Consider the following 57671-nt stretch of genomic DNA (forward strand, 5'->3'; position numbering starts at 1 on the left):
CTCCCAAGCAATCACACTTACCAACGCACAACCCTTGAAAGTTACCCTAGGAGAAGATACGCAAGTATTGGATGAAGTAGTTGTTACTGCATTGGGTATCAAGCGGTCAGAGAAAGCATTGACGTATAATGTACAACAGGTGAAAGGGGATGAACTTACAACTGTAAAGAGTACTAACTTTATGGGAGCACTGGCTGGTAAAGCAGCAGGGGTACAGATTAATTCTAGTGCTTCAGGTCCAGGCGGTGGTGTAAAGGTTGTAATGCGAGGTGCTAAATCTATTACGCAGAATAATAACGCTCTCTATGTGATTGATGGTATTCCAATGTATAATCGTGCTTCTTCCGGGGGTGATGGAGCTATGGCTACACAACCGAGCAGTGAATCAATAGCTGACATTAATCCGGATGATATTGAGAGCATGTCGTTGTTGACAGGACCTTCTGCAGCTGCATTGTATGGATATGAAGGAGCTAATGGAGTAGTATTAATTACTACCAAGAAGGGACGTGCTGATAAGACAACCGTGACTTATAGTAATAATACCACATTCAGTGATCCTATGATGATGCCTAAGTTTCAAAACACTTATGGTAATATGACAGGTGAAATGATGAGCTGGGGATTAGAAACTGATAAGAGATACGATCCTGCAAATTTTTTTAATACAGGAAGCAATGTATCCAATGCACTTTCTCTCTCTACAGGTAATGATAAGAGTCAAAGCTATATCTCTGTAGCCACAACTAATGCAACAGGCATTATGCCCAATAATGACTATGATAGATATAATTTCTCATTCCGTAATACTACCAACTTCTTGAATAATAAGTTTATTTTGGATACAAGTGCTAACTATATTATTCAAAACGATAAGAATATGGTATCGCAAGGGCAGTATTTTAACCCGCTTACTTCTTTGTACTTGTTCCCACGTGGCGAAGATTTTTCTGATGTAGCTGTATACGAACGTTATGATGATTTGTCGGGTGTAAATACTCAGTATTGGCCATATGGTGATTTAGGCGGTGTTTCGTCTCAAAATCCTTATTGGATTATGAATCGTATGAATCGTGAGAACGATAGAAGACGTTATAAATTGGCTGCTAGTCTACAATATAATATCATTGAAGGGCTAAATGTACAAGGACGTGTGAGCATCGATAACACCGAAAGTAAATACACCGAAAAATTCCACGCAGGTACGGTCGGTAATTTTGCTGGTCCAAAAGGGCGATATAAAGAAGAAAACCGTCTAGACAGACAAGTGTATGCTGATGTATTGGCGAACTTCAATAAAACGTTCAATGAATTTAATGTAACGGCCAATTTGGGTGCTTCTATTAAGGATCTTCGTATGGAGTTGACTTCTTTACATGGAGACTTGAACAATGTAACTAATCATTTTACTATCGAAAACCTTACACGCAGTGGTTATTATAAAGTAAATGCTGATGGTTTAAAGCGTCAGACACAATCAGTTTTTGCCAATGCGGAAATAGGCTGGAGAAGTTTTCTCTACTTAAGTCTCACCGGACGTGCTGACTGGGATTCTTCTCTGGCTCTTTCAGAAAGAGGAAATAAACCGTTTTTCTATCCTTCTATTGGTCTTTCAAGCATTTTGAGTGAAGTTATTGATTTGCCTGAATGGTTCTCATTCTTAAAAGCACGTTTTTCTTTCACTTCGGTGGGTAATGCCTATGATCCATATTTGACAAAGGTACGTTATGTTTATGATGATCAGCTTGACCAATATAAAGCAGAATCCTTGTATCCAAACTCTGATTTGAAACCAGAAATTACTAAATCTTATGAGGCGGGATTGAATATGCGTTTCTTCAAGAATACATTGAATTTTGATATTACTTATTACAACTCTGATACACGTAACCAAACATTCGCTGCGCCTCTTCCGGCAAGTTCTGGGTATACGGCTGTTAACATCCAAGCAGGTAGTGTACAGAACCAAGGTATAGAGATGGCCTTAGGATATAAAAATGAGTGGCGTGATTTCGGTTGGTCCAGTAATTTTACTTTTACTTATAATAAGAATAAAATTAAAAGATTGGCTGATGGTGTTACAAACAGAATTACGGGGGAACCGATTGAAATGCCTTATGTAGACAAAGCAAGATTAGGAGGCTCTACTTCACCGGTAGTACGCCTGACAGAAGGTGGTTCTATGGGAGACCTGTATATCAACCGTGACTTTAAACGCGATAATAATGGTTATATCTATTTGGATGCCAAGACAGGTTTGCCAAGTATGGTGGAAACCGAATATAAGAAAATCGGTTCATTGCTTCCAAAGGTTAATTTAGGATGGAGAAACTCATTTACTTATAAAGGTTTACGTCTGAATATATTGTTAAGCGGACGTTTTGGTGGTTTGGTTGTATCTAATACACAAGCTTTCCTTGATCGTTGTGGTGTTTCCGAATATAGCGCACAACTTCGTCAGGCTGGAGGAGTAACCATCAATAACAGAAATGTATCCGCTAAGGATTATCTCAGCATAGTAGCGGCTGGTACTGGTGAAGGTGACCACTATGTATATGAAGCAACCAATATTCGTTTGCAGGAGGTTAGTCTTGAATATACACTCCCTAAAAAGTGGTTGTATAACATTGCTGATGTAACATTAGGTTTAATCGGAAATAATCTGGGCATGATATATTGCAAGGCACCGTTCGATCCTGAATTGGTTGCGTCATCTACCAGTACATTCTATACTGGTGTGGATTATTTCATGCAACCTAGCTTGAGAAACATGGGATTTAGTATAAAAGTACAATTCTAATAAAGCAACGAATGATGAAAAGATTCAATATAATTAAGACTGTAAGCGTGGCAGCTTTCACTACTACTCTGCTATTCGCTTCATGTACGGGAAACTTTGACGAATTAAACACACATCCAACAGACGTGTATCCCGAAGATATGACTCCGACGGAACGGGTCGGTACGTTGTTTGTGGCTATGACTCGCTTATTGAATGCCTGTCAGGAAAATAACAGTCAACACACTGAACAAATGGTAGGGCAGTATGGCGGGGATTTTGCAACAACTGCTCCTTGGAATGGTACTAATTTTGGAACATTCAATCCTAGTGCTGACTGGGTAGATGTTCCTTATAAAGATATGTTTACAGAGTTTTATCCGAATTTCCAGACAATAAAAGAATCTACAGGAGGTACCGGATATATTTATGCGTGGGCATCTATTCTGCGGGTCGGTGTTATGCTTCGTGTAGCTGATATTTATGGTCCTATCCCTTACTCTGAAATGGGAAAAGGAGAATTCCAAGTGGCATATGACGATGTGAAAACACTCTATCATAATATGTTTGATGATTTGACACGTAGTATCAATGTACTTTCGGCATTTGTTCAGGAAAATGAAGGAAAAGAAGTACCTGTTGCCGAATATGATATCATATATAATGGTGATTTTAGCAAATGGATCAAATACGCTAACTCATTAAAACTTCGTATGGCCGTACGTATCGCTTCTAATACTGAAGATACAGAATATGCCAAACAAATGATGGCGGAAGCGATTGATGGCGGAGTAATAGAATCTAATGATGATAATGCCTTTTTTCCATCTATGCCATATAACCCATTTTGGATTGCTTCAGATTGGGGTGATTTAGCTATCAATGCAACACTTTCTGCATACATGAATGGATATAATGATCCACGTATCAGCAAATATATGAATACCTCGACTTCGTATAGAGAGTATCGTGGTGTACGTATGGGTATTAAAGATACAAGTAAAAGCGTTGAAGGTAGTGCTGCAAGGTACTCTAAACCAGCTGTAACAGATGCTTCTCCTATGCCAGTTTTTTATGCGGCAGAGACTTATTTCTTAAAAGCTGAAGCGGCTTTACAAGGATGGATTGCAGGTGGAACAGCGGCAGCTAAGAGTTACTATGAACAAGGTATTCAAATTTCAATGAATCAATATGGCGTAGAGATTGGTGATTATCTTTCAAGTACAGTTGTTCCTCAAGGGTATACAGATCGATGGAACTCTCAAAATAATATTTCATTTACTGATGTTCCTACTGTTGCATGGGAAAACGGAAGTAATAAACTTCAGAAGATTATTACTCAAAAATGGATTGCCAACTATCCATTGGGAATCGAAGCGTGGTGTGATTATCGCCGAACTGGTTATCCTGAATTGTTTACGGCGCGAGATAATCTAAGCTCTGTTGGTTATATCGGTGATATTGATAGTAAACGTATGGTACGTCGTTTACCATATCCTACAACGGAAAAATCTAGTAACTCAGCCAATGTAGAAGCAGCTATTGCAACTATGTTAGGTGGTCCGGACACCGGAGCTACAGATTTGTGGTGGGCGAAAAAGAATTAAATTTTAACCTGATAAAATATAGAATATGAATATAAAGCATATAAAAAATGCATTCGGATTTGCATTTGCCGCTATATTCTTCGTTGGATGTACGGATGTGGAATCTATTAATGATGTTGATTTGAATCAAACAATTAAAACTGATGAATATTATGCTGCTTTGCGCAAGTGGAAAGAAACACCGGGACTTCCACAAGTGTTCGTTTGGTTCGACAATTGGACAGGAACTTCTCCTACTGGTGAAAATAGCTTGAGAGGTCTGCCTGATTCTGTAACCATTGCTTCCAACTGGGGTGGGCATCCGAAATTTGAATTAACTTCGGAGCGAAAGGCTGATATGGAATATGTACAAAAAGTGAAAGGCACAAAGGTTGTTGTTACCTTATTTTCTCAAAATGTAGGCGACGACCTTCCGGATAAAGAAATTTATCACGAAGCTGGAACCAGTAGTGATCCGGAAAAGGTGAGGCCTGCAATTAAAGCCTATGCAGAGGATATTTATAAAGCTTGTCTTGAATGTGGATATGATGGTTATGACTGGGATTATGAGCCTGGTGGTGGAATGGGAGTTGGTCCGCTTTGGTCAAATAAAGTACAGAGAACTATTTTTGTCGAGGAACTTTCCTACTGGTTTGGACATGGTGCTATGGATCCTAACCGCGATCGTGGAGATCGCCCTATGCCAGAGAAACGCCTTCTTTTCTTGATTGACGGTGAGGTTGGAATCCGAACAGGTATGGATAAAGAATGGCTTTCATACTATGTAGACTATTTTGTATTGCAAGCTTATGGTGGAATGGCAGATTATAGAATGACAGGCGTGTTGCGTGATATGGATGATTGGATACAACAGGGGATTATTACTCCGGATGAAATTGTCCGTAGAACCATAGCTACCGAGAATTTTGAATCGTATGCTAATACTGGAGGAGGATTCCTAGGTATGTCAAACTACGTATATAAAAATACTTATACTGTTAATGGAAAACCTTATGAAATAGACCAGTTAATTGGTGGATGTGGTCTTTATCGTGTAGGCTTTGACTATGCACAAGGTAAGGGCGATTATGATGGTTCACCGGAATATTATTTCTTGCGTCAGGGAATTACAAACATATATAGGAATTTCTATGATCGCATGAATGCTGCCAACGAAGAATAATGATTAAACGAATTTTATAAGAATGAAAATTATGAAATATATCTATTTATCAAGTCTTATGATTGCATTGTCAGCATTCTTTTTTATAGGATGTGAGAATGCAGAATACAAGGCACAGTCAAACAGCCTTTACATAACAGATGCGGCTGGTACAAACAATGCTACTACTGTTACCATGGATGATGGTGCAGACATTAACGTTGTTGTGCGTTTAGCTCAAAAAGTTATGGAAGATGTGGAAGTGGAAATCCAGTTCTCTCCTGAATTACTGGCTGAATACAATGCAACTAGCGGTACGGAATATGAAGTCTTGCCAGCCGATATGCTTCCAAAGAATGCGACAGTGATAATTCCGGCAGGTGAAATTAGTGCTAATTATCGACTTCATGTGGATGATTTTGTGACTAATGGTATTACTTATGCCATTCCTCTTACATTAGGAAATGTTATAAAAGGTAATATTGTAAAATCAAAAGCTCAAAGTAAATTTATTTATGTATTAGCTAAGCCTTTGAATGTTTCTGTTCCTGTATTACGTGGTAATGCCGGAAATGTAACAACACTTCCTGAAACGGATTGGGGAATTACAGTAGATGCATGGACATTGGAAGCATGGGTACGTATGGATGGTTATAGTATAAATAATCAGGCTATTTTCACTTCCGGAAGTAATGATCATGAAATCTATATCCGTTTTGGAGATGCCAATAGGCCTTACAATTATCTACAGATAAAGTCTTTGGGAGGTCAAAAACAAACAGCCAGTGATTTGGAAGCAAACACTTGGTATCATTGGGCTTTCGTTTATAATGGAACAACACTTACCATTTATAGGAATGGAAAACAAGATACCTTCTTTGATCCTCCTGCACCGAAAGGTGGAAGCGTACGCTTTGATTTTATGAAAATAGTGGATAGTGGTAGCTATTTCCGTAATAATTGTGCTATGAGTCAGGTTCGCCTATGGAAAGTAGCTCGTACAGAATCGGAGATCGCAAACAATATGTATTTTGAAGTTAATCCTAAGAATCCTAATTTGATTGCCCTTTGGCCAATGGATGAAGGAGATGGCACTTCCTTTAGAGATGCTACAGGAAACGGACACAATGCAACATCTAATGGTGCACTTCAAAGGTGGGAACATAATATCCGATTTGATAAATAAAATGTTTTAGGCTAATAATTCATTGAAAGAGGAGGATATGTCGCAGAGGCATATCCTCTTTTTTATATGTTAAAGTATCCATAATTTATTAGAACTTTATTCTCCTGAATTGTACTTCTAGTAAATGCTCATATAAACTTAAATTCTAACAAACATGAAACATTGGTTATTATCTGTTTTGCTGGTGGTATGTGGTACTGTTTCAGCACAAATAACACTCGTAAAAGATGGCAAAAGTAGTGCTCGCATCATTGTGCAGGACAAGATGCCAAATAGTAAGACGTCAGCGCAATTCTTACAACGTTTTCTTACTGAAATTTCGGGAGTTGCACTTCCTATTGAAAATGATAAAACTCCTCGGAAAGGAGATATTCTCATTGGTGGTCAATCTTCGGCGGAAGTAACAGAGGATGGATTCTCTATTTCTACTCAAGATGGTATTCTAAAAATATCTGGTAAAGAAAACGGTGTTGTATATGGGGTTGTTACTTTATTGGAGCAATATTTGGGTATCAATTATTGGGGAGAGAATGAATATTCTCTTACCCCTTCAAAAACGGTGAACTTACCCTTCATTAATAAAGTCGAGAATCCGGGCTTTCGTTACCGTCAGACACAATGTTATGCTATCCATACAGACTCTATTTATAAGTGGTGGAATCGTTTAGAGGAACCGAATGAAGTGTTTGCTGCCGGTTATTGGGTGCATACTTTTGATAAGCTTCTGCCTTCATCCATTTATGGGAAAGAACATCCGGAATATTATTCTTACTTCAAAGGAAAACGCCACCCGGGAAAGGCCAGTCAGTGGTGTTTGAGTAATCCGGAGGTTTTTGAGATTGTAGCTCAACGTGTTGATTCTATTTTCAAAGCAAATCCAGATAAGCATATCATGTCTGTAAGTCAGAATGATGGTAATTATACAAATTGTACGTGTGATGCTTGTAAGGCAATTGATGATTATGAAGGAGCATTATCAGGAAGCATAATCACTTTTCTGAATAAGTTGGCTGCCCGTTTCCCGGATAAAGAATTTTCCACATTGGCTTATCTATATACTATGAATCCTCCGAAACATGTGAAACCTTTGCCGAATGTGAATATTATGCTATGTGATATTGACTGTGACCGTGAAGTAACTTTGACGGAGAATGCTTCGGGAAAAGAGTTTGTGAAAGCCATGGAAGGATGGTCTAAGATTACCAATAATATTTTCGTGTGGGATTACGGTATTAACTTTGATAATTATCTGGCTCCATTTCCTAATTTCCATATTTTACAGGACAATATCCGTCTTTTCGAAAAGAATCATGCCACCATGCATTTCTCTCAAATAGCAGGGAGCAGGGGAGGAGATTTTGCAGAACTTCGCGCTTATTTAGTGTCAAAGTTAATGTGGAATCCAGAAGTTAATGTAGACTCATTGATGCAACATTTTCTGCATGGATATTATGGGGAAGCAGCGCCATATCTTTATCAGTACATAAAGATAATGGAAGGCGCATTAATCGGTAGTGGACAGAGGTTGTGGATATATGATTCACCCGTATCACATAAATATGGCATGCTAAAGCCTGCTTTGATGCGTCGTTATAATCATTTATTTGATTTGGCTGAAAAGGCTGTTGCAGCAGAACCAGATTTCTTAAAACGAGTTCAACGGGCACGCCTGCCAATTCAGTATTCAGAACTGGAAATAGCACGAACGGAGACAGAAAAAGATTTGGTAGATATCAATAAAAAGTTAGACCTTTTTGAGGAACGCGTGAAAGAGTTTCAAGTTCCTACATTGAATGAACGTTCCAATTCACCGGTAGACTATTGCAAATTGTATAGGGAACGTTACATGCCGCAAAAAGAAAAAAGTTTGGCTTTGGGCGCAAAAGTTACTTATCTAATTCCTCCTACGGGAAAATATGCGGCATTAGGAAAAAACGCATTGGTTGACGGTTTGTTTGGTGGAGCAACCTTTGTTGATAGCTGGATTGGTTGGGAAGGAACCGATGGTGCATTCGTTATAGATTTGGGCGAAGCGAAAGAGATACATAGTGTGGAAACAGATTTTCTTCATCAAATAGGGGCCTGGATTCTTTTTCCTCTAAAGGTGGTTTATTCATACGCTGAAGACGGTGAACATTATACGCATTGGAGAACGATTGATTTACCGGAAGAACGTACGGGTGAGGTAAAATTCCGTGGAGTCAAGGCTGAATCAGCCGAACCGATAAAAACTCGTTATGTGAAAGTAGAAGTCACCGGAACGAAAGAATGTCCGACCTGGCATTATGGTGTAGGCCATCCTTCGTGGTTTTTTATAGACGAAGTGATAATAAAATAAAAAAAGTAGGGGGGAGACGTTAGTAGTTTCCCCCTTTTAGTTGTATTATATATAGATGGGTCAGAAAAATGAATTTTTTCATCTATATACTATGATTTATGCAACAGAATAAAACTGCTTCTCAACGAAAAACTATTAACCCGGCTTGCTGGGTACCTACTGCTTATTTTGCAATGGGACTTCCCTTTATTGCTATTAATCTGGTTTCTGTTTTCATGTTTAAGGATCTTGGAATTTCGGATACGCAAATTGCATTCTGGACTTCTCTGATTATGATGCCTTGGACACTGAAATTTTTGTGGAGTCCTTTTCTTGAAATGTATCGGACGAAAAAATTTTTCGTATTGATTACAGAATTATTGAGTGGTGTATTGTTTGGAGTAGTAGCCTTTTCTTTGTTTTTCGATTACTTTTTCGCCATAAGTATCTCTACGATGGCAGTGATTGCCTTTAGTGGAGCAACGCACGATATTGCTTGTGATGGTGTATATATGGCTGAATTGAACAAGGAAGATCAGGCAAAATATATCGGAGTTCAAGGTGCTTTTTATAATGTAGCCAAATTGGTTGCTAATGGAGGATTAGTTGCTATGGCAGGAGCATTGGCAGAGCATTTCGGAGCAATAGAAGGTGCTTCGATAGATGCTAACAAAGGAGCGTATTCATCTGCATGGATGATTATTTTCGGCGTAATTGCGGCAATAATGGTACTGATCGGTATTTATCATATAAAAATGTTACCTTCTACACAGGTTCCGTCAACAACGAAGAAAACAGCATCAGAAGTTGGGCACGAACTGGTAGCAGTCATTGCTAACTTCTTTACTAAAAAGCATATTCTCTACTATATCTGTTTTATTATTTTATATCGTTTGGCAGAAGGCTTTATCATGAAAATAGCTCCGCTGTTTTTACGTGCTTCAAGGGATGTAGGCGGCTTAGGACTGTCGTTGACAGAGATCGGCACGCTAAATGGTATCTTTGGTTCCGCTGCTTTCGTTTTAGGCTCATTGTTAGCAGGTATTTATGTCTCTAAGTTCGGATTGAAAAAGACACTATTTACTCTCTGCTGTATTTTTAATCTTCCGTTTGTAGCCTATACCTTTTTGGCAGTTGCACAGCCTACTAATGTATATCTGATCGGAACTTGTATAACAATGGAATATTTTGGTTATGGCTTTGGTTTTGTCGGACTGACGTTGTTTATGATGCAACAGATTGCTCCAGGCAAACATCAAATGTCACATTACGCATTTGCTTCAGGAATCATGAATCTGGGAGTGATGCTTCCGGGAATGGTTAGTGGTTATCTTAGTGACTTATTAGGATATCGTAATTTCTTTATCTATGTGTTAATCGCAACTATTCCAGCTTTTCTGATTACTTATTTCATACCTTTCACGTATGATGACTCAAAAAATAAATAATATAAAATCAACGATTATGAATAAAATTCAAATTCCTTGGGAAGATCGTCCTGTCGGATGTACGGACGTTATGTGGCGTTACTCACAAAATCCAGTTATCGGACGTTATCATATTCCTTCATCTAATAGTATTTTCAATAGTGCTGTTGTTCCTTTTGAGGATGGTTTTGCAGGCGTATTCCGTTGTGATAACAAAGCTGTACAGATGAATATCTTTGCAGGTTTTAGTAAGGACGGAATTCATTGGGATATCAATCATGAACCTATTCAGTTTAAAGCAGGTAACACGGAAATGATTGAGTCGGAATATAAATACGACCCTCGTGTTACATGGATTGAAGACCGTTATTGGGTGACTTGGTGTAATGGTTATCATGGCCCTACGATTGGTATTGCCTATACTTTTGACTTTAAGGAGTTTTTCCAGTGCGAAAATGCTTTCTTGCCTTTCAATCGTAATGGTGTACTTTTCCCGCAGAAGATCGATGGCAAGTATGCGATGTTGAGTCGTCCCAGTGATAATGGACATACTCCGTTTGGCGATATATACATCAGCTATAGCCCGGATATGAAATATTGGGGTGAACACCGTTGTGTAATGAAAGTGACTCCTTTCCCGGAAAGCGCTTGGCAGTGTACAAAGATTGGTGCAGGTTCAGTTCCTTTCCTTACAGATGAAGGCTGGTTGCTGTTCTATCATGGTGTAATCACTACTTGTAATGGTTTCCGTTACGCTATGGGAGCTGCCATATTGGATAAAGATCATCCGGAAAAAGTTCTTTACCGTACACGTGAATATCTGATAGGTCCGGCTGCTCCTTACGAACTTCAGGGTGACGTTCCTAATGTAGTATTCCCCTGTGCTGCTTTGCAAGATGGTGAACGTGTTGCTGTTTATTATGGTGCGGCAGATACTGTGGTAGGTATGGCCTTCGGATATATAAAAGAGATTATCGATTTTACGAAACGAACGAGTATCATTTAATAAAGATATGAAACGTATTATATTAACTTACACACTTGCTTTTTCCCTTCTTTCCGCATCTGCGGGGGAAGGGGGAAGCCCTCCCCTAAAAAATACGGATAAAGGTCTTTTGATAGATTATGTAGATCCTTTTATCGGAACTACTAATTTCGGGACTACCAATCCCGGAGCGATTTGTCCAAATGGTATGATGTCTGTGGTTCCTTTCAATGTGATGGGATCTTCTGAAAATACCTATGATAAAGACGCACGGTGGTGGTCTACGCCTTATGAATATACAAACTGTTTCTTTACCGGATATGCTCATGTAAATTTGAGTGGAGTCGGTTGTCCGGAATTAGGTTCTTTATTGCTGATGCCTACTACCGGAGAACTGAATGTGGATTATAAGGAATATGGTAGTAAGTATAAGGATGAACAGGCTTCACCGGGTTATTATTCTAATTATCTGACTAAATACAACGTAAAAACAGAAGTCTCGGCTACTCCTCGTACCGGTATTGCCCGTTTTACTTTTCCAAAAGGAAAAAGTCATATATTGTTGAATTTAGGTGAAGGATTAACGAATGAGAGCGGTGCCATGCTTCGTCGTGTAAGCGATTGTGAGGTGGAAGGAGTCAAATTGCTTGGTACATTCTGTTATAACCCTCAAGCTGTGTTTCCTATTTACTTTGTATTACGGGTTAAAAAGAACCCTTCTGCAACAGGGTATTGGAAGAAACAACGTGCGATGACGGGTGTTGAGGCTGAATGGGATCCGGACCAGGGAAAGTATAAACTTTATACTCGCTACGGAAAAGAAATAGCAGGAGATGACATCGGTACTTATTTCTCCTTCGACACAGAAGAAGGTGAGCAGGTAGAAGTACAAATGGGAGTTTCTTTTGTAAGTATAGAAAATGCCCGGTTGAATCTGGATCGTGAACAGGCTAGAAAGAATTTCGAGCAGATTCATGCTGAAGCACGCTCCAAATGGAATGATGACTTATCACGTATAACTGTAGAAGGTGGTACGGATGCTCAAAAAACTGTATTTTACACAGCACTTTACCATTTGCTGATTCATCCTAATATTTTGCAGGATGTAAACGGAGAATATCCGGCAATGGAAAGTGATAAGATTTTGACAACAAAAGGAGATCGCTATACTGTCTTTTCTCTTTGGGATACTTACCGCAATGTTCATCAATTGTTGACTTTGGTTTATCCGGAACGTCAGATGGAAATGGTACGTACAATGCTCGATATGTATCGCGAACATGGATGGTTGCCTAAATGGGAATTATATGGCAGGGAAACATTGACAATGGAAGGTGATCCGAGTATTCCGGTAATTGTAGATACCTGGATGAAAGGTTTGCGTGATTTTGATGTTGATTTGGCTTATGAAGCAATGTATAAATCTGCTACATTACCCGGAGCGGAAAACTTGATGCGTCCTGATAATGATGATTATATGTCCAAGGGATATGTGCCTCTTCGCGAACAGTATGACAATTCCGTATCTCATGCATTGGAATATTATATTGCTGATTTTGCGTTATCTCGCTTTGCAGAGGCTTTGGGTAAAAAGAAAGATGCAGAGATATTCTACAAGCGTTCTCTGGGATACAAACATTATTATAGCAAAGAATTTGGTACTTTCCGTCCGATTCTTCCGGATGGAACTTTTTACAGTCCGTTTAATCCGAGACAAGGAGAAAACTTTGAACCGAATCCCGGTTTCCATGAAGGTAATTCCTGGAATTATACATTCTATGTGCCACATGATGTATATGGCTTGGCAAAACTAATGGGTGGGAAGAAACCTTTTATTGATAAGCTACAAATGGTTTTTGACGAAGGGCTTTATGACCCGGCAAATGAACCGGATATTGCTTATGCCCATTTATTCTCATATTTTAAAGGTGAAGAATGGCGCACACAGAAAGAGACGCAACGTTTAATAGACAAGTACTTTACTTCCAAACCTGATGGTATTCCAGGAAACGATGATACGGGAACGATGTCTTCCTGGGCTATTTTCAATATGATTGGTTTTTATCCTGATTGTCCCGGACTACCCGAATATACATTGACGACTCCGGTTTTTAATAAGGTAACGATTCGGTTAGATCCGAAATGGTATAAAGAGAAAGAGCTAATAATTGAAACTAATCGCACTCAACCAGGAACTTTATATATTGATAAGGTACTGTTGAATGGTCAAAAGTTTAATAAATATCATATTACACATGATGAACTTGTTCACGGCAAATATTTAAAATTTGAATTGAAATAACACACAGTGTTTCATAGGTATCGTTTTTGGGTTGACAGGGCTGTCGGACTTCTTATGGTCCGGCAGCCCATTTTTTTACATTTACTTTTATTGTTACTTCTCGGAAAATAGCGACACTATATGCTCGGGATAGTGACGGTATCCGGCTAAAATAGCGTCACTATTTCTCCCGGATACCGTCATTATCTTATTTTCATTAGACTATACTCTGCCACATTTATAGTTATTCTCTGTTTTATAGGTGATTACAAAAATCTCTTTCATACGTCTACTATGTAAATTGTAGGCAATAAGATGAAAACAAGAAGAAATTTATTCAAACATATCCTTTGGATATTAATACTTGCAGAGTGTTTCCCTCTATTAGCGATTGCCGGATCGCAGCAAAAGGAACAACGTTATAAAATAGCTGTATGTGACTGGATGATTCTGAAGCGTCAGAAAATCGGTTCATTTCAATTGGTACACGAATTGAATGGTGACGGCGTCGAACTAGATATGGGTGGCCTTGGCAAGAGAGAAATGTTTGATAATAAATTGCGGGAACCTCATTTTCAGCAGCTATTTCGTGAAACTGCTCAAAAATATCAATTAGAGGTTTCTTCTATTGCTATGTCCGGTTTCTACGGACAGTCTTTTCTGGAACGTGCTAATTATAAAGAGTTGGTTCAAGACTGCCTTCATGCAATGAGAGTAATGAATACTAAAGTAGCTTTTCTTCCTTTGGGGGGAATCGAAACTGGATGGGAAAAGAATTCAGCACTTCGAACAGAAGTTGTAAAACGTTTGAAGGAGGTGGGAGATATGGCTGCTTCTGAAGGAGTAGTTATCGGCATTGAAACTCAACTGGATGCTAAAGGAGATGTGAAACTGCTGAAAGAAATTAATTCTTCGGGAATCAAGATCTATTTTAAATTTCAAAATGCATTGGAGAATGGAAGGGATTTGTGCAAGGAGCTGAAGATTCTGGGGAAAAAGAGGATTTGCCAGATTCACTGTACGGATACTGATGGAGTGACTTTACCTTATAATGAACGATTAGATATGAATAAGGTGAAAAAGACACTGGATAAGATGGGATGGAGTGGATGGCTGGTGATAGAACGTTCGCGTGACAAGGATGACGTACGGAACGTGAAAAAGAATTATGGTACGAATATTAAGTATTTGAAAAAGGTGTTTCAGTAAAGATAGGAGGAGATTATGATATAGTTAATATGATAGAGAGAAAAAAAGCAAAATCTATTTTTTTATTCTTTTAAGTGAGTACATATTTTTTGATTGTACGTCTTTCCTTAAAAGAACTTTTAGATTTTGAAGATATAATATATTATTTTTGTTTAAATTAAAATTTAATCTATGAAGAGTAAGATGATGAAGATTAAAACGAAAGTCGTCGGGAGCATAGCTTGTTTATCGATGATCTTATTTATGGGCTCTTGTGCGGGAGATGGTTTTGATGAAGAAACTTTCTCCGGTGGCGTGACGAATACGCAATTGGATTCGCCGAAAGCATCGGATGTGGCTTTTGAAAAACTGGCTACAACTGAAAATAATGTAAAAGTTACTTGGTCGGTTGTTATGGGTGCAGGTGGTTACAAATTTTCTATGTATATTGTAGATGACCCCGACCATCCTGTAGCTGTAGTGAAGGACAGCATTGTAGACGGGACAGCTGTGGTATGTCCTTGGGTAGAAGATACGAACTATAAGGTTGAGATTGCAGCATTGGGGAATGAAAAGTTGAATAATACAGCTTCCGTTTCCGCCACTGAAATCAGTTGGTCTACACTTGTTGCCGCAACGCTTGTTCCTAATGGTACAGACTTGACTACATATTTTGCTGAACATCCGGTGACTACGGGAAAAGATACAGAAGTTGCTTTCGAACTGGAAGCAGGAGGGACGTATTATATTTCAGGAGATTTGAACTTTGGCGTAAATAATGTACAGTTGCGCGGAAATAAAACACGCGGGAATGCGAATGTGAAATTCACTGCTCCGGCTTCTATTATTACTTGTGGTGGAGGATTAGCCTTGAAGTTTATCAACTTTGATTGTGATGTAGTGACAGATGGGGCTTTTTTAAAGTTTGGTGATGTTCCGGAAGAGATATTGGATACAAAGAGAACCGATCATGGAAAAGTAACTAATCCTATGGTTATTCAATCTTGCAATATCAAGGCTGTTAGAAAATACTTAGTTCACATTAACGGAAAGAAGTATGGTATTCAAAATTTTGCAATCAGAAATTGTGTAATAGATTGCTATCAAGCTGCTGACCTGATAAACTTTAACTCTAGCAGTTCGATTGTGAAAGACTTCGAAATAAGTAACTCTACGATTTATAGTCATAACCAAAACGGTTCTCGTTTTTTACGTTATGGAGGTGGACAAACAACCAGTTATGATGGTTGGTCAAGAGGATCGATGACATTTATAAGCAATACATTCTATAATCTCTCCTATTCCGGACAGAGTTTTAATGGCAATGGTTGGTCACAGACACATAATGAGGTAATTTCAAAGAACAATTTGTTTATTGACTCATTTTCGGGAAATTTCAATCGTCGTATAAGAATGCAGGGTACAAAGGTAGCTGCAACTTTTGAAAATAACTGTTATTGGTACAATGGCGCATTGCCACTGGATGAGACTTCAAATCGTGCGGATGGTGATAAGAGCAATTCTGCTTATGGCGTGGATCCGGGATTCGCTGATGCTGCAAACGGTGATTTTACTCCGAGTGCTCCCGAAGTATTTGCTCATGGTAGTGGCGACCCGCGTTGGTTAAATTAAAAAGATAATAAATCTAGAATACGATAAAGATGAAACATAAGAATATATATAGAATCAGTATCAGCCTGCTTCTAGCTTTTGTGATGGCTTTGCCGACAATAGCACAGAATACTAAAACATTCAAAGGAGTTGTGCTGGATGAGACCGAGCAACCTATTATTGGAGCTGCCATAAAGGTTGTAGGAACAACAGTGGGAACAATAACGGATTTAGATGGAAATTTCACATTGAATGTTCCTGATGGTAAGGAAGTGGAAATCTCTTATATAGGATATGTACCACAACGTTTTTCTGCTCCATTCAAATTGACAAAGATCATCTTGAAGGAAGATACGCAGCAATTGGATGAAGTTGTAGTTGTGGGTTATGGTACGCAGAAGAAAGCGCATTTGACTGGTGCTATCGCCACTGTTCCCGTTGATGATATTCAGGATATTTCAAGTGGAAGTTTGGCCAGTACATTGAGCGGTTTGGCAAATGGTATCTCTGTAAACGGAGGTGATACTCGTCCGGGACAAAACGCTACGATTACTATTCGTCAGAATGGTGAGTTGGAAGAAATGGGAGGTACCAACCTGCAGCCATTGTATGTTATTGATGGTTACATTTATCCTACGGAAGTAAAAGTGGGAAGTACTTATACTAATTTGGGTGCGGAAGCGTTTAACAACTTAGATCCATCAGTTGTGGAAAGTATTTCTATCTTGAAGGATGCTTCTGCAGCAGTTTACGGTGCTCGTGCAGCAAATGGTGTTATTCTGGTAACCACAAAAAAGGGAAAGTTAGGTGCGCCTAAAATTTCATATAATGGAACATTTGGTATTACAGATGAAGTATCTCGTCCTAAGATGTTGAATGCGTATGAGTATGGCAAGTTATGGAATGCAGTACGTATGGCTGACCCGACGGAGACAAGTATTGATCCGTTAAGAGCTATTTTTCAGCAGGATGAGTTGAATGCCATGAAAAGTTTGCACTATGATTTACTGGATAAATATTGGGAATCCGCATTGACGCAGCAGCATAGTGTAAACCTGAGCGGTGCTACTGAAAAAGCCAGTTATTTTGCCGGAATTTCTTATTTTGATCAGGATGGTAACTTAGGTAAGCTGGATTACAATCGTTGGAATTACCGTGCTGGTGTAGATGTGAAAATCAGCAAGTGGATAAAAGCGAATGTACAGGTCTCCGGTGATTATGGAAAGAAAAATACTCCTCTGAATCAGGTCGGAGGTTCGTCTGCAGAGAAAGATTACAATACGCTGTTGACACATCCTTATTATATTCCCGAATATGTGGGTGAATATGCGGTAGCTGCTTACGGTCCTACTAATTCATCGGTAAGTAATATTCAGAATTACAATTTCAATGTACTTCAGAATAATGGCGACTATAAACGAAACATGACATCAAACATGAATATTAATGCCGGGTTGGAATACGATTTCGGATGGAATAAATGGTTGAAAGGACTGAAATTGAAGTTTACTTATTCGAAGAGTGTCAATACGAATAAGACAAATGATTATGGTACTTCTTATAATCTTTATTATTTGGAGACTCGTTCTGGTAGTGGAGAACATTTGTATACTCCAATTGAAGGAGCGGATAACAGTGCATTTGAAAATACTAGTTTTTATTTGGCAAATAGTGGAAAACCGGTGGTTAACTCCAGTACAAGTGATATTACTGGATATTTGTCTCGTTCCATGACTCGTTCGGATAACTATCAGATGAACTTTACTGCAGCATATAATAGGGATTTCGGACTACATTCTGTAGGAGGTTTATTCTCCATTGAAAAGTCTGAATCAGAAACAGAATATTTGTACGGTATGGTTACTAACCCATACGAATTTACGACAGGACAATCTAATTCGGTAGACTGGAATAGTACTCCTAGTACAGAATTCACTCGTTTTGAGTCGGGTAATTTATCTTATATCGGTCGTTTGAATTATTCTTATGATAACAAATATTTACTGGAGTTCCTGCTTCGTTCGGATTCTTCCACCAAGTTTGCTCCTGAAAATTATTGGGGATTTTTCCCGTCAGTATCTGCTGGTTGGGTGGTTTCACAAGAAGAATGGTTTACTAAGAACGTTACATGGATTGATTACTTAAAGTTGCGTGCATCTTTTGGTTTGACCGGTCGTGATAATACAACAGCATGGCAATGGTTGCAGACTTACGGAACAGATAAGGATAAAGGGCCAGTATTTGGCACTAGTACAGAGGCCAATGCCGGTAGTCACCTCACAATGAATAAAAACAATGCAGCAATCAATCGGGATGCTCATTGGGATAAATCTTATAAAGGTAATTTGGGGCTTGATTTCAATGTTCTCGATAATCGTTTATCATTTAATATTGACGCTTACTATGAATGGAACCGTGAGATGTTGCTTAGTTATAATGCCTCTGTTCCATCTACAGTGGGAGCTAATTCTGCGAAAGTGAATTATGGAGAATTGAATACTTATGGTGTCGAACTGTCTGCTACATGGAGAGACAAGATAGGTAAGGATTTTAAGTATAAAATTCAGTTGAACACCGGGTATAGTGATAATGAGATTTTGGTAAGAGACTGGGATCAGAAGCCTACTTATAAGAGCTATAAGAAGGGTGATCGTTTGGATCAAGGCATCTGGGGTATGCAGTGTATCGGTATGTTCCGCAGCTATCAGGATATTGACGAGTATTTTGCCAAGTACAATATTACTTCCTATATGGGTAACGTTAAAGAAGATGTAAAACCGGGTATGTTGATTTATAAAGACGTGCGTGGAGCCAGACAAGATGATGGTACATACGCCGGACCGGATGGTGTGGTTAGCTCTGAAGATGACCAAGTACGGTTATCTAATCGAAGCAATCCTTACAGCATGACAATGAACCTGAACGCAGAATGGAAGGGGCTTTCTTTGACAGCTCAGTTTAATGCGAGCTGGGGTGGTTATAGTTTCTTGCCTGATGATGCAATTTCTTTAGGAAACCAAGGAACATCGGCTAATAAGTATAATGATTTGGAATATGCAAATATGCCTTCGTTCTGGACTACAGACAATATGTTTGTGTATAACGACGTAGTAGATGCAGCAGGTAATGTAGTGGTGAAAGCCAATCGCAATGGAAAATATCCGAACTTGAGATGGGGCAGCGTGAATGCAGTAACTTCTTCTTTCTGGAGAGTAAGCGGAACACGTGTCAAACTGAATCGCGTTACATTAGCTTACCGTATACCGTCAAAATATACAAAAATGATAGGTATCGAAAGTTGCCGTTTTAACATTACAGGACAGAATCTATTAAGTTTCTATAATCCTTATCCGGATAATTTTATTGATCCGATGACTACTTATGGGAATTATCCTACCCTGCGTAAATTCACGATTGGTGTTAATTTAACATTCTAAAAGAACAGTAAAATGAAAAGAAAAAATATATTCCGTATCAGCGTAGCTTTTTGGGCGATGACTGCGTTTACTTCTTGTAGCGACCAGTTCATGCAAGACAAGCAGAACTTTGACAGCACTACTGCCGATGCTTATAATTATTGGAGTGGTGCACTGGGACGTGTAGCAGATGTTTATAGAGTATGTCTGCCAGATCCTAAGGCTACTCCCAGTTCAATGTATAACAGTACCGGTTTAGCAGACGACCAATCTAAGTCGACTGAAGAATATAGTGGATTCAGTGCTTTTGTCGATCCACTCAAGCCGTTGACTTATCAAACCGGAAATAATCCTGTACCTGATTACTTTGAAGGAACGAAAGGTGATCCTATAACTTCCGCTTATGGACGTATTCGTAATATTAATGATGTCATTGCAGGCATTGAAGGAAGCACGCTTTCGCAGGAAGAAAAGAATGAGTTGTTAGGGCAGGTTTACTTCTTTCGTGCATGGTGCTATTATAATTTGGTGAAATGGTATGGTGGTGTGCCCATCATTACGGAAGTACAGGAACCTGTTGAAAGTTCTGTTGTTCCCCGTTCTTCCGCAAAGGATTGTTTCAAATTTATTTGTGACGATTTGGAGAGAGCTGAAACATTGTTAGCACCTTTTACGGGAGCCGGACAATGGATGTCTGGTGATAATTACGGTCGTGTTACTTCCGGTACAGCAGTGGCTTTGTTGGGTCGAGTACGTGTACTATATGCCAGTCCGTTATTTAATCGCTCCAATGATTTGTCTCGTTGGACACAGGCTTACAATGATATAAAAAGATCTATTGACGTGCTGACAGCTGCCGGATATGGCTTGGCTAATGAAAGTAATCCCGGTGTGAACGCTTCCGGTTGGGCTAATCTTTTTACTGAAGTGCCGAGTCAAGAAGCTGTATTTGTAACGCTACACAACACGCTGACGGAAGGAGTTCCTGATTATCGTAAGAATAATACATGGGAAAATGGCATCCGGCCGTACAATGCTAGAGGAGGAGGTGGCAAAACACCTTCCGCCATGTTGGTAGATATGTTTCCTATGTCTGACGGCAAGATACCTGCAACTTGTGAAACATACAATACGTTAACTAAATCAGATATACCTTATTATCGCGAATTTCCTTTCGTCGATCGTGATCCGCGCTTCTATCGTACATTCGCTTTCCCGGGAGTTCGTTGGTCGTTTGTCGGTAATCCTACGACACAAGGGAACCGATACCCGCACAATGGTCCTGATTATGAACTTTGGAACTATACCTGGTATACGGATGCAGCTTATGTAGATGATATTGAAGCCAATAGCAGTGTGACCTATGGCGCTGATGGTCTCCTTAATGATGTAAAAGGTTTTTATGTACGTAAACGCTCTGATGACAGAGATGTGAATGCTATTGCCCGTTATGTCTATGATGAAAAGTCCGGGGGATTCACACGTTCTGCCGCGCCGTATATGGAGATTAGATATGCGGAAGTATTACTTAATTATGCAGAAGCAGCATGTAATGCGGGTGAGATGGGAGTTGCCGTTGATCAATTACAAAAAATCCGTGCTCGTGTTGGTTATAAAGCTGAAAATAATTATGGATTGGAAGCAGGTTTGGACGGTGACCAAGCTAAATGTATGGCAGCTATCATGTATGAACGTCAAATTGAATTGGCATACGAAGGAAAACGTTTCGATGATATGCGTCGCTGGATGTTGTTTGATGGCGGCATAGAACTTCCTGAAGGTGCGCCTGCTACTTGGAAACTGACTGGCTGGGGTGGAAACACATGTACATATCTTGGTTTTAAGCCACTCAACGGACAACGTCGCGAGAATCTTGAATTCCGTACAACTGTAAACGGTGGCATTGGTGGAACAAATGTTGACGACGATCCGTTAGTAAAAGCTGGAATTACCCGTCCGGCTGCAATGGATTTGAGAAAGGATCTTGCCAGCGAACAGGATAGGCTGAAAGAATTTTATTCAAATTATTTGACCCGTAAGACAAAGAAAGGCGATTCTTATGATGATAGCCATTCTCCATTGTATATCGCGTTCCTTCCAAGGTATTATATCCTTGGTTTCCATCAAGGTATCCAGGGTAATAATAGTACATTGCTGCAAACCATCGGCTGGGGAGATTACAACAACGGTGGCGCAAACGGTACTTTTGACCCGCTGGCTGAATAAAAAACTCAACTTCCTTCGATAAGAACCTTGCATTTCGGTGCAGGGATAATTACATCGGAGATGAATCACAGGATGCTTCGGCATCGAAAACCATAGAAATTCACCGGTTCCTCCCTCTTTTCTTTGAGAAGACGGCAGGAATTGGTGAATTTTTGTTCGTTAAATCAGCTGATTTTAGTTATCTTTGCCTTCGCAAACTTCTCAAAACGCTTCCCCAAGCCTGCTGAATGCCTGCAAACTTCCAGAAACGCTTTCCCAAGCTTGTAAAATGCCGGAAAACTTTTTAAATCGCTTTTGCAAGCTTGAAAAACGCCTGCAAATTTTAAAAAATGCTTTCACAGGTATGCAAAACGTCCGCGAATTTACAGCAACCATTTCGCGGGCTTGTCCGGACTTCGAATTTTTCAGAGATAGATAGAACAAGTATGAATCCCGAAAGAAAAAATTATGGGAAGTTATCAAAAAGCAGACGGTATCACACTGTCACAACTGAACAACACTGAGTACACCAATTTCATGAATCGTGTGCTGACACTCCTCACCGCAGGAAGTATTTCCAAACTGACAGTAACAAACATCGTGAACAGCATCAAGCCGAAGTTGGTACAAATGGAAGACCTGGTGAACCGTTCCACGGCCAACGCCGAAACAAAGGATTTACTGAAACTGGATGCCGAACGCGATTCGTATGTCAGTTATTTGTTGGCTACTGTCCGTGCGGCCAAAAACTCACCGTTGGCAGCGCAACGAGATGCATATAATACCTTGGAAATCACGGTGCGCCCTTATACCGGACTGGCACGCATGCGCAATATGGAGGAAACGGCAGCCATCAGCGGACTACTGCTTGATTTCCGCAAGGAAGCCGTGAAAACCGCCGTTACGGCACTCAATTTGGATGCCATATTAACGGCACTCGAAACCGCCAATAAAAACTATTCGGCACTGACAGACGCCCGTTCCGTTACTCGTACAGCAGAATCGGTTGCGGACTCAAAGACTGTGCGTGCGCAGCTTGATTCACTCTACGATGACTTGGTGATGCACATAACCGCTGTCAATATACTGACTCCCTCCATAACGGAAGCTTCAGCGTTTCTTACTGCTCTCAACCAAGTCATAGCCGAAACAAAAGCTGCTTATAATCGTCGTAAAGGTATTACGGCTCCCTCAAAGCCTTCCGGAGGCAACGGAACGATAACGCCTGGTGAAGGTGAAGCTCCCGATCCTGATGAAGGCGGTGGAGTAACTCCTCCTTCCGGTGGCAGCGACAGTGGCGAAGCTCCCGATCCGGCTCTCTGACGGCAGCTAATAGAAGAGAAAATGTGAAAAGAGGGAATCTTAAGATTCCCTCTTTTCTTTTACACCAAGCTATTCCGGTTATTCGGATTTCGTGTGTGACACATTCCTTCCTTCGTCGTTTTTTCTTCCGATAGAGAAATGACCGGCAGAAAAAGACACTTTTCAGCAAAGTGATTCTCGATAGTACTACACGGACCATTGGAGACTGGAAAGTCGTTTCTCTCCCCCGCATTTGATAAAAGATCATCATCACTGATTACAAATCTTTTCTTCTTTCGTCTTATTATTGTATTTTTGAATTAACAACTTCACAAAACCAAATAAAAATGAAGAAGAAACAGGTACTTTTAGCAGTTTTTGCTGCAACAATGTTGACTCCGACCGTTGCATGGGCGCAATACCCACAAATATCTGGCGAAGCCAAAGAAAATTATACAAAAATGATGACTGAAGAGCGGAAACGCTCTGATGAAGCATGGGAAAAAGCGTTGCCGATAGTACAAAAAGAAGCTAGAGAAGGACGTCCATATATTCCTTGGGCTGGTCGTCCGTACGATTTGCCGCAGGCTGATATCCCTTCATTCCCAGGTGCTGAAGGTGGTGGTATGTACAGTTTCGGTGGTCGTGGAGGTAAAGTGATAACTGTCACAAATCTGAATGATCGTGGACCGGGTTCTTTCCGTGAAGCATGTGAAACAGGTGGTGCACGTATTATCGTTTTTAATGTTGCTGGTATCATCCGTCTGGAATCTCCGATTATCGTCCGTGCTCCTTACGTAACTATTGCCGGACAAACAGCTCCGGGAGACGGTGTTTGTATTGCTGGAGAATCATTTTGGGTAGATACACATGATGTGGTGGTACGTCATATGCGTTTCCGTCGTGGAGAAACGAAAGTATGGCATCGTGATGACTCTTTCGGAGGTAACCCTGTTGGTAATATAATGATCGACCACTGTTCCTGTACATGGGGATTGGATGAAAACATTTCTTTCTATCGCCACATGTACGACCCGAGTGAAGGACAATATGAAAGCAAAGACTTGAAACTTCCTACTGTAAACGTAACTATTCAAAACACGATCTCTGCAAAAGCGTTGGATACATACAATCATGCGTTCGGTAGTACGTTAGGTGGTGAGAACTGTGCATTTGCCCGTAACCTTTGGGCTAGCAATGCCGGACGTAATCCTTCTATCGGTTGGAATGGCATATTCAATTTCGTTAATAATGTAGTATTCAACTGGGTACACCGTTCTTCCGATGGTGGTGATTATACCGCGATGTTCAATATGATTAACAACTACTACAAACCGGGACCTGCTACTCCTAAGGATTCCAATGTGGGACATCGTATCTTGAAACCGGAAGCAGGACGTAGTAAGCTGGATCATAAAGAATATGGACGAGTATATGCCGACGGAAATATAATGGAAGGCTATCCTGAAATAACTAAAGACAACTGGAATGGCGGTATTCAGATTGAAACTCAACCGAACACTGACGGATATACTGAATACATGCGTAGCTATCAGCCGTTTGAGATGCCGTATATCAATATCATGGGGGCTAAAGATGCTTATGATTATGTATTGAAACATGTAGGCGCGAATATTCCTTGTCGTGATATTGTTGACGAACGTGTGATTGAAGAAGTAAGAACAGGTATTCCTTATTATGAAAAGAAACTTCCTAAAGACGCTTATGGTGACTTAACAGGTTTGTCTCCTAAGTCAATGGGAGAAGACGGACAGTTCAAGTATCGTCGTTTACCGAAAGATTCTTATAAGCAGGGTATTATTACTGATATTCGCCAGATGGGTGGTTATCCTGAATACAAAGGTACTCCTTATGTTGATACAGACAAAGATGGTATGCCGGACGAATGGGAAATTGCTAACGGATTAAATCCGAATGACCCGAGTGATGCCAATAAAGACTGTACTGGTGACGGATATACGAATATTGAAAAATATATCAACGGTATCAGCACAAAGCATAAAGTAGATTGGAGAGATATGAAGAACAACTACGATACATTGGCTGAAAAAGGAAAATTAATGTAATTATGAAAAAGATACTGATACTATCATTGCTTTTTATTTCCGGTTGGATGTCTGCGCAGACAGTCGACTTAAATAAAGAGAATCGTGATCCTGAATATGTAAAGTCTATTGTCAGCCGGTCACAAAAGATCGTTGATAAACTCGGACTTACAGATGCGAAAATAGCCGAAGATGTTCTCAATGTCATAGCCAATCGTTACTTCGAATTAAATGATATTTATGAGGTACGGGATGCGAAAGTCAAGAAAGTAAAAGAATCCGGGTTGACTGGTGAGGCTAAAAATGAAGCTTTGAAAGCTGCGGAAAATGAAAAAGATGCGGCACTATATCGTTCACATTTCGCTTTTCCAGCCAATTTATCTCTCTTTCTTGATGAAAAGCAAATAGAAGCTGTTAAAGATGGCATGACTTATGGAGTAGTAAAAGTGACTTATGACTCACATCTGGACATGATTCCTACTTTGAAAGAAGAAGAAAAAGCTCAAATCTATGCTTGGTTGATAGAGGCTCGTGAATTTGCGTTGGATGCAGAAAATTCGAATAAGAAACACGCTGCTTTTGGAAAATACAAAGGACGTATCAACAACTATCTGGCTAAACGTGGATATGACCTGAAGAAAGAACGAGAGGAATGGTATAAACGTATAAAAGCCCGTGGAGGTTCTATATAATTAAAAAATAAGATACTATAAAAAGAAGTGAAATTCTTTCCCATTGTAAATGGTTAGTTTGTTTGATGGTGGAAAGGGTGGCTCGGAGAGTCGCCCTTTTATCGTATATAAATTTTGAATCTATTGATTCTTCTAGTATATTTGAGTACAAATGACGCTTTCTATCGTCTCCTCTGTATAAAAGATACAAATATAGAATATAGAAATGAAAAAGTTAAGAAATACATTAGCCGCAATAAGTCTTCTGTTTCTGGCTTCTTGTGGGGGGAACAAAGACTACTACATGTTCACTTCGTTTCATGAACCGGCTGATGAGGGGTTGAGATACTTATATAGTGAGGACGGAATGCATTGGGAAAGTATTCCGGGAGTTTGGCTAAAGCCGGAACTGGGACAGCACCAGCTCATGCGGGATCCCTCGATGGTACGTACTCCGGATGGAACCTACCATTTGGTCTGGACTACAAGTTGGAAAGGTGATTTAGGATTTGGCTACGCACATTCCAAAGATCTGATCCATTGGTCGAAACAACAGATGATTCCTGTAATGGCAGACGAACCGACTACCATTAATGTATGGGCTCCGGAAATTTTCTATGACGACGAGAACGATCAGTTCATGGTCGTATGGGCTTCCTGTGTTCCCGGGCGTTTCGAAAAGGGGATAGAAGAAGAGAATAATAATCATCGTTTATACTATATCACTACAAAAGATTTTAAAACCGTTTCGAAAGCAAAACTTTTGTATGATCCGGGATTCAGTACCATTGATGCCGTTATCGTGAAACGGGCAAAGAATGACTATGTAATGGTACTCAAGGATAACACCCGACCGGAACGTAATCTGAAAATCGCTTTTTCCGATTCTATGACCGGTCCTTATTCGCCCGCATCCCAACCTTTCACTGAATCCTTTGTAGAAGGACCGTCTGTAGAGAAAGTGGGAGACGATTATCTAATCTATTTTGATGTATATAAGAAAAAAATATATGGCGCTATGCGTACGAAGGATTTCCGGAACTTTACAGATGTAACAGAAGAGGTAAGCATCCCTGTAGGGCATAAGCATGGAACCATATTTACGGCTCCGGAATCAGTCGTAAAAACATTGCTGGAAGAAAAGAAATAAACCCGGAAACAATTTTAAATCAGAATAAATCATGAACAACTCTGCTAAAATTCTTTTTGTACTGGCTGCCGGTTGGTTGACTACTACAGCCTTTGCACAAGATAGAATTCATTATACAGGAAAAGAATTATCGAACCCTGCTTGTCACGACGGACAACTGTCTCCGGTAGTCGGAGTACATAACATTCAGTTGGTACGTGCCAATCGTGAACATCCCGATGCTTCGAACGGCAATGGATGGACGTATAATCATCAGCCGATGCTGGCTTATTGGAATGGACAGTTTTTCTATCAATACCTGGCAGATCCTTCTGACGAACACGTACCGCCTTCACAGACTTTTCTGATGACATCGAAGGATGGATATCGCTGGACAAATCCGGAAATTGTGTTTCCTCCTTATCAAGTTCCCGATGGATACACCAAAGAGTCTCGTCCGGGTGTGCAGGCCAAAGATCTGATTGCCATTATGCACCAGCGTGTCGGATTCTATGTTTCTAAATCCGGCAAGCTGATTACAATGGGAAATTATGGAGTTGCTTTGGATAAAAAAGATGATCCCAATGATGGAAACGGTATTGGCCGGGTGGTTCGTGAAATAAAGAAAGACGGTTCTTACGGACCGATCTATTTCATTTATTATAATCATGGATTTAATGAAAAGAATACTGATTATCCGTATTTTAAGAAAAGCAAGGATCGTGAGTTTGTGAAGGCTTGCCAGGAAATTCTTGACAATCCGCTGTATATGATGCAGTGGGTGGAAGAAGCCGACCGTGAAGATCCTATTCTCCCGCTGAAGAAAGGATACAAAGCATTCAATTGTTATACATTGCCGGATGGACGTATTGCCAGTCTTTGGAAACATGCGCTTACCTCTATCAGTGAGGATGGCGGACATACTTGGGCAGAGCCTGTGCTTCGTGCAAAAGGTTTCGTCAATAGCAATGCGAAAATTTGGGGGCAGCGTTTAAGTGATGGTACATACGCTACTGTATATAATCCGTCGGAATTTCGTTGGCCGCTGGCTATATCTTTGAGTAAAGATGGATTGGAATATACAACATTGAATCTGGTGCATGGTGAAATCACTCCCATGCGTTATGGAGGAAATTATAAATCATACGGTCCTCAATATCCACGTGGTATTCAGGAAGGCAATGGGGTACCTGCCGATGGTGATTTGTGGGTTTCTTACAGTGTGAACAAGGAAGATATGTGGATTTCCCGTATTCCTGTCCCGGTGGAAATAAATGCTTCAGCACATGCGGATGATGATTTCTCTAAAAATAAATCAATTGCGGAACTGACTGACTGGAATATTTATTCTCCGGTTTGGGCCCCTGTTTCTTTGGAGGATCAATGGTTGAAGTTGCAGGATAAAGATCCGTTTGATTATGCCAAAGTGGAACGTAAAATTCCGGCCTCTAAAGAATTAAAAGTATCATTTGATTTGAAAGCCGGCCAGAATAATAAAGGTACACTCCACATTGAATTTCTGGATGAGAATGGAATAGCCTGTTCCCGTATAGAACTTACTGATGATGGCATTTTTCGATTGAAAGGCGGCTCCCGGTTTGCAAATATGATGAAATATGAAGCAGGAAAGATTTATCATGTAGAAGCAGTCCTTTCTACTGTTGATCGTAATATTCAAGTGTATGTAGATGGCAAGAGAGTAGGGTTGCGTATGTTCTATGCGCCCGTGGCTGCTGTGGAGCGAATCGTATTCCGTACTGGCGTACCTCGTACATTCCCGACTGTAGATACTCCTGCCGACCAGACTTATGATTTGCCGAATGCAGGTGCACAAGATCCATTGGCTGAATATGGCATTGCCAATGTAAAAACATCTTCTACAGATAAGGATGCGTCTTCTGCTTTTTTAAAGTATGCTGACTTCAGTCATTATGCAGACTATTTCAACGGTATGGAAGACGAAAATATTGTTCAGGCAATTCCCAATGCAAAAGCTTCGGAATGGATGGAGGAAAATATTCCTTTGTTCGAGTGTCCGCAACATAACTTTGAAGAAATGTATTATTATCGTTGGTGGTCATTGCGTAAGCATATCAAAGAGACTCCTGTTGGCTATGGCATGACCGAGTTTCTCGTTCAGCGTTCTTATTCAGATAAATATAATTTGATTGCCTGTGCAATTGGACATCACATTTATGAAAGCCGTTGGTTGCGTGATCCGAAATATTTGGATCAGATTATTCATACATGGTATCGTGGCAATGATGGCGGTCCGATGAAGAAAATGGATAAGTTCAGCTCATGGAACGCAGATGCTGTTTTGGCTCGTTACATGGTAGATGGTGATAAGGACTATCTGCTGGATATGAAGAAAGATCTGGAAACCGAATACCAGCGTTGGGAACGTACGAACCGTTTGAAGAACGGATTGTATTGGCAGGGTGACGTACAGGATGGTATGGAAGAATCAATCAGTGGCGGACGGAGGAAGAAATATGCCCGGCCAACAATCAATAGCTATATGTATGGCAATGCTAAAGCACTTTCATGTATAGGAATTCTTTCCGGTGATGAGGGGATGGCTATGAAATATGGCATGAGAGCAGATACTTTGAAAAATCTGGTAGAAAATGAATTGTGGAATACACGTCATCAGTTTTTTGAGACGATGCGTACGGACTCTTCCGCGAATGTGCGTGAAGCAATCGGATATATTCCCTGGTATTTCAACCTGCCGGATACCACCCAAAAGTATGAAATTGCCTGGAAAGAAATTATGGATGAAAAAGGCTTCTCTGCTCCTTATGGATTGACAACTGCAGAACGTCGTCATCCGGAATTTCGTACACGTGGAGTAGGCAAGTGTGAGTGGGACGGTGCTATCTGGCCGTTTGCTTCCGCACAGACATTGACAGCAATGGCTAACTTTATGAATAATTATCCGCAGACTGTATTGTCTGACAGTGTATATTTCCGTCAGATGGAATTGTATGTGGAATCACAGTACCATCGTGGTCGTCCCTATATTGGTGAATATTTGGATGAGATGACCGGTTATTGGCTGAAAGGAGATCAGGAACGTAGCCGTTATTATAATCATTCCACTTTCAACGACCTGATAATTACAGGATTGATCGGACTTCGTCCACGTTTGGATAATACGATTGAAGTGAACCCCTTAATTCCTGCCGACAAGTGGGATTGGTTCTGCCTGGATAATGTATTATATCATGGTCATAATCTGACGATTCTTTGGGATAAGAATGGTGATCGCTATCATTGCGGAAAAGGATTGCGCATTTTTGTAGATGGTAAGGAAGTAGGGCAGGCGAATACATTGACAAAAATCGTTTGTGAAAATGCACTTAAATGATAATTTTGCGGAGTGCCCTGAAAGGGCTTAATTATATAGCGTAGGGCAACGCCCTACGTAAAAACGACAATCTGAATTTGCGCCCTGAAAGGGCATAATTGTATACAGTTCCGCCCTTTTAGGGCTTGTGGCTGGTGTGTTTTTTTCGTAGGGCGTTGCCCTACGCTATGTAATTAAGCCCTTTCAGGGCACCCCAATAAATATATAATTGTAAGGCTTTCAGCCTAACCGATAAATTCTCATTTATCGAACAAATAAAAGATACTTGAAAAATGAAATTCAAAAAGATTCTTCTTTCATTGCTAATTTGTTTGTCTTGTTTTGTACAGGCGAAGAATATAACCATCAGTCGTCTTACCTGTGAGATGCAGGAGGGACTGGTAGTGGTCGAAGGTTCACCCCGTTTGGGCTGGGTGATGGAATCGCCGGAAAATGGGACACGACAATCTGCCTATGAGATTGATATTCGGGAAGCTTTTACAGGGCGTTCCGTTTGGAATAGTGGGAAGGTTTATTCTTCGCAGAGCCAGTTAGTTTCTACAAAGGGGGCAGATATACGTCCTGATAACTCATTTAATTATAGTTGGCGCGTTCGTGTTTGGGATGAAACAGATACACCTTCCGAGTGGAGCAATGAAGCGAAATTCCGGGCAGTACCCGAAAGATTATCTTCGGGGCAGTGGATTGGAGCTATTACCCGACAAAATGCTCATTTACCGGAAGGGCGTAAGTTCCACGGTGGAGAGCTGAAGAAACCGGAAGTGAAAGCTGCTTGGGAAGCAGTGGACACTTTGGCAAAGAAAAGTATTTGTTTGAGAAGAACATTCCAGGTAGGAGATGCGAAAGAAGGGGGTGCAAACCGTAAACCGGGCAAGAAAATAGTGGAGGCAACGGCATACGTTTGTGGTCTGGGATTCTATGAGTTTTCTTTGAATGGCAAAAAGGTGGGTAACAGTGAGTTTGCCCCATTGTGGAGTGATTATGATAAAACTGTTTACTATAACACATACGATGTGACGGAACAATTGCGGCGTGGTGAAAATGTCGTAGGAATCTTATTGGGGAATGGATTCTATAATGTGCAGGGGGGGCGTTATCGCAAATTACAGATCAGCTTTGGTCCTCCCACACTTTTATTTGAGCTGGTTATTAACTACGAAGATGGAACATGTACGACGGTTCATTCCGATAATAATTGGAAATATGATTTTAGTCCGGTAACCTTCAATTGCATATATGGAGGAGAAGATTATGATGCGCGTCGTGAACAGAAAGGATGGAATCAGATTGGCTTTGATGACAGTCATTGGCGTCCGGTAGTCATACAGGAAGCTCCTAAAGGAATACTTCGTCCACAGATGGCGGCTCCGGTGAAAATCATGGAACGGTATGATATTCAAAAGGTAACCAAACTAAATGCGGACCAAGTTGCATCAGCTTCTGTATCAACTAAGAGAACAGTCGATCTTTCTGCTTTTGTGTTGGATATGGGACAGAATCTGGCTGGCTTTCCGGAAATAACAGTACGTGGCAAACGTGGTCAGAAAGTGACTTTGATTGTAGCCGAAGCATTGACAGAGGAAGGTGCTTGCAATCAGCGTCAGACAGGGCGTCAACACTATTACGAATACACTCTGAAAGGGGAAGGCGATGAAACCTGGCACCCTCGTTTCTCTTATTATGGTTTTAGATATGTTCAGGTAGAGGGGGCTGTCTTAAAAGGACAGAAGAATCCGCAGAAATTGCCTGTATTAAAGAATATTCAATCCTGTTTCGTCTATAATTCAGCCAGGAAAGTTTCCACTTTCGAATCATCCAACCGGATATTTAATGCTGCCCATCGATTGATCGAGAAAGCGGTTCGCAGCAATATGCAGTCTGTGTTTACGGATTGTCCGCATCGTGAGAAACTTGGATGGCTGGAACAGGTACATCTGAATGGTCCGGGTTTGTTATATAACTATGATTTGACAGCATACGCTCCGCAGATTATGCAGAATATGGCAGATGCACAACATTCCAACGGAGCCATGCCGACAACTGCTCCGGAATACGTGATTTTTGAAGGTCCGGGTATGGATGCTTTTGCCGAATCTCCGGAGTGGGGTGGCTCTTTGGTTATTTTCCCTTTTATGTACTATGAGACTTATGGAGACGATTCATTGATTAAGAAATATTATCCGAATATGCGTCGTTACGTGGATTATCTCAAGACTCGTGCAGATAAAGGTATTCTTTCTTTCGGATTGGGAGACTGGTATGATTACGGAGATTTCCGTGCGGGATTCTCACGGAATACACCCGTTCCTTTGGTGGCTACTGCGCATTATTACATGACAGTCATGTATTTGGTACAAGCCGCGAGAATGGTAGGTAATGACTTTGACATTCGTTATTATACTTCGTTGGCACAGGATATAATGGTTGCATTTAATAAATGTTTTCTTCATAAAGATACGGCACAATATGGTACAGGAAGCCAATGCAGTAATGCGCTTCCGTTGTTCCTCCAAATGATGCAGGATGCAGATTTGAATGAGAAAGTATTCGCGAATCTGATAAAAGATGTGGAAGCACATGGCAACCGTTTGACTACCGGTGATGTGGGAAACCGTTATCTGATTCAGACATTGGCGCGTAATGGGGAACATGAACTTATTTATAAGATGTTCAATCATGAAGAAGCTCCCGGATATGGTTTCCAGTTAAAATTCGGCGCTACAACTTTGACCGAGCAGTGGGACCCCCGTCAAGGTTCTTCCTGGAATCACTTTATGATGGGACAGATTGATGAATGGTTCTTTAATTCGCTGGTTGGTATTCGTCCTTCTACCACTCCAAAACAAGGTTATCAAAAGTTCATCATCGCTCCCCAACCTGTGGGAGATTTGAAATATGTCAAAGCGTCGTATGAAACTTTATACGGTACCATTAATGTGAACTGGACTTGTGAGAATGGGACTTTCACTTTAAACGTGTCTGTTCCGGTGAATACTACCGCTGTCGTTTACCTCCCGGGCGAAAAAGAACCGAAAGAGATACAGAGTGGAACATATAAATTGGTTTGTGCAAAATGAAAGAGACATTTTATATATATTTGTAGAATGAAAAACAATGTATTCATATAAAAAATCATGCAGCATCTTTATTTTAATCATATAGCATGTTTGAAAAAAACATCTCAATGATTGTCTTCAAACATTGGGAAGAAAAAAAGATTCTATTAGCATGATTTTTTAGAAGGAAACGATGAAATATACTTTAATAATATCGATTATGAATTTACGAACAACTCTTATTGTCTTTCTTTGCTTCTGTGCAACCACAGTTCTTCGTGCCGAGCGTGTAGATATGCTGAAGGTCGGTGCAAAAGCAAATGGCAAGACTCTTAATACAAAGCTAATCAATTCAACGATTGACCGTCTGAACCGTGGCGGCGGAGGTACTCTTTTCTTTCCTGCCGGGACTTATCTGACGGGGAGTATCCATCTGAAAAGTAATATTACACTGGAGTTGGAAGCCGGAGCTACCTTACTCTTTTCCGATAACTTTGATGACTATCTTCCTTTTGTCGAGGTTCGTCATGAAGGAGTGATGATGAAAAGTTTCCAGCCTTTGATTTATGCGGTAGATGCCGAGAATATTACGATCAAAGGAGAAGGAACTTTGGACGGACAAGGGAAGAAATGGTGGATGGAGTTCTTTCGTGTCATGATTGATTTGAAAGACAATGGCATGCGTGATGTGAATAAATATCAGCCAATGTGGGATGCAGCAAACGATACGACAGCAATTTATGCTGAAACGAACAAGGATTATGTAAATACATTGCAACGTCGCTTTTTCCGTCCTCCGTTCATTCAGCCCGTTCGTTGTAAGAAAGTAAAGATTGAAGGAGTGAAAATCATAAATTCTCCCTTTTGGACGGTCAATCCGGAGTTTTGTGACAATGTAACCATAAAGGGGATCACCATAGATAATGCGCCCTCACCAAATACGGACGGAGTGAATCCGGAATCCTGCCGCAACGTACATATCAGCGACTGCCATATATCAGTAGGAGACGATTGCATCACAATCAAGTCGGGAAGAGATGCGCAGGCCCGTCGTTTGGGAGTACCTTGCGAGAATATCACTATCACCAACTGCACCATGCTTTCCGGTCACGGAGGCGTTGTTATCGGCAGCGAGATGAGTGGGAGTGTGCGTAAAGTTACTATTTCCAATTGCGTGTTTGACGGAACAGATCGTGGAATCCGTATTAAGTCGACCCGTGGAAGGGGAGGAGTCGTTGAAGATATTCGTGTCAGCAACGTCGTAATGAGCAACATTAAACAGGAAGCTGTCGTATTGAATTTGAAATACAGTAAAATGCCTGCCGAACCTAAGAGTGAACGCACTCCGATATTCCGTAACGTACATATCAGCGGAATGACTGTGACAAACGTAAAGACTCCGATCAAAATAGTGGGCTTGGAAGAAGCGCCGATATCTGACATCGTTTTGCGTGATATTCACATTCAAGAAGGGAAACAGAAATGTATCTTCGAAAATTGTGAACGTATCACGATGGATGACGTAATCGTCAATGGTGAAGTAATTAAAAGCACCACAGATACTACAGATTAACACAGATTTTTAATTCGACTAAATTATAAGAATAATAAATCTGTGAAAATCTGTGTAATCTGTGGTGAAAAAACAACTTGCATAAATTAAAAATAAATGAAACGAATCCTTTTTACTATGCTTCTTGCCGCATCTCTTTCGGCCGAAGCCCAGACGCAAACATACGAGACGGAATTTGCCCGTCCCTTGAATGAAGTACTGACGGATATACAGAACCGTTTCGGAGTCCGTTTGAAATATGACATTGATACGGTGGGAAAAGTGCTGTCTTATGCCGATTTCCGTATCCGTCCTTATTCCGTGGAAGAATCCTTGACGAATGTATTGGCACCTTTCGATTATAAATTTGTTAAGCAGAAAGGAAATATGTATAAGCTGAAAGCATACGAGTATCCACGTCGTACAGATGCAGACGGAGAGAAGATGCTGGCTTATCTGAATACACTCTATACAGACCAACAGTCCTTTCAACTTCGTGCCGATTCTCTGAAAAAAGAGGTACGTCAGCGTTTAGGTATTGATACTTTGTTGGCTCAATGTGTCAAAACCAAACCTATTCTTTCAAAGATACGTAAGTTTGATGGCTATACCGTGCAGAATTTCGCACTTGAAACACTTCCCGGATTATACATTTGCGGTTCTATCTATACGCCCCAATCGAAAGGAAAACATGCGTTGATAATCTGCCCTAACGGACATTTTGGTGGCGGACGTTATCGGGAAGACCAACAACAACGTATGGGAACTTTAGCACGTATGGGAGCTGTTTGTGTAGACTATGATTTGTTCGGATGGGGAGAGTCGGCTTTGCAAGTGGGCAGTGCGGCACACCGTAGTAGTGCGGCGCACACTATTCAGGCAATGAACGGCTTACTGATTCTTGACTACATGCTTGCTTCCCGTAAAGATATTGATACCAGCCGTATCGGTGCGAATGGCGGTTCGGGTGGAGGTACCCATACTGTATTGTTGAGCGTATTGGATGATCGTTTCACCGCTTCAGCTCCGGTGGTGAGCCTGGCTTCTCACTTCGACGGTGGCTGTCCCTGCGAAAGCGGAATGCCTATTCAACTATCTGCAGGAGGAACCTGTAATGCGGAATTAGCCGCTACTTTTGCTCCTCGTCCACAACTGATCGTATCGGATGGCGGCGACTGGACGGCCAGTGTTCCTACTCTTGAATTTCCTTATCTGCAACGAATCTACGGATTCTACCAGGCAAAAGATAAAGTAACGAATGTACATCTTCCCAAAGAGAAACATGACTTTGGTCCGAATAAGCGGAATGCTGTTTATGACTTCTTCGCAGAAGTATTCAAATTGGATAAAAAGATGTTGGATGAAAGCAAGGTCACCATTGAACCGGAATCCGCTATGTATAGTTTTGGTGAAAAAGGAGCTTTGCTTCCTGAAGGCGCCATTCGTTCTTTTGACAAGGTAGCTGCTTATTTTGACAAGAAGGCTTTTGCTAATTTAAAATCAGATGCTTCTCTCGAAAAGAAAGCCATCGACTGGGTAGCTTCTTTAGAGTTGAACGATGATAAAAAAGCAGGTTTTGCAGTAACTGCCATTTATAATCATCTTCGTAAAGTGCGTGACTGGCACAATGAGCACCCTTATACAACAATCCCCGAGGGTATCAATCCTTTGACAGGCAAACCGCTTTCCAAGCTCGACCGTGAAATGATAGCAGATTCCGCTATGCCGAAAGAAGTACATGAAAGGCTAATGAAAGATCTGCGCAGAGTATTGACGGAAGAACAGATTGAACAAATCCTGGATAAATACACGGTAGGTAAAGTTGCTTTTACCTTGAAAGGTTATCAGGCCATTGTACCCAATATGACGGAAGAGGAAACGGCTTTCGTTCTGGAACAGTTGAAATTGGCTCGTGAACAGGCTATTGACTACAAGAATATGAAGCAGATTTCTGCTATCTTCGAAATTTATAAAACCAAATGCGAACAGTATTTCAATGAGCATGGTCGCAACTGGCGGCAGATGTTCAAAGATTACGTGAATAAGCGAAACGCAGAAAAGAAGGCTCAAGGAAAGAAATAAATGAGGGTAAACCCTTAACCTCCTACATAACCGGAAAATCTCCGGGATAATAGAAGAATATAATAGAGCTATGCTTTGCAACTGACAAAGCATAGCTTTATCATATCTAAAACTATGCTTTAGCTCTCAAAAAACACTGCTATCACTTTCACGAAGCTTTGATTGTGAAGACAGGAGTGGAAGTTACTCGAAACGTGTTGAAAGATTCTCTTGGTGATGACTTTACTTCAAACTATTCAATATAAATCATCTTTTTCGTCATTCCCCCGTCAATAGTGATGTTTTCTCCATTGATGAAATCATTGTTTTCCTCACAGAGAAACAGACACATGCGGGCAATATCTTCCGGTTTACCTACCCGGCGTGAAGGATGTTGTGAATGGTCTTCCGGTTGGAGTTGATCATAATCATGAGTCTGTATCCATCCCGGAGCAATCGAGTTAACTGTGATATTCCATTCGGATAAAGACAAAGCCAATGCATGAGTCAAAGAATAGATACCACCTTTCGAAGCTGCATAACCTTCACTTCCCGGTTCACTCATCAGATAACGTGTAGAGCAGATATTTATAATTCGGCCGTATGGGTTGGGAGAGGGCTGCTTTTTACGATGGACGGCAAGCAGTCGGGAAGTGATGAATACAGGACGCAGGTTAATAGAAAGAATTTTGTCGAAATCCTCTACACTTGTTTCTGTGATAGAAGAAAATTTGCTGATACCGACGTTGTTGACAATAATATCAATATCGTTCCATTCGGCAAGAATGGTTTGCATACAACTTTCAAGTGCGTTTTTATCACTTACGTCGACCTTATGGAACATAGCCCCGGTTGCCTTCGCAGTCTCCTGTCCCGATGTTTCGTTTATATCACAAAAGGCAACTTGATTTCCAGCTAGGCAAAAAGCTTCTACTATTGCTTTGCCTATTCCTTCCGCTCCGCCTGTTATAAATACTCTTCTTTTTGAATCCTCCGGTTTTGAAACCGTTGAAGTGTGAGACTTCGATTCAGCCGGACGTACTGCTGTTAGTTTCTTCTTACCATATTTTTGTGCTTGTTTCCAAGCAGCTTTTCGGGCTTCGTATTGTTCCTGTTGTCTTTCTATGTAATTATCTGCCATCGTTATTTTTTATTTATTGGCAAATGTAAAGTATAAAATGGATAAATACAAGAATCGACCGCTCTTTTGCGGGCAAAGGAGCGGTCGATTTCATTCAGATGATCGTTCAATATTTAAAACTTCGTCGGATCTATCTCTGCATATTTAATTCGTTGACGGCGCCATGTATAAATGGCATGCAGCTTCCCGTCTTTCCCCTGAATAATGCTAGGGTAAGAGTATTGGCTGATCGGACTATCTTCTAATGTAAGAACAGGCTGCCAATTGATACCATCTTCTGAAACGGCCACACAGAGCGGAGTACGCGGACCTTTCGGAGTTCCGGGCAATGTAGAGAAATTATTGTAGATAAGGATATGTCTACCGTCTTTCATTGTCACGGCATCCGTACCGGAATTATTATTCGGGACATCCAGCAACGTAACTTTACTCCATGTGTCACCATTATCACTGCTCCACGCAGTTGCTACCTGTGCGTTACGTGTACGGCAGAGTATCTGTAATCTTCCATCCTTATGCTTCAAAATACTGGGTTGTATTGCATAAACAGGTTTGGCTCCTTCTCCTTCGATCGCTTCTCCGCCTTCCTGGTCATCCACATTCACACCTCCCTTTTTACGATTTTGGGTGGGGACAGATAACTCGGCATCCAGTGGTCCGACCATCTTCCAGGTCTTGCCTTTATCATCGGAAATCTCGAAATGGACACGCCATCCGTTACTTCCTTCCGTACTGGAAGGGCAGATGATACGCCCATTGATATATTCCGGTTTATTCTTAATAGGTCCAAGAAAACCTTTCGGAAGCGCTTCGCGTTTGCTCCAGGTTTTTCCTCCGTCGCGTGAACGGACAAGCCATCCTGTCCAGTCGCTCACTTTCAAACCTATTTTATAAAACAGAATCAGGTCACCTCCGGGAATCTGGAAAAGAACCGGGTTCCAGCAAGCTTTTCTGCGGGCAATAAGTGTTCCTTTTGCATCTTTCACCGGGGTACAGGTTGAATCGATTCCGGCCAATACTGCTTGTGGGTCTTTGAGTGAAAACACACCGTCGGCAGCAAGTTTGGGGGCGGTCCATTCTTTAGAGCCTTTAGGTTTACGACATACCCAGATGCAACAATCCGGATTGCGCTCTTTGGTTCCTCCGAAGAAAGAGGCTACGAGATCACCATTTTTCAGCTCTACTATCGTAGCTCCATGACATTCGGGGAAAGAAGCGTTTTCATACAGAAATTCATCAGTCAGAATAGCCGTATTCCGGGTGGGAATGTCTACACTGAAATGATATTTTCCCGAACCGATTTTTTCTTTCCGTCCATCCGGAAGATGTACTTCCCCCGTCGTATTGGCGGGAAGTTCGATATCCCATTCCAAATGTGTGGGAGTCTTTGTCCATCGGCTGGTTATTTTTCCGTAGATACTCATGTACGATGCATCCACGTTACTCAACTCCTGAATTTCAAAAGCCGGCTGGAAGACGATATGCTTGTAACCGGACTTCCAGCGGTCCGCACGGATACCTGCTAGGTTATTGAAGCACCAAGGCAATAAATCACCTAAAAGCATCACGTGATTACCGCTATTCATTTCAGGATTTGCCGTATCACCGTTCCATAACTCCCAAATAGTGGTAGCACCTTTTTCAACCATATATCCCCAGGAAGGATATGTTTTATTGGTAGCCAGTAGATAAGCTACATTGGCATGACCGCGACGGCTCAATTCACGCAATAGCCATTGTACACCGATTACTCCGGTACTTATATGTCCCTTGTTGGTTGTAATAATGGAAGTTACGGCATTTTTAGCTACTTCATTGATGTAGTTCTTTGGCACTAGACCAAAAGCAAGTGGCAAGATATTGGCAGTAACTGTGTTGTTACCATAGAAAATACTGTCCGGATATAAGGTATGTCCCGGTACGGGAGAAGTACTTTCTTTTATGTGTAGAAAACGGGCATTGAATGCGTCTTTCATGCGATGTTCCAAATCTTCCCATTCTTCTGCGTCAGCTTTCAGCCCTTGCAGGCTTGCAAAGCGGTGCATCAGTTGTAATACCTTCAGATAATAAGCCGTTGCGAGCAAAGCTCCGTCAGTCTTGCGGGAAGGGTCCTTACTATGAATTAACTCCAGTGATTCGGGCGGAACGCACCAGTCACCATATTTATCTTTGGTGATGATAAAATCTTCTGTCATGTAGTATTCCCGGATATGAGATACCCACTTCTTGATAGCCGGATAATTCTCTTCGATCGGACGTTTATCTCCAAAGTTTGTGAAAAGCATGTCGCAGGCCATTGGTAAAGCGGCAGGCCAGGTCAGATTGTCCGAGTAGTAGTTCCAGTATGCCGGGGCTACATCAGGAATACAGCCGTCTTCCCGTTGTGCTTCGCGGATGTCACGCGTCCATTTGGTATACATGGCGTAATTATCGAAAAGCATGCTTTCTCCCCAACAGCCCATGGTACGGTCACCCAACCATGGTTGGCGTTCATTCCGTTGCGGACAGTCAACCGGCATCCCTTTATAGTTGCTCCGGATTCCCCAAAATGCATTACGGATAATCTTATTCAGAGTTTCGTCAGAACAGTTGAAAGTACCAGTATGCTCCATTTCATCTTCTACTACTTCGGCAACGAAATCTTCTGCCTTCGCATTCGGATAATCGCTGACTTCTACATAACGGAACCCATGATAAATAAAACGAGGTGCCCAGGTAGCATCTTTTGTTTCGCGTCCGCTGACAACATATACATCTGTAGAACGGGCATCCCTGAAGTTTCTAGTATAAAGTTCGCCATTGTCTTGCAGACTTTCTGCAAAACGGAGACGGATGCTATCGCCAGCCTGTCCTTTTATCCGGAAACGTACCCAGCCCGCCATATTCTGACCGATATCCAGGATATATTTGTTACCAAGCTTTTTTATAGAAACGGGCTTCAGGGTTTCTGTAACTTTCATGCCCGGCATCATTTGTGCACGCAATGTTCCTGAAGGAATACTGACACGTTGGGCCGGCATCCAGTTTTTGTCATCATATCCGGTTTGAGTCCAGGCTCCTAGCTCTTTACGGGCATCATATTCTTCGCCATCATATTCATTATTGCTACGGATAGGACCTTCAGTAGTCAATTTCCATGAAGTGTTTGTAGCAATCGTTTCTTTGCTGCCGTCTGCATATTCCACAATCAGATTCAACCGGAGTTTAGGATAACCGAAAGTCGGTATCTTATACGGTTTATAGTTCTGACGCATCGTATAGAAGCGACCATTTCCAAGAGTTACTCCAATAGCATTTTCTGTTTGAAGCAGTGAAGTAACATCGTATGTGTTGTACAGAATTGTTTTCCGGTAGTCGGTAGGAGCAGGTGCCAGTACTTGATTGCCGATGCGTTGTCCGTTGATAAACAACTCGTACAATCCCATTCCGGCGATATGTACTGTGGCACGTTTCACATCTTTCTTTACTGCAAATTCTTTACGGAGATAACGGGCTGCCAAACGGCTCCATTGTGTTTCGCTATCTCCGGGAGCGGCCCTGTCCAAGCCGATCCATTGCCCTTGCCAGTCCGCTTCATTAAATAGTCCGGTGGTCCAGAAAGCCGGAGCACTCCAATTCGTTGCGCCTTTGTTGGTGTCTATTTTTACTTTCCAATAGTAGGAGGCATTACATTTTAATGTTTTTCCCTGATAAGTGATCCATTGAGAAGCGTCAGATTCAATCTTTCCTGAATCCCAAATATCTCCTTTTCCTTGTTCCAATAGCTCCGGGGAAGATGCGACAAGAATGTGATACGCAGTTTGTATCACATTCTGTTCATCCGATTCGATGCGCCAACTCAATCGGGGTTGGCGCACATCGATACCTGCCGGATTTTTCAACTGCTCCGTTCGCAGGTCAGTGATACCTATGGCTGCGTATAGTGAACCTGCAAAGAGCAGAAGAAAGAAAAATGATACTATTCTTTTATTCATAAGTATGTTCTCATAATTCGTTTATATAATAAATTTAGGCACGGATTGCATGGATTAACGCTGTCGTTTTACTTATCTGTCATTCTGAAAGCCGTGAAATCCGTGTAATCCGCGCCTAATAATACAAAATTATTTAGCCCATTTTTGTTGTGCATTTGGTAATTCTGTCCAGTCCTTCTCCACATAGTTCTTACTACTATCCACTACAATCAGAATATGATCGTTTCCACTGCAATAACCACTGTCGTGCTGGAATTTGTGCACTCCGTTATCAAATTCTCCGATGTATTCCAGTTTACCATCTTTCGTGGTGTACCACCAAGCATTCTTTTTCGCGCCGCTAATCTTGCTGAAATCAACTTCCATCGGACGTCCGGTATAGTTGTATACCATCAGATAATCATTTCCACGTGTAGCGATAGCGCGGTCATAACGTTCTCCATTCTGTCCTGTGATGATAGACTGATCGGGTATGCGTTCAAAGAACGGGAAAGTCAACATCAGGTTTTTCAGATACTTCATCTGATTGTAGCCCGGATCATTCAAAGCATCATACCAAGGCTTCTTTGCACCATAAGCACCACCTACACCCGGTTTGATAAATTGCATGATGGAATTATGACCGTAAGTATGTCCGAAAGAACCTGCAAATACAGACCAATAAGCATAACGACGTACGTCATAATCCTTCCACAACAGTTCGTTTTCATCGTGCAGACCATGAGGTATTTCTTCATAGATCGGTTCACCGTCAATCACAGGCTTCATGGGTTTCATGGCCAGGCTGCGTTCTACAAAACGCCAGTTATCTTCTTCCGTATTTTCTTCGATAGGGTAGTCACCATCTCCGAAACGTTGCCCGTAGCGACGATGTCCGCTTTGAAACATGTTGAAATCCAACCAGGGAGCGTTATTGAACCAAGTTGCGGAAGTTGTTCTTCCACGTGGATGGAATGTCATCAGGTGATTTTTGTCGATAGCTTTGATAGAGGTTGCCAAAGCTTCCCATTCAGCAGTTTTCACGTCGCCACGGATATCTCCACCGATAAACCAGATAATATTCGGTTCGTCCTTATAACGCTCTGCCAAAAACTTGCCGTATGCTTTTGCCTGTTCTACAGTCATCTCGCCCCGGTTCACCGGGCTTCCCCAAATGCAGACCATGCCGATATACTGACCTTTCTTGGCTGCTGTACGGATAATGTAATCCATGTGATCCCAATAACCGTATACGCCTTTTTGATTGATGTTTTTGAAGTTGTATCCGTCAATCATCGAATATTGTCCGTAGATATTCATAGACGGAACATTATTCAACGTTTGAACCTGAATCACGTTGTATCCACGACGTTTGCATTGTTCCAGGTAATATTCGGCTTCATCCCGGTTCAAGCGTTCAGGCAATAGCCAACCGGTTTCTCCTAACCAAAAGAAAGGAGCACCGTTTTCGTGTTTCAGGTAACGTCCCTCTTCGGAAACTACGAGTTTGCCGTTGTCCCAGGGGATATACGTCTTTTGTGTTTTCTTCTGTGCTGCAGCCGAAGTTGCCATTGTCAATAGCAGCAACAAAAGGGGAAGAATCTTGAATTTTCTCATTGTATTTTATCGTTTTTAGTTTATTTTTTAGTCATTTTCTCATACTCAATAGCAGCCAAGATGAATGAACCTACCGATTTCGGATCATTTTCTATGATCGGTTCACTGATATAATACTCAAATGAGCCGTCACGATATCTTTTTGAATCTCCGCCCAATCCTGCAACAGCACAGCAATTGGTAATTGTATAGCTGCCATCCTCTTCCAAACGGGTAAATGTCTTTACCATTCCGTCAAAGGCTTTTTGTGTCGGTTCGATATACTCGTTGCCAATATATCCTTTATTGATAGCTTTGGCAAGCGTATAGATAAACAGGGCAGTGGCAGATGATTCCAAATAATTACCTTCACGTGCTCCCTGATCGGTTACCTGATACCAGGTTCCGGATGAAGGATCTTGGTATTTCACAATCGCTTTTGCCAATCCCTGTAGAATTTGTATAATGCTGTCACGTCCGGCTGTTTCCTGTGGCAGGAAGTCCAGTACATCTACAATAGCAGCTCCATACCATCCGATACTGCGACTCCAAAAATTAGGAGAACAACCTGTTTCAGGATTTGACCATTTCTGTTCGCGACTTTCATCCCATCCGTGATAATAAAGTCCTGTTGCAGGATCATAAGTCTTGCTATTTATCAAAAGAATCTGTTTTGTTGCTTCGTCAAATAAAGCGGGCTCATTAAAAGTAGCACCATATTGAACCAGATAAGGAGAAGCCATAAAAATTCCGTCCAGCCACATTTGATGAGGATATCTCAATTTATGCCAGAATCCTCCCTCACTGGTACGGGGTTGCTCTGCCATTTGCTTGCGCAAAGTATCCATGGCTATTTTGTAACGTTCGTCTCCGGTCTGTGCGTAAAGATCGAAAAGAATCTTTCCACCGTTGACATTATCAATATTGAATGAAAGATATTTCATGGTTTTGATATGTCCGTCAGCATCGATCAGACTATCTGCATATATTTTGGCATACTCATAATATACGCTGTCCCCGGTATGTTTCCATTCTTCCAACATGGATTTCACTACTAATCCGTGGGTATATCCCCAGCGTGGTTTTTTAGCTTTTTCAATCATCCAGGGTTCGGGGAAACGTTTCATTTCGGAGCGTGCCATGCGTTCACTCCATTTTTCCGTTTCTGTTTTTTGAGGTGCTGCGCAAGCCAGGAAACAAGCAGTTCCACAGGCGACAATCAGTTTCAATAAGTTTTTGTTCATATCGGTCGAGTTATTATTTTCCAATCAATACATATTCTTTTCCTGCTTTGGTAGGTAGGTCGTAGAGGTAAGTCTCTGCAATTTCCACTTTGTTCAAGTTGGCCTTTTCGTTAATCAATGGCTCCGGAATGGTGGGGACTGCATAAAGAGGGTTCGGATTTTCACCTTTGGCACGCTTCAAGCCATTCCCGGTTAATGGGTTGAGCGAACGTAAACGACAATTTCCTCCCTTATGAGATTTGACAACCAGTCGGCTGACTTTCCCGTTTTTCCAACTCAAATCAAGTTCGAAACCTCCACGGGCAATGATTCCTTTGATAGAACCTTCTTTCCAAACGGTAGGCAGTGCGGGAAGCAAATATATAAAACCGTCGTAGCTTTGCATCAACATCTCTGCAATGCCTGCGGCACAACCAAAGTTTCCATCAATCTGAAATGGCGGATGCGCATCGAACAGGTTAGGGTAGGTGCCTCCTTTTTTCTTTTCATTGCGTACGAGAGTCAGCTGGTCAGTTATCAGCTTGTAGGCGTGGTCGCCATCAAGCAGGCGTGCCCAAAGGCAAACTTTCCATCCCATGCTCCACCCGGTCGACGGGTCGCCACGATGAATCAGAGAAGTACGTGCTGCATCAAATAGTTCAGGAGTACGGTAAGGGGAAATCTGATTGCTGGGGAAGAGTCCGTACAAATGAGAAATGTGACGATGTACGTCCTTCGGATCATCCCAGTCGAACATCCACTCTTGTAATTGCCCCCAATGTCCCACCTGCATGGGAGCCATTTCTTTGAGACGTTGTGTCAGATGAGAGGCAAACTCCTGATCTGTATCCAGTATTTGAGAAGCAGATATAATTGCTGTCCAAAGATCGAAAATCAATTGGTTGTCCATGGTGCATCCGGCAGCTGTGGTGGCTTTTCCATTACTTCCCGAATGTACATTCTCCGGTGAATTACTGGGGCAGACTACCAGCCAGTTGTGTACGGGTTCTTTCACCATAATTTCATCAAAGAAACGTCCGGACTCTTTCAGTATCGGATAGACAGAACGCAGGAATTCCACATCTCCGGTGTATAGATAACGCTCCCAAAGATGTCGGCAAAGCCATGCGCCACCACTGGGCCACATACCCGAAGGAGCTTTGTCAACTGCTCCTGTAATACGCCATATATCCGTGTTATGATGCAACACCCATCCGTTGGCTCCATACATAATCTTAGCCGTCTCTTTTCCTGTGTTACTCACTTCTTTTATCAGACGGAATAACGGTTCATTCAGTTCACTTAGATTCGTTACTTCCGAAGGCCAGTAATTCATTTCCAAATTGATGTTACAAGTATATTTGCTATCCCAGGAAGGGAATAATTTGTCATTCCAAATTCCTTGTAAATTGGCGGGTTGTCCTCCCGGTTGGGAAGAACAGATCAACAAATAACGTCCGAATTGAAAATAGGTGGCAACCAGATGTGTGTCATTGGTGTTTTTGAAATTCTCCACACGCTTATCGGTGGTTACATTCGCATATTGGTCTCGTCCCAAATCAAGAGAAACGCGTGTCAGATATTGTCGGTAAAAATCAACATGATTCTTCTTCGATTCAATGAACGGATGAACCATTGCTTTCGCCAAATAATTCTTAGCCCGCTCTGTCTGATTACCGGTGATGTCTTGATAATTGTTGAAGTTGGTGGCAATAGATACATAGACCGTAGCTTCATCAGCTCCTTCAACGGAAAGGACACCATCGGCACAAGCTATTTTCCCACCTTTATTTTTAGCAGTCAATCTGCCTTGAAATTCTACTTTCCCTTTGAGCCCCTCATGCAAGGAAGAGACTCCCGAGAGTGTCACACAGTTTCCCTCTTCAGAAGCGATCATAACATCCTGGTGAGGCGAAGTGAGTTGTGCATTGAAAGTAATTTGTCCGGGACGATTGGCGGTCAGTCGTACCATTACTACCTGATCGGTGAATGAGGTGATCGTTTCGCGTTGATACTGCACTCCGTCTACTTCATAACGTACGATTGCACGTGCGGAATCCAGACTTAATTCCCTGTAATAATTGGAATAACGTGTATGACCGGGAAAAGCGATTCGCAGGTCACCAAAACTTTGATATGGCATTCCTGAATTAGTCTTTGCCATTACCTTTTCTGTGGCCAGTGTCTGAGCTTCAAGATATTTTCCGGCAAAGACCAGCTCACGCACTTTCGGAATATATTCCAGTGCATCCGGATTGGCGTTATTATTGGGACGTCCCGCCCAAATGCTTTCTTCGTTTAGTTGTATTTGTTCTGTGCCTGGTGTTCCATATACCATGGCCCCCAAACGGCCATTCCCAAGGGGTAATGCTTCGGTCCATACCTGTGCGGGACAGTCGTACCATAGCTTGTATTCGGGTACAGAAGACTTCTGTTCCTGCGCCTGAATACAACCAACAGACATCGTGACGAACAGATATCCGATTAATCTCTTTTTATTCATTTCCTTCCAATTGCTTTTATACTTTTATAAAAGGACGATTGAAAGGGATTTTTGTACCCACTATGCGCGTAGTAAGAAGCAGGAATAATCAGAAGTTATTTATTCAATCTTTAGTTGCCATATTTTGAAATATACTTCCTATATTTGTCATTAGAATATTTAATAAAAAGAAATTATGAAAAGTTTTAATGTTACATCCATGTTAGTAGTGCTGATGTTCTTGTGTATTACAGGTATACAGGCACAGAGCGTTACTCCCAGCAAGAAGTATATCACGAAAGATTTGAATAACGTAGGTAATTTCACTTCAATCAGGGTTTTAGGTAGTCCCGACGTTGAATATCGCCAGAGCAGTGGTTCTAAAACAACAGTTTCTATATATGGTTCGGATAACCTGGTCGACCTGTTGGAAGTGTCTGCTGTAAACGGAGTGTTACAGGTGAATATAAAGAAAGGCGTTAAGATTCTTAGCGGAGAACGCCGTTTGAAAGTGATTGCCTCGTCTCCTTCATTGAAGGAAGTAGATATTAAAGGTTCGGCAGATGTATATCTGAAAGGTACGATCAAAGGTTCGGATTTAAATTTGAATATAACAGGTTCCGGCGATATTGAAGCCGAGAATTTGCAATATACAAACCTTTCTACTTTTGTAAAGGGTAGTGGGGATATTGATGTGAAGAATGTGAAAGCCACTGCTGTAAAAACGGTAATTAGCGGTTCCGGCGATGTGAATTTGAAAGGCTCGGCTCAAAAAGCTACGCTGGCTGTAAATGGGGCCGGTGATATCAGTGCCGACAAGCTGACGGCTACTAATGTTGTTGCTACTGTTTCAGGTTCCGGCGATATCTCTTGTTATGCTTCTAAACAGTTGGATGCAAAAGTTAGTGGTAGCGGAGATATTGAGTATAAAGGAAGTCCCTCTGTTGTAAATAAACAAGGCAAGAAAGACTCAATATCCGGAAAGTAAGGATTTGATTACCATCATAGAAAGCGGGCAAATATGCAATATATTCATATTTGCCCGCTTTTGTTATAAATAGGTGTGATGTATGAGAGAATATAAATGAGATATCATACATCGTTTTTCTTGATGCTATTCTCCCGGGAGAAGACTAAAAATAAGTTAGCAAACTTAAACACAGTTCTAAAGCCATTAAAATAGATGAATTTCGACAAACAAACAGATATACTGATTGTTGTCACATTGAATCATTCGTTTTTTTATTTACCTAAAAAATACAGATTATGGCAAAGAATTCTCCCGATGAAGTAAAAAACATCAAAATGGTAGAAAAGCAGGCAGCTGAAGCCTCTATTATCAACCTCAAAGAGTACCGGGCAAAAAGGCAATTCGGTAAAACACCGGAACCGATGGCGGAGACGGTGGAAACTCCCAATCGAATGCCTGTTTTTGTTGTTCAGAAGCATGATGCCAGCCATTTTCATTTCGATTTTCGTTTGGAAGTAGATGGAGTATTAAAAAGTTGGGTGGTGCCTAAAGGACCTTCCATGAATCCAAAAGATAAGAGGTTGGCCATAGAAGTAGAAGACCACCCCTTGAGTTATGCGCACTTTGAAGGAGTTATACCGGAAGGTAACTATGGAGCAGGTACGGTGGAAATATGGGATAGTGGAACCTATGCTTACGTTGGTAATAATCGTAACATTTCCGCTGCCATTAAAAATGGAATACTTGAATTCAAGTTACACGGGCATAAACTCAAAGGGCTATTTGTCCTTATACATACCAATATGGATGATCAGGATAAAGACTGGCTGTTAATAAAGAAAGACGATGTATTTGCGGTCACTCACGTTTACGATGCGAAGATTATTCCGTCTTATGATGAGGTATTCCTGTAAATCATGATCTGACAATACTTATCTAAAGTCTATTATTTTCAAATTATATACGCGGCTTTATAATTCTACTTATTTCATTATTTTAATGATTAAGTGGAACTATATGATCGTATGGTTGTGTTATTGTATGGCATAATATTTGACAATCACTACGTTTCGCCAAATAAAATGATGATTTTAGAATCTATTCTTTGATATTTCGGTAACAAACGATATTGTTACCACTTTTGATAGAAAACACCCATTGTTTTTGTTAGAATCCACCTCATATGTGGACGTTGAAAAGTTTATACTTGTTCCGGATTTAGACACGTTAAAAGGTCATCAAACGTGTTTTGCTGAAAATGTAAGTATTAATCAAATCCTATATAAGTATGAATGATTGTTACCTGAGTTTATTATTAAACTTTCGCGCTTTACTTTCTATAGATAGTGGAGCCAATTTAGTAAACAGTAAACAAGCTATTGGCGTAATTTTGCCTGATTTGTCATTGCTTGGTTATGCAGTTCCTGTAGAGAGTTTCGGCATTGGGCTATTTATTGTTTTGTTTGCGTATCTTGCGGTAGAGTATAATGTTCAGTTGTTGTCACATGAAAAACTTAAGATAGCTATGAACATGCTCCATACTACGTATACCCCGTTGATATTGTTACGAAATCAATTGGAAGAACTTAAAACCGGTAATCTTCCCGAATCGCTTTCCCAACAAGTAGAAGAGGCATTGAGATATACCGAATACATCATATATTGCAATCAGAATATTGTAACCCTCAATAAGGTAAACAAAAAAATACTTCCTAAGACATCAACGGCAAATTTGGAACTCTCTTCTTATATTACTTCTATTGTCAATCAATGTCGACCTTATGCTGATTCGCGCCGTATACAACTGACTGTCAGCGAATGTTCGGATTGCGTCAGTTGCAGAATCAATGAAAACATTATGACGGCAGCGCTTCAGCATCTTATAAGCAAACTAATTTTGGGTTCCGATTTAGGTTGTTGCATATCAATCAATATAACACATACAACAGATTCCTGGCAGTTGCAGATTACTAATTGTGAGATAGCAGACAAAAGAGTAGGGAAAATGTTTCCTTTTATTCCGGTCATATTTCCTATATATGGGTATAGTGATTTGTGGACTGTAAGAAAAATCATTCGCCTGCATGGTGGAAAAATAAACGGATATAGACATGGCAAATCATTTGCTTTCCAAATTGTCATTCCAACAGATTGTCATTGCCGGAATCAGGAATGTTCGGTTATCAAACATTCTTCAACAAATACGAAGAATAAGGCTAAAAAATCTTCTGAAAGTGATAAAGATGATACCCCGAATGCTAAAACAAAAGATACATCCCATATCTTATTGGTAATGGCGGACGGGGCATTCAGGAATTATTTAAGGAAAGCTTTATCGCGGTATTTTCAGATTTCAGTTTTGAAAGATCCTGATTTGCTGAAGGATACAGTAGTCCGCCAAAATCCTGATGCTATCATTATTGACGATAATGTAAACGGAACAAATGGAGATGCACTTAGTTTCCGGATCAAAACAGATAAAATGATAGGGTATATACCGGTTGTCCTTTTGATAAGGGCCTTTGATAACGAAAGTTATTTGTCCCATTTAGGAAGTGGGGCGGATCGTCTGGAATTACGAACAGAAAGCATTTGCAGGCTAAGGGCAAACATACGTATGCTTGTAGAAAACCGCATGGTTTTGCGTGAACGGGTCAAATTGTTTTTGTCAGATGCTGTTTTTCCAATGGTCCCCACCAAAGAAGAAATGGAAACAGAAAATACGGATCAGATATTTATGGATAAAGTCAATAAAATCCTGGAAAAGAACCTCTCTACTGATAAATATACAATAGATAAATTAAGTAGCGATATAGGAATGAGCCGTACTGCTTTTTATAGCAGGATACGAGAGATAACCGGGAATCCTCCGGAAAATTATATCTATTCGTTCAAAATGGACAGGGCACTTAAACTGCTAGCCTCCCAACAGTACACTGTTTCGGAAATTGCAGGAATGCTGGGATATTGTGATGCTAAATATTTTGGAAAGAAGTTCAAAGACTTCTATCATGTATGTCCTACGGATTACATTAAAAGTATTATAGGGTAAAAGAATATATAGTACATATTTTCAGTTTAACTGATATAAACTAAAATATGTACTATATTCATTGTAAATATTAGATAGAGAAGAACATATAGCTTTGCTAATTAAAGGAAACCTATCAAGTATTTGAACTTAGACTGAAATAATGTGTTATATAACAATATACGATTCAATCTGATATATAGAAAGACCGTTCTAAAAATTCAATCATTTCATTTTCGTGTTCTTTAGCCAATTTCATTGTCCAATTTTGATAGTTAAAGTCAGCGAGTTTACACATTAAAAACATCTTAATGCTTTGCAGTGATTTGTTGCTGATTTGCTCATGGATTCGGGCAAACTTTATTTGTATATGGTCATTACTTTGTTGTGAATTGAAACTTTGAGAAATCATGGCAAGATTGCCAAATGAATGTACAGCTTCTTCCTCCCATTCTTCATTGTGTGATTCGTCTTGAGGATGCAGATGTTCAATAGAACGATTTCTCCGAAACACATAGTGCTCTACAATCTTCTGTTCTTCTTCATTGAAGAAAGTGCTGCGTTGTTCCCAAAGGTAATAGTCTAAACGCCAAAACCAGTACCTAATGTTACCGGATGCTTTATATGAAAGATCTTTTCTGGCAGGTAATATGCTGTGACGTTCATTATCTTCTTTTTTAAGGAATGCGAGCATCTCTGCACAGGAGTGGAGTTCATCTTGCTCTAATTTTCTCAAATAAGGTTTGAGCCAATTGTAGAAAGCCTCCGTTGAAACGTAAAGCATCGATTGGTATTGCTTTAATTTATCACTATCATCCTTTGGACCTTTCAGGATTAAACTGTAATTACCTTGCCCATCCTTGATATCTTTTCTAATCGTATAATAATCAAGCAGTAGCCGGTAATAAAGCATTTTCTCGTAAAATTCCCCTGCAGTGAAGTACGTTTTCAGAGCATCAAACTTCTCTATCAGTTTATCCGGCTGATAATGACTGGCTGGTTGCTCACCGCCAGTACATACATCAAGTACCAAAAGAAGAAACTCCGGAAATGATATAATACTGTTTTCGCCATCTTCATAGCTATTCTGTTTAAACTCTATTTTTTCAGGTTGGATCACATCTATAGAATACTCCTCCTCGTCATCGAGAGACGTATATCTGCACTTTTCTAAAGCTTCATGAAACCGTTTCTGACGGCAGAGACTTATAGCTTCTTCATAAAATTGACGGTAACAAGCCTCGTCCTGGTCTTCTTCCTTCGCAATGATAGGATGATCCATCATGGAGGTCAGATTCCAAATATGCGTCAAGTAATCCTGTTCTTTTTCTCCCCGCATCAGTTGCACTTTGAGAATCTCATGCTGTTCTAGTCCTTTTCCTTGTGCATTCATTGCTTCAAAATATTTATTCAGCGAAGTGGTATCTGCAAGATAGCTTGATGGCAAGTAAGAAAAGAAAAATGTCAATCGTGTGAAAACCTGTTGCACAAACTCAATCCGTTCCTCCTGAGTATTAAAATTGGATTCTAAGAAACCAGTTATAGCGGCGAGTCCCTCTTCCATATTCTTATTGACATACGTTTTAGTCGGATAACCATTGATCTTGCTCTTTATATATGCCTTATCATCGCTTCTCGCTATGAAATTAAGGCGATTACCATCCATTAAGAAACCGGACCATTTATCATCATATTCCTTAAAAATGATGGCAAAAAGAGTCATGACAGTAAATCGTTGCTGACCGTCAATTAGGTCATAATGATTTTTCATGTCAATGCAAGTTAGCATACCGAGATAATATGGCTCATCGGCAGGCATCTTTGCAAAATGCTCCTTAAGATCAAAAAGAAGTTTGGTAACTTCTTTCTTTTTCCACGCAAATAAACGTTGGTAAAGCGGGATCGAAAACTTAAACTGGCTTGTAGCAATAAGTTCCGGCGTATATTTATTCTCCATATTCATTGTTTTTCTTTTCGATTATTGTTTTATCCGAAAAATCATTCAGCTCACAGAAGATACGTCTTAAACACCTATAGAATCGCTCTTTGATGTCACCTTCTTGCTCCAATCCACTAATCCTGATATAAGGAATGGCCTCGGCAAGAAAAAATGTAGGCGAAGATGCCTGATCTATCATCATTATAATTTCTGAATCTTTTGCGAATTCACGAATCTTATAAAAGATAGCGCGTGTGGCGCTATATCTATGCTGCGCCATGATTCCAGCAATACAGAACAATGCTTCAGATAAATATTGATGCCCGAATTTTATAAAATAACCGAACATGAGGCTTTCTGTAATATCGGCATATTTCCAATGAGACTCCCATTGAAGATGATTTCTTAGTAGCTGTATTTGCCTGGTACGGATAAACTCCTTGTATTTATCTACAAAAATAGAAGTGTATGCGAAGAAATGCGAACCACCTTGGATTTTCTCATAGAAATAGAATTTCTCTCCAAAAGCAGGAATACTGGACATAATGCGGGCAGCCGAAAACTCTTCTTTTACCTTTCGTGGCTGAAATTCCTCCACATTATGCTTCCGCATCCATTTTCTTAATCTGAAAAGATGTACTCCCAAAGTATGGGTAAGATAAGAATCTCCATTGTTGTCATATTCTAATGAGAGATCATTCCACCGCATAGCAAGATGTTCTGCCTGATCTTCAATGTTTAGATAGCGTAGATGGTGCGCTTTTAGCAAATCATAGTCTGAAAGCGATACACCCTTTGAATTCTGATTTGAGAAGAATGTATATGCCAGATCAAGATTGCTGTCATTAAGAATAAGTACAGAGAAAATCAAGTGATGGGACAGACGTTCCAACATGGCTATGTCTGTATTCCTCTGATTGAGAATTCTAATCAGTGCTTTGTTATTGGCTACATGGAGACGCGCATCTTTTGATATGAATTTTTGTTTAAGCAAAGGCATCTGCCCTGTATATCCTAATTCGCGCATAATAAGCGTTAAAGTGACAAGGCGTTGTTGTCCATCAATTATGTTGTAAAGAGTGCAATCATTCACAGTTCTTCTTTGTAAGATGATAGAACCTAAATGATAGTCACTGTTGTGAGGCATTTCAAGTAAATTATCCCAAAGGTCTGTAACATTTTTATCTTCCCAGCAATAGGTTCGCTGATAATCGGGAATAACCAAATTGGAAGAAAATAAATCTTGCAAATTTTTTGTTTCCAAAACGACCTTTTCTTGAGAATTGGTAAGTTCTTTAAACTCTAATTCCCGTGTATATGGGCTGGAAATCTCATTCTTTTTGTGAAGATTGAATTTATCAATACAATCTTTTGTGTTACAATAATTAGCCATATTTATTTAATCGCTTGCTTCACAAGGCTCATGATATATTCTAAATATTTAGTATCCGAGATTTTGAGTTCATAATCTCCATTACCAAAATGTCCGACAGTTGAAATATCCCTTGTTAATTGCTTACTATCTTCTAAATGTCCTTTGGCTACATTTATAGTAAGCTTTATTCCATTTTTCTGGATTTCAAGTGCACAAATATGGCTGTTGGCCTTTTTGAATGAAATATACCACTTTTGTGGTTTAACTTCAATTTCTGTATTCAAATTAAGAATTGCATTCTTATAACTCTCGTATAATTCTACTACATCGTCAGATTTTCCTTTTAATAAATTTTCCTCCGAATACTCTTTAATTTTCTCTGTTACTTCTTTAAATTCCGGACTATTCTGCATCACTGTTTTAATACTTGCCGATGCGTGACTTTTACGAATAGGGGTGATGGATACACTATCATTTTCATAGCGCTTCACTTCCCATAACTCAATGGATAAATCTTTGAAGTTGACGGCCTCTCGTTGGTTAGGCGTGAATCCTTGTGAAACAAAAACGACTTTTGTCTGCGACCAGTCCACATCATTCCGTTTCAAGTTCCCTGCTTGTGTTTCATTATATTCCAGAATAAAATCAGCCTGATTTTGCAGCATTAGGCTTAGGTAAGTAAACCCTTGATCTATGACACTAGAGTTTCTTTCCCTTTTATATTCAATGATAACAAAAGCCTTCGATTGAGGATCAAAGGCAAGCGTATCAATACGGCGGTCTTTAATCGTAAATTCGGACTTTATCATTTCAAGTCCCATGATTTCGGACATATTAGTTTCAAACATACGTTGAATATCTCTTTCCAATTTAAAAGGTTTTTCCTTTATTTCAGAAAAGACGCCTGAAGTATTATATTTGTAAAGTGCCATAATTTTATTTTGAATTGTTTATTGCTGTAAAGGTAAGAATTCTTTTGATATTACTATTTTAGATTTTTGTCAGTTTGATTTAACCGATTGATAAATAAATTTTTAGCGAATTATTTGAGAAGTGGCGGTAACGAGTTAGCAACCTACGCATTTCAGCGCTTTGCGTTGAAATGCTGTCAAATAACTCTTTCAGTTGCAAATATAGGTACTTTTTCCAAAAGTACCCAATGTCTTTTGTAAGAACAGCTTTTTAAGCGCATTTTCCCCCTGCCCGTAAAGTGGTGATGTTTCAAGTGAAGCTATCTCAATACGGGTAGCTACAAGAATCCGGTAAGTAGTAGAGTAATCATTTCCATTACTCACGGTTTTAATCTGTTCGATAAATTCGCCATAGGCTTCTTGCATTTCTTCGTTACTTACTTGTTGTGAGGTTCCAGACAATAGCCCGAATATCCTCATTTTCATTAAATCATTCATAACTATAACTTTTTAGGTTAATATATTTATTGAAGCATTTGCTTTGCTATTGAATGATTCTATTTATCTGCTATAACTCAGATGGTTTTTTATTTGTTAGACATTGAGACTCTTTTGCAAAATGAGAGAAGTCTGTATATCCCAACTCATCATACGAATTGCTACAGCCTTTAGAGCGGTAATTCATCAAAGCAATTTTAAACCTCAGGGCTCTAAAGCATTGTTTGGGTGACATACCTAATACCTCTTTAAAGTATCTATTTAGTGTAGGTGTTGATACCCCTACTATCTTACTAACCATATTCGATTTGAAGTCACCACAATGAGTAATGTAATAAACTGCTTTAATTACGGTCTCTAATTTATAATCAGACTTGAAGATATCTATATTTGATAGAAGATAGTTTTCTGCATAGCTAACACGTTCATCAAAGGTCTTTTTAGATTTTAGCTCTTCAATAATTGTGTTATCTATATAATTACTCAATGGTTTGTAGCTGTCCAATAAGCAAGGAATATCATCCTTCAAAAACAGATATAACACACCCGGTTTGAATTTAATTGCAAATTCATGTGTTCCCGGTGCATGTATTATGGTTATTGCATCTGTAAGACTACCACATAATTTATCTCCCGTAGTATCTTTGATACCGAGTTTTCTATCCACTTTTAACGTCTGACTTTTATCTGTAAGATTCACAGAGGCGACAATATTTACATTGGGAAGAGCAACTATTGAGAATGGAGTTATTAAATTGTTTTCCGTTGTAATTTCAAAGTAATACTCAACAATATCCCTCAACTCAAAACAGGGATATTTAATCCTTACATGGTCGTTTACTTCATCTTCGTATATAACTTTAGATATCAACATATTATTTTCTGAATAAGTGTAACAACTGTATTCCTAACCCCATAGTTAGCATACGTTCTTTTTTATTTGCTAATAATTTTTGAGTCCAATCAAGTAATCCTCCATCGCCAATTTCATATTCTACACCATCAGCTATAATTTTGACTTTAATTCTCATACCGTAGTAATAGTTATTTTGTGAATCTGATTCGGCAATACGAACATCAAAACCACTATTTTTAATATGTGATAAGCTATTAGATATTAATGGACTGTTGCTGTCATATTCTTTACAAGGAATAATCTCAAAAAACAGATTATTAACCCCAAAAACACTTTTGCATAC

The 57671-nt window shown here is 40.4% G+C and carries 33 protein-coding genes and 1 pseudogene (1 of these 34 running past the window's edge); 23 read left to right on the top strand and 11 right to left on the bottom strand.

Going from position 1 to position 57671, the window contains the following annotated elements; translation table 11 throughout:
* The 20 genes from DW862_RS18200 to DW862_RS18300 form a co-directional block, all read left to right on the top strand.
* A partial coding sequence (locus DW862_RS18200) for a SusC/RagA family TonB-linked outer membrane protein (protein ID WP_120069767.1) occupies nt 1–2800 on the top strand: 2800 nt, incomplete at its 5' end.
* Between the two features lie 11 nt (nt 2801–2811).
* Nucleotides 2812–4386 (top strand): SusD/RagB family nutrient-binding outer membrane lipoprotein, encoded by a 1575-nt coding sequence (locus DW862_RS18205; protein WP_243636511.1) that lies wholly within the window; start codon nt 2812–2814, stop codon nt 4384–4386.
* A 25-nt stretch (nt 4387–4411) separates the two neighbouring features.
* A complete protein-coding gene (locus DW862_RS18210) occupies nt 4412–5548 on the top strand; it encodes a glycoside hydrolase family 18 (RefSeq protein ID WP_008022208.1) in 1137 nt (378 codons plus the stop codon).
* Nucleotides 5549–5579: 31 nt separating this feature from the next.
* Nucleotides 5580–6713 (top strand): DUF1735 and LamG domain-containing protein, encoded by a 1134-nt coding sequence (locus tag DW862_RS18215; protein WP_117684353.1) that lies wholly within the window; start codon nt 5580–5582, stop codon nt 6711–6713.
* Nucleotides 6714–6867: 154 nt separating this feature from the next.
* On the top strand, nt 6868–9051 hold the full coding sequence (locus tag DW862_RS18220; protein ID WP_008022211.1) for a DUF4838 domain-containing protein: 2184 nt from the start codon (nt 6868–6870) through the stop codon (nt 9049–9051).
* A gap of 98 nt (nt 9052–9149) precedes the next feature.
* Nucleotides 9150–10478: an MFS transporter gene (locus DW862_RS18225; RefSeq protein WP_004306233.1), complete on the top strand. Its 1329-nt coding sequence runs from the start codon at nt 9150–9152 to the stop codon at nt 10476–10478.
* 16 nt (nt 10479–10494) lie between these two features.
* On the top strand, nt 10495–11463 hold the full coding sequence (locus tag DW862_RS18230) for a 1,4-beta-mannosyl-N-acetylglucosamine phosphorylase (RefSeq protein ID WP_004318517.1): 969 nt from the start codon (nt 10495–10497) through the stop codon (nt 11461–11463).
* Nucleotides 11464–11470: 7 nt separating this feature from the next.
* A complete protein-coding gene (locus tag DW862_RS18235) occupies nt 11471–13744 on the top strand; it encodes a GH92 family glycosyl hydrolase (RefSeq protein WP_008999519.1) in 2274 nt (757 codons plus the stop codon).
* 294 nt (nt 13745–14038) lie between these two features.
* Complete coding sequence (locus DW862_RS18240; protein WP_008647374.1) at nt 14039–14932, top strand: sugar phosphate isomerase/epimerase family protein; 894 nt, start codon at nt 14039–14041, stop codon at nt 14930–14932.
* 171 nt (nt 14933–15103) lie between these two features.
* Entirely contained in the window at nt 15104–16543 is a 1440-nt protein-coding gene (locus tag DW862_RS18245; protein ID WP_120069771.1) for a DUF4992 family lipoprotein, read from the top strand.
* A gap of 29 nt (nt 16544–16572) precedes the next feature.
* A complete protein-coding gene (locus tag DW862_RS18250; RefSeq protein ID WP_004311797.1) occupies nt 16573–19959 on the top strand; it encodes a TonB-dependent receptor in 3387 nt (1128 codons plus the stop codon).
* A 12-nt stretch (nt 19960–19971) separates the two neighbouring features.
* Complete coding sequence (locus DW862_RS18255) at nt 19972–22164, top strand: RagB/SusD family nutrient uptake outer membrane protein (RefSeq protein WP_004311798.1); 2193 nt, start codon at nt 19972–19974, stop codon at nt 22162–22164.
* Between the two features lie 447 nt (nt 22165–22611).
* Nucleotides 22612–23466, top strand: coding sequence for a DUF6261 family protein (locus DW862_RS18260; RefSeq protein ID WP_004311799.1), 855 nt, complete (start codon nt 22612–22614; stop codon nt 23464–23466).
* A 326-nt stretch (nt 23467–23792) separates the two neighbouring features.
* Nucleotides 23793–25532 (top strand): thrombospondin type 3 repeat-containing protein, encoded by a 1740-nt coding sequence (locus tag DW862_RS18265; protein ID WP_120069774.1) that lies wholly within the window; start codon nt 23793–23795, stop codon nt 25530–25532.
* 2 nt (nt 25533–25534) lie between these two features.
* On the top strand, nt 25535–26203 hold the full coding sequence (locus DW862_RS18270) for a DUF3826 domain-containing protein (RefSeq protein WP_117808907.1): 669 nt from the start codon (nt 25535–25537) through the stop codon (nt 26201–26203).
* A 205-nt stretch (nt 26204–26408) separates the two neighbouring features.
* Nucleotides 26409–27332: a glycoside hydrolase family 43 protein gene (locus tag DW862_RS18275; RefSeq protein WP_165861945.1), complete on the top strand. Its 924-nt coding sequence runs from the start codon at nt 26409–26411 to the stop codon at nt 27330–27332.
* Nucleotides 27333–27363: 31 nt separating this feature from the next.
* Entirely contained in the window at nt 27364–30684 is a 3321-nt protein-coding gene (locus DW862_RS18280; RefSeq protein ID WP_120069778.1) for a glycosyl hydrolase family 65 protein, read from the top strand.
* Nucleotides 30685–30956: 272 nt separating this feature from the next.
* Nucleotides 30957–33761: a glycoside hydrolase family 78 protein gene (locus DW862_RS18290; protein WP_165861946.1), complete on the top strand. Its 2805-nt coding sequence runs from the start codon at nt 30957–30959 to the stop codon at nt 33759–33761.
* A 199-nt stretch (nt 33762–33960) separates the two neighbouring features.
* Nucleotides 33961–35313, top strand: coding sequence for a glycoside hydrolase family 28 protein (locus DW862_RS18295; RefSeq protein WP_120069787.1), 1353 nt, complete (start codon nt 33961–33963; stop codon nt 35311–35313).
* 96 nt (nt 35314–35409) lie between these two features.
* Entirely contained in the window at nt 35410–37374 is a 1965-nt protein-coding gene (locus DW862_RS18300) for a DUF3826 domain-containing protein (protein WP_120069790.1), read from the top strand.
* A 232-nt stretch (nt 37375–37606) separates the two neighbouring features.
* Here DW862_RS18300 and DW862_RS18305 read toward each other — a convergent pair whose 3' ends face one another.
* The 5 genes from DW862_RS18305 to DW862_RS18325 form a co-directional block, all read right to left on the bottom strand.
* On the bottom strand, nt 37607–38494 hold the full coding sequence (locus tag DW862_RS18305; protein ID WP_120069793.1) for an SDR family NAD(P)-dependent oxidoreductase: 888 nt from the start codon (nt 38492–38494) through the stop codon (nt 37607–37609).
* A 113-nt stretch (nt 38495–38607) separates the two neighbouring features.
* The gene (locus DW862_RS18310; protein WP_120069797.1) at nt 38608–42468 is read right to left on the bottom strand and encodes a family 78 glycoside hydrolase catalytic domain; all 3861 of its coding nucleotides are present in this window, start codon (nt 42466–42468) and stop codon (nt 38608–38610) included.
* Between the two features lie 129 nt (nt 42469–42597).
* Complete coding sequence (locus DW862_RS18315) at nt 42598–44064, bottom strand: glycoside hydrolase family 140 protein (protein WP_008022229.1); 1467 nt, start codon at nt 44062–44064, stop codon at nt 42598–42600.
* Nucleotides 44065–44084: 20 nt separating this feature from the next.
* The gene (locus tag DW862_RS18320; RefSeq protein ID WP_022199601.1) at nt 44085–45287 is read right to left on the bottom strand and encodes a glycoside hydrolase family 105 protein; all 1203 of its coding nucleotides are present in this window, start codon (nt 45285–45287) and stop codon (nt 44085–44087) included.
* 13 nt (nt 45288–45300) lie between these two features.
* The gene (locus DW862_RS18325) at nt 45301–47769 is read right to left on the bottom strand and encodes a glycoside hydrolase N-terminal domain-containing protein (RefSeq protein WP_008022233.1); all 2469 of its coding nucleotides are present in this window, start codon (nt 47767–47769) and stop codon (nt 45301–45303) included.
* Between the two features lie 175 nt (nt 47770–47944).
* Here DW862_RS18325 and DW862_RS18330 point away from each other — a divergent pair, with 175 nt between their 5' ends.
* From DW862_RS18330 to DW862_RS18340, 3 genes are all read left to right on the top strand, one after another.
* Nucleotides 47945–48736, top strand: coding sequence for a head GIN domain-containing protein (locus DW862_RS18330; RefSeq protein ID WP_120069802.1), 792 nt, complete (start codon nt 47945–47947; stop codon nt 48734–48736).
* A 278-nt stretch (nt 48737–49014) separates the two neighbouring features.
* A complete protein-coding gene (locus DW862_RS18335) occupies nt 49015–49632 on the top strand; it encodes a DNA polymerase ligase N-terminal domain-containing protein (protein ID WP_120069804.1) in 618 nt (205 codons plus the stop codon).
* Between the two features lie 374 nt (nt 49633–50006).
* The gene (locus DW862_RS18340) at nt 50007–51770 is read left to right on the top strand and encodes a helix-turn-helix domain-containing protein (protein ID WP_120069807.1); all 1764 of its coding nucleotides are present in this window, start codon (nt 50007–50009) and stop codon (nt 51768–51770) included.
* Nucleotides 51771–51936: 166 nt separating this feature from the next.
* On the opposite strand, the gene DW862_RS18345 is transcribed toward DW862_RS18340, so the two are convergent.
* The 6 genes and pseudogenes from DW862_RS18345 to DW862_RS18375 form a co-directional block, all read right to left on the bottom strand.
* Nucleotides 51937–53712 (bottom strand): DUF262 domain-containing protein, encoded by a 1776-nt coding sequence (locus DW862_RS18345; protein WP_049702900.1) that lies wholly within the window; start codon nt 53710–53712, stop codon nt 51937–51939.
* Nucleotides 53696–55081, bottom strand: coding sequence for a DUF262 domain-containing protein (locus DW862_RS18350; protein ID WP_120069810.1), 1386 nt, complete (start codon nt 55079–55081; stop codon nt 53696–53698). Before DW862_RS18350 ends, DW862_RS18345 begins: the two co-directional genes overlap by 17 nt.
* 2 nt (nt 55082–55083) lie before the next feature.
* Nucleotides 55084–55995: a DUF5655 domain-containing protein gene (locus DW862_RS18355; protein ID WP_049702898.1), complete on the bottom strand. Its 912-nt coding sequence runs from the start codon at nt 55993–55995 to the stop codon at nt 55084–55086.
* Nucleotides 55996–56256: 261 nt separating this feature from the next.
* Nucleotides 56257–56472 (bottom strand): annotated as a pseudogene (locus tag DW862_RS18365) (hypothetical protein); the annotation flags it as partial.
* A 70-nt stretch (nt 56473–56542) separates the two neighbouring features.
* Nucleotides 56543–57346 (bottom strand): helix-turn-helix domain-containing protein, encoded by an 804-nt coding sequence (locus tag DW862_RS18370; RefSeq protein WP_049702897.1) that lies wholly within the window; start codon nt 57344–57346, stop codon nt 56543–56545.
* A 1-nt stretch (nt 57347) separates the two neighbouring features.
* A protein-coding gene (locus DW862_RS18375; RefSeq protein WP_049702896.1) for a hypothetical protein crosses the window boundary here: on the bottom strand, nt 57348–57671 show its 3' portion. Its footprint extends 603 nt past the window's final position; only the last 324 of its 927 coding nucleotides appear in the window; its start codon lies off the right edge, out of view; it ends in the stop codon at nt 57348–57350.

The sequence above is a fragment of the Bacteroides sp. AM37-9 genome (assembly GCF_003603455.1).
GTDB classification, from domain to species: domain Bacteria; phylum Bacteroidota; class Bacteroidia; order Bacteroidales; family Bacteroidaceae; genus Bacteroides; species Bacteroides xylanisolvens.

Coding starts and splice junctions, on each gene's coding strand:
- DW862_RS18225 (WP_004306233.1), top strand. CDS start 9,150: ATGCAACAGAATAAAACTGCTTCTCAACGAAAAACTATTAACCCGGCT.
- DW862_RS18295 (WP_120069787.1), top strand. CDS start 33,961: ATGAATTTACGAACAACTCTTATTGTCTTTCTTTGCTTCTGTGCAACC.
- DW862_RS18220 (WP_008022211.1), top strand. CDS start 6,868: ATGAAACATTGGTTATTATCTGTTTTGCTGGTGGTATGTGGTACTGTT.
- DW862_RS18310 (WP_120069797.1), bottom strand. CDS start 42,468: ATGAATAAAAGAATAGTATCATTTTTCTTTCTTCTGCTCTTTGCAGGT.
- DW862_RS18255 (WP_004311798.1), top strand. CDS start 19,972: ATGAAAAGAAAAAATATATTCCGTATCAGCGTAGCTTTTTGGGCGATG.
- DW862_RS18265 (WP_120069774.1), top strand. CDS start 23,793: ATGAAGAAGAAACAGGTACTTTTAGCAGTTTTTGCTGCAACAATGTTG.
- DW862_RS18300 (WP_120069790.1), top strand. CDS start 35,410: ATGAAACGAATCCTTTTTACTATGCTTCTTGCCGCATCTCTTTCGGCC.
- DW862_RS18315 (WP_008022229.1), bottom strand. CDS start 44,064: ATGAGAAAATTCAAGATTCTTCCCCTTTTGTTGCTGCTATTGACAATG.
- DW862_RS18355 (WP_049702898.1), bottom strand. CDS start 55,995: ATGGCACTTTACAAATATAATACTTCAGGCGTCTTTTCTGAAATAAAG.
- DW862_RS18245 (WP_120069771.1), top strand. CDS start 15,104: ATGAAGAGTAAGATGATGAAGATTAAAACGAAAGTCGTCGGGAGCATA.
- DW862_RS18275 (WP_165861945.1), top strand. CDS start 26,409: ATGAAAAAGTTAAGAAATACATTAGCCGCAATAAGTCTTCTGTTTCTG.
- DW862_RS18230 (WP_004318517.1), top strand. CDS start 10,495: ATGAATAAAATTCAAATTCCTTGGGAAGATCGTCCTGTCGGATGTACG.
- DW862_RS18370 (WP_049702897.1), bottom strand. CDS start 57,346: ATGTTGATATCTAAAGTTATATACGAAGATGAAGTAAACGACCATGTA.
- DW862_RS18250 (WP_004311797.1), top strand. CDS start 16,573: ATGAAACATAAGAATATATATAGAATCAGTATCAGCCTGCTTCTAGCT.
- DW862_RS18260 (WP_004311799.1), top strand. CDS start 22,612: ATGGGAAGTTATCAAAAAGCAGACGGTATCACACTGTCACAACTGAAC.
- DW862_RS18340 (WP_120069807.1), top strand. CDS start 50,007: ATGAATGATTGTTACCTGAGTTTATTATTAAACTTTCGCGCTTTACTT.
- DW862_RS18330 (WP_120069802.1), top strand. CDS start 47,945: ATGAAAAGTTTTAATGTTACATCCATGTTAGTAGTGCTGATGTTCTTG.
- DW862_RS18215 (WP_117684353.1), top strand. CDS start 5,580: ATGAAATATATCTATTTATCAAGTCTTATGATTGCATTGTCAGCATTC.
- DW862_RS18290 (WP_165861946.1), top strand. CDS start 30,957: ATGAAATTCAAAAAGATTCTTCTTTCATTGCTAATTTGTTTGTCTTGT.
- DW862_RS18235 (WP_008999519.1), top strand. CDS start 11,471: ATGAAACGTATTATATTAACTTACACACTTGCTTTTTCCCTTCTTTCC.
- DW862_RS18350 (WP_120069810.1), bottom strand. CDS start 55,081: ATGGCTAATTATTGTAACACAAAAGATTGTATTGATAAATTCAATCTT.
- DW862_RS18210 (WP_008022208.1), top strand. CDS start 4,412: ATGAATATAAAGCATATAAAAAATGCATTCGGATTTGCATTTGCCGCT.
- DW862_RS18345 (WP_049702900.1), bottom strand. CDS start 53,712: ATGAATATGGAGAATAAATATACGCCGGAACTTATTGCTACAAGCCAG.
- DW862_RS18270 (WP_117808907.1), top strand. CDS start 25,535: ATGAAAAAGATACTGATACTATCATTGCTTTTTATTTCCGGTTGGATG.
- DW862_RS18320 (WP_022199601.1), bottom strand. CDS start 45,287: ATGAACAAAAACTTATTGAAACTGATTGTCGCCTGTGGAACTGCTTGT.
- DW862_RS18280 (WP_120069778.1), top strand. CDS start 27,364: ATGAACAACTCTGCTAAAATTCTTTTTGTACTGGCTGCCGGTTGGTTG.
- DW862_RS18205 (WP_243636511.1), top strand. CDS start 2,812: ATGATGAAAAGATTCAATATAATTAAGACTGTAAGCGTGGCAGCTTTC.
- DW862_RS18240 (WP_008647374.1), top strand. CDS start 14,039: ATGAAAACAAGAAGAAATTTATTCAAACATATCCTTTGGATATTAATA.
- DW862_RS18325 (WP_008022233.1), bottom strand. CDS start 47,769: ATGAATAAAAAGAGATTAATCGGATATCTGTTCGTCACGATGTCTGTT.
- DW862_RS18335 (WP_120069804.1), top strand. CDS start 49,015: ATGGCAAAGAATTCTCCCGATGAAGTAAAAAACATCAAAATGGTAGAA.
- DW862_RS18305 (WP_120069793.1), bottom strand. CDS start 38,494: ATGGCAGATAATTACATAGAAAGACAACAGGAACAATACGAAGCCCGA.